The sequence below is a fragment of the Neptunicoccus sediminis genome, assembly GCF_001719615.1.
In the GTDB taxonomy this organism is placed as follows: Bacteria; Pseudomonadota; Alphaproteobacteria; order Rhodobacterales; family Rhodobacteraceae; genus Amylibacter; species Amylibacter sediminis.
Genome location: NZ_MDVX01000008.1, coordinates 1 through 57671, shown reverse-complemented (window position 1 = coordinate 57671; position 57671 = coordinate 1). Strand labels below are relative to the sequence as shown.

The 57671-nt window shown below is 58.9% G+C and carries 50 protein-coding genes (1 of these 50 running past the window's edge); 30 read left to right on the top strand and 20 right to left on the bottom strand.

What is annotated here, in order from left to right:
• On the top strand, positions 1–1241 hold the 3' portion of the coding sequence (locus BFV97_RS09165) for an amidase family protein (protein ID WP_069300062.1). 154 nt of this gene lie to the left of the window's left edge; only the last 1241 of its 1395 coding nucleotides appear in the window; the start codon falls outside the window, past its left edge; it ends in the stop codon at positions 1239–1241.
• A gap of 94 nt (positions 1242–1335) precedes the next feature.
• A complete protein-coding gene (locus BFV97_RS09160) occupies positions 1336–2373 on the top strand; it encodes an NADP-dependent oxidoreductase (RefSeq protein ID WP_069300061.1) in 1038 nt (345 codons plus the stop codon).
• A 78-nt stretch (positions 2374–2451) separates the two neighbouring features.
• Here BFV97_RS09160 and BFV97_RS09155 read toward each other — a convergent pair whose 3' ends face one another.
• Positions 2452–3453 carry an NADP-dependent oxidoreductase gene (locus BFV97_RS09155; protein WP_069300060.1) on the bottom strand — a complete coding sequence of 334 codons (1002 nt, stop codon included), beginning with the start codon at positions 3451–3453 and terminating at the stop codon, positions 2452–2454.
• 258 nt (positions 3454–3711) lie between these two features.
• On the opposite strand from BFV97_RS09155, the gene BFV97_RS09150 reads away from it, so the two are divergent.
• Positions 3712–4371 carry a histidine phosphatase family protein gene (locus BFV97_RS09150; RefSeq protein WP_069300059.1) on the top strand — a complete coding sequence of 220 codons (660 nt, stop codon included), beginning with the start codon at positions 3712–3714 and terminating at the stop codon, positions 4369–4371.
• A 232-nt stretch (positions 4372–4603) separates the two neighbouring features.
• Here BFV97_RS09150 and BFV97_RS09145 read toward each other — a convergent pair whose 3' ends face one another.
• Positions 4604–5599 carry an NADPH:quinone oxidoreductase family protein gene (locus BFV97_RS09145; RefSeq protein WP_069300058.1) on the bottom strand — a complete coding sequence of 332 codons (996 nt, stop codon included), beginning with the start codon at positions 5597–5599 and terminating at the stop codon, positions 4604–4606.
• A gap of 128 nt (positions 5600–5727) precedes the next feature.
• Between BFV97_RS09145 and BFV97_RS09140 the strand changes: the two genes are divergently transcribed.
• The 9 genes from BFV97_RS09140 to BFV97_RS09100 all read left to right on the top strand — a co-directional run bounded on the left by BFV97_RS09140 (position 5728) and on the right by BFV97_RS09100 (position 14162).
• Positions 5728–6900 carry an acyl-CoA dehydrogenase family protein gene (locus BFV97_RS09140; RefSeq protein ID WP_069300279.1) on the top strand — a complete coding sequence of 391 codons (1173 nt, stop codon included), beginning with the start codon at positions 5728–5730 and terminating at the stop codon, positions 6898–6900.
• A 6-nt stretch (positions 6901–6906) separates the two neighbouring features.
• The gene (locus tag BFV97_RS09135) at positions 6907–8034 is read left to right on the top strand and encodes an acyl-CoA dehydrogenase family protein (protein ID WP_245667675.1); all 1128 of its coding nucleotides are present in this window, start codon (positions 6907–6909) and stop codon (positions 8032–8034) included.
• A 2-nt stretch (positions 8035–8036) separates the two neighbouring features.
• Positions 8037–8960, top strand: a complete 924-nt coding sequence (locus BFV97_RS09130; protein ID WP_069300057.1) for an SDR family NAD(P)-dependent oxidoreductase — start codon at positions 8037–8039, stop codon at positions 8958–8960.
• Between the two features lie 12 nt (positions 8961–8972).
• Complete coding sequence (locus tag BFV97_RS09125) at positions 8973–10169, top strand: acetyl-CoA C-acyltransferase (RefSeq protein ID WP_069300056.1); 1197 nt, start codon at positions 8973–8975, stop codon at positions 10167–10169.
• Between the two features lie 88 nt (positions 10170–10257).
• Positions 10258–11268, top strand: a complete 1011-nt coding sequence (locus tag BFV97_RS09120) for an NAD(P)H-dependent flavin oxidoreductase (protein WP_069300055.1) — start codon at positions 10258–10260, stop codon at positions 11266–11268.
• A gap of 5 nt (positions 11269–11273) precedes the next feature.
• Positions 11274–11921: a histidine phosphatase family protein gene (locus tag BFV97_RS09115; protein ID WP_069300054.1), complete on the top strand. Its 648-nt coding sequence runs from the start codon at positions 11274–11276 to the stop codon at positions 11919–11921.
• An 8-nt stretch (positions 11922–11929) separates the two neighbouring features.
• Complete coding sequence (locus tag BFV97_RS09110; protein ID WP_069300053.1) at positions 11930–12958, top strand: phosphotransferase family protein; 1029 nt, start codon at positions 11930–11932, stop codon at positions 12956–12958.
• Positions 12959–12963: 5 nt separating this feature from the next.
• A complete protein-coding gene (locus tag BFV97_RS09105) occupies positions 12964–13761 on the top strand; it encodes an IclR family transcriptional regulator (protein ID WP_069300052.1) in 798 nt (265 codons plus the stop codon).
• Complete coding sequence (locus tag BFV97_RS09100) at positions 13758–14162, top strand: PaaI family thioesterase (RefSeq protein ID WP_069300051.1); 405 nt, start codon at positions 13758–13760, stop codon at positions 14160–14162. Before BFV97_RS09105 ends, BFV97_RS09100 begins: the two co-directional genes overlap by 4 nt.
• On the opposite strand, the gene BFV97_RS09095 is transcribed toward BFV97_RS09100, so the two are convergent.
• On the bottom strand, positions 14159–15664 hold the full coding sequence (locus BFV97_RS09095; RefSeq protein ID WP_069300050.1) for a class I adenylate-forming enzyme family protein: 1506 nt from the start codon (positions 15662–15664) through the stop codon (positions 14159–14161). The genes BFV97_RS09100 and BFV97_RS09095 overlap by 4 nt on opposite strands.
• 232 nt (positions 15665–15896) lie before the next feature.
• Between BFV97_RS09095 and BFV97_RS09090 the strand changes: the two genes are divergently transcribed.
• The 5 genes from BFV97_RS09090 (at position 15897) to BFV97_RS09070 (ending at position 20940) form a co-directional block, all read left to right on the top strand.
• Positions 15897–17141, top strand: coding sequence for a branched-chain amino acid ABC transporter substrate-binding protein (locus BFV97_RS09090; protein ID WP_069300049.1), 1245 nt, complete (start codon positions 15897–15899; stop codon positions 17139–17141).
• A gap of 83 nt (positions 17142–17224) precedes the next feature.
• Complete coding sequence (locus BFV97_RS09085) at positions 17225–18181, top strand: branched-chain amino acid ABC transporter permease (protein ID WP_069300048.1); 957 nt, start codon at positions 17225–17227, stop codon at positions 18179–18181.
• Positions 18178–19482: a branched-chain amino acid ABC transporter permease gene (locus tag BFV97_RS09080; protein ID WP_069300047.1), complete on the top strand. Its 1305-nt coding sequence runs from the start codon at positions 18178–18180 to the stop codon at positions 19480–19482. Before BFV97_RS09085 ends, BFV97_RS09080 begins: the two co-directional genes overlap by 4 nt.
• A complete protein-coding gene (locus BFV97_RS09075; RefSeq protein WP_069300046.1) occupies positions 19479–20237 on the top strand; it encodes an ABC transporter ATP-binding protein in 759 nt (252 codons plus the stop codon). The genes BFV97_RS09080 and BFV97_RS09075 overlap by 4 nt, the downstream gene beginning before the upstream one ends.
• Before the next feature lies 1 nt (position 20238).
• Positions 20239–20940, top strand: a complete 702-nt coding sequence (locus BFV97_RS09070; protein WP_069300045.1) for an ABC transporter ATP-binding protein — start codon at positions 20239–20241, stop codon at positions 20938–20940.
• Between the two features lie 76 nt (positions 20941–21016).
• Here the strand turns inward: BFV97_RS09070 and BFV97_RS09065 are convergent, their stop codons facing one another.
• Positions 21017–21619 (bottom strand): 2-hydroxychromene-2-carboxylate isomerase, encoded by a 603-nt coding sequence (locus tag BFV97_RS09065; protein ID WP_069300044.1) that lies wholly within the window; start codon positions 21617–21619, stop codon positions 21017–21019.
• A 201-nt stretch (positions 21620–21820) separates the two neighbouring features.
• Here BFV97_RS09065 and BFV97_RS09060 point away from each other — a divergent pair, with 201 nt between their 5' ends.
• The 4 genes from BFV97_RS09060 (at position 21821) to BFV97_RS09040 (ending at position 27719) form a co-directional block, all read left to right on the top strand.
• Positions 21821–23449, top strand: coding sequence for a long-chain fatty acid--CoA ligase (locus tag BFV97_RS09060; RefSeq protein WP_069300043.1), 1629 nt, complete (start codon positions 21821–21823; stop codon positions 23447–23449).
• A gap of 192 nt (positions 23450–23641) precedes the next feature.
• Entirely contained in the window at positions 23642–24883 is a 1242-nt protein-coding gene (locus BFV97_RS09050; protein ID WP_245667674.1) for a serine hydrolase domain-containing protein, read from the top strand.
• Positions 24880–26850: an acetoacetate--CoA ligase gene (locus BFV97_RS09045; protein WP_069300041.1), complete on the top strand. Its 1971-nt coding sequence runs from the start codon at positions 24880–24882 to the stop codon at positions 26848–26850. The genes BFV97_RS09050 and BFV97_RS09045 overlap by 4 nt, the downstream gene beginning before the upstream one ends.
• The gene (locus tag BFV97_RS09040; protein ID WP_069300040.1) at positions 26847–27719 is read left to right on the top strand and encodes an acyl-CoA thioesterase; all 873 of its coding nucleotides are present in this window, start codon (positions 26847–26849) and stop codon (positions 27717–27719) included. Before BFV97_RS09045 ends, BFV97_RS09040 begins: the two co-directional genes overlap by 4 nt.
• 83 nt (positions 27720–27802) lie before the next feature.
• On the opposite strand, the gene BFV97_RS09035 is transcribed toward BFV97_RS09040, so the two are convergent.
• From BFV97_RS09035 to BFV97_RS09010, 6 genes are read right to left on the bottom strand one after another with little or no spacing between them, the layout of a single operon-like run.
• Positions 27803–28573, bottom strand: a complete 771-nt coding sequence (locus BFV97_RS09035) for an SDR family oxidoreductase (protein WP_069300039.1) — start codon at positions 28571–28573, stop codon at positions 27803–27805.
• 9 nt (positions 28574–28582) lie between these two features.
• Positions 28583–29356: an SDR family NAD(P)-dependent oxidoreductase gene (locus BFV97_RS09030; RefSeq protein ID WP_069300038.1), complete on the bottom strand. Its 774-nt coding sequence runs from the start codon at positions 29354–29356 to the stop codon at positions 28583–28585.
• Between the two features lie 2 nt (positions 29357–29358).
• Entirely contained in the window at positions 29359–30660 is a 1302-nt protein-coding gene (locus BFV97_RS09025) for an acyl-CoA dehydrogenase family protein (protein ID WP_245667672.1), read from the bottom strand.
• A 20-nt stretch (positions 30661–30680) separates the two neighbouring features.
• Positions 30681–31457, bottom strand: coding sequence for an enoyl-CoA hydratase-related protein (locus BFV97_RS09020; RefSeq protein ID WP_069300037.1), 777 nt, complete (start codon positions 31455–31457; stop codon positions 30681–30683).
• Position 31458: 1 nt separating this feature from the next.
• The gene (locus BFV97_RS09015; RefSeq protein WP_108721666.1) at positions 31459–32757 is read right to left on the bottom strand and encodes a 3-hydroxyacyl-CoA dehydrogenase; all 1299 of its coding nucleotides are present in this window, start codon (positions 32755–32757) and stop codon (positions 31459–31461) included.
• Between the two features lie 6 nt (positions 32758–32763).
• Positions 32764–34455, bottom strand: coding sequence for a class I adenylate-forming enzyme family protein (locus BFV97_RS09010; protein ID WP_069300035.1), 1692 nt, complete (start codon positions 34453–34455; stop codon positions 32764–32766).
• A 455-nt stretch (positions 34456–34910) separates the two neighbouring features.
• On the opposite strand from BFV97_RS09010, the gene BFV97_RS09005 reads away from it, so the two are divergent.
• The 4 genes from BFV97_RS09005 to BFV97_RS08990 are packed head-to-tail and all read left to right on the top strand — an operon-like array spanning position 34911 to position 38733.
• Positions 34911–35771 carry an FAD binding domain-containing protein gene (locus BFV97_RS09005; RefSeq protein ID WP_069300034.1) on the top strand — a complete coding sequence of 287 codons (861 nt, stop codon included), beginning with the start codon at positions 34911–34913 and terminating at the stop codon, positions 35769–35771.
• Complete coding sequence (locus BFV97_RS09000; protein WP_069300033.1) at positions 35768–36241, top strand: (2Fe-2S)-binding protein; 474 nt, start codon at positions 35768–35770, stop codon at positions 36239–36241. Before BFV97_RS09005 ends, BFV97_RS09000 begins: the two co-directional genes overlap by 4 nt.
• 1 nt (position 36242) lies before the next feature.
• On the top strand, positions 36243–38495 hold the full coding sequence (locus tag BFV97_RS08995) for a xanthine dehydrogenase family protein molybdopterin-binding subunit (RefSeq protein ID WP_069300032.1): 2253 nt from the start codon (positions 36243–36245) through the stop codon (positions 38493–38495).
• Positions 38488–38733: a MoaD/ThiS family protein gene (locus BFV97_RS08990; protein ID WP_069300031.1), complete on the top strand. Its 246-nt coding sequence runs from the start codon at positions 38488–38490 to the stop codon at positions 38731–38733. Before BFV97_RS08995 ends, BFV97_RS08990 begins: the two co-directional genes overlap by 8 nt.
• Before the next feature lie 101 nt (positions 38734–38834).
• Here the strand turns inward: BFV97_RS08990 and BFV97_RS08985 are convergent, their stop codons facing one another.
• The 5 genes from BFV97_RS08985 to xylF form a co-directional block, all read right to left on the bottom strand.
• Positions 38835–39743 carry an alpha/beta fold hydrolase gene (locus tag BFV97_RS08985; RefSeq protein WP_245667671.1) on the bottom strand — a complete coding sequence of 303 codons (909 nt, stop codon included), beginning with the start codon at positions 39741–39743 and terminating at the stop codon, positions 38835–38837.
• A 33-nt stretch (positions 39744–39776) separates the two neighbouring features.
• Positions 39777–40721, bottom strand: a complete 945-nt coding sequence (locus BFV97_RS08980) for a glucokinase (protein ID WP_069300030.1) — start codon at positions 40719–40721, stop codon at positions 39777–39779.
• Positions 40722–41483, bottom strand: coding sequence for an ATP-binding cassette domain-containing protein (locus BFV97_RS08975; protein WP_069300029.1), 762 nt, complete (start codon positions 41481–41483; stop codon positions 40722–40724).
• A 12-nt stretch (positions 41484–41495) separates the two neighbouring features.
• The gene (locus BFV97_RS08970) at positions 41496–42824 is read right to left on the bottom strand and encodes a sugar ABC transporter permease (RefSeq protein ID WP_069300028.1); all 1329 of its coding nucleotides are present in this window, start codon (positions 42822–42824) and stop codon (positions 41496–41498) included.
• 177 nt (positions 42825–43001) lie between these two features.
• A complete protein-coding gene (gene xylF / locus BFV97_RS08965) occupies positions 43002–44027 on the bottom strand; it encodes a D-xylose ABC transporter substrate-binding protein (RefSeq protein ID WP_069300027.1) in 1026 nt (341 codons plus the stop codon).
• Between the two features lie 176 nt (positions 44028–44203).
• Here xylF and BFV97_RS08960 point away from each other — a divergent pair, with 176 nt between their 5' ends.
• Positions 44204–45412, top strand: coding sequence for an ROK family transcriptional regulator (locus BFV97_RS08960; RefSeq protein WP_069300026.1), 1209 nt, complete (start codon positions 44204–44206; stop codon positions 45410–45412).
• Positions 45354–46940, top strand: a complete 1587-nt coding sequence (locus tag BFV97_RS08955; protein ID WP_083225577.1) for a CRTAC1 family protein — start codon at positions 45354–45356, stop codon at positions 46938–46940. The genes BFV97_RS08960 and BFV97_RS08955 overlap by 59 nt, the downstream gene beginning before the upstream one ends.
• Positions 46941–46946: 6 nt before the next feature.
• Here BFV97_RS08955 and BFV97_RS08950 read toward each other — a convergent pair whose 3' ends face one another.
• Genes BFV97_RS08950 through xylB form a run of 4 tightly spaced genes read right to left on the bottom strand, consistent with a single transcriptional unit; the run spans position 46947 to position 51996 of the window.
• Positions 46947–48260: a cytochrome-c peroxidase gene (locus tag BFV97_RS08950; protein WP_069300025.1), complete on the bottom strand. Its 1314-nt coding sequence runs from the start codon at positions 48258–48260 to the stop codon at positions 46947–46949.
• Positions 48257–49228 carry an aldose epimerase family protein gene (locus tag BFV97_RS08945; protein WP_069300024.1) on the bottom strand — a complete coding sequence of 324 codons (972 nt, stop codon included), beginning with the start codon at positions 49226–49228 and terminating at the stop codon, positions 48257–48259. The genes BFV97_RS08950 and BFV97_RS08945 overlap by 4 nt, the downstream gene beginning before the upstream one ends.
• 7 nt (positions 49229–49235) lie before the next feature.
• Positions 49236–50543, bottom strand: coding sequence for a xylose isomerase (gene xylA / locus BFV97_RS08940; RefSeq protein ID WP_069300023.1), 1308 nt, complete (start codon positions 50541–50543; stop codon positions 49236–49238).
• A 1-nt stretch (position 50544) separates the two neighbouring features.
• Positions 50545–51996, bottom strand: a complete 1452-nt coding sequence (gene xylB / locus BFV97_RS08935) for a xylulokinase (RefSeq protein WP_069300273.1) — start codon at positions 51994–51996, stop codon at positions 50545–50547.
• A 134-nt stretch (positions 51997–52130) separates the two neighbouring features.
• On the opposite strand from xylB, the gene BFV97_RS08930 reads away from it, so the two are divergent.
• Positions 52131–52880 (top strand): sulfite exporter TauE/SafE family protein, encoded by a 750-nt coding sequence (locus BFV97_RS08930; RefSeq protein ID WP_069300022.1) that lies wholly within the window; start codon positions 52131–52133, stop codon positions 52878–52880.
• A 51-nt stretch (positions 52881–52931) separates the two neighbouring features.
• Here BFV97_RS08930 and BFV97_RS08925 read toward each other — a convergent pair whose 3' ends face one another.
• Positions 52932–54569 carry a sulfatase-like hydrolase/transferase gene (locus tag BFV97_RS08925; protein WP_069300021.1) on the bottom strand — a complete coding sequence of 546 codons (1638 nt, stop codon included), beginning with the start codon at positions 54567–54569 and terminating at the stop codon, positions 52932–52934.
• Positions 54570–54764: 195 nt separating this feature from the next.
• Between BFV97_RS08925 and BFV97_RS08920 the strand changes: the two genes are divergently transcribed.
• Positions 54765–55946, top strand: coding sequence for an FAD-dependent monooxygenase (locus BFV97_RS08920; RefSeq protein WP_069300020.1), 1182 nt, complete (start codon positions 54765–54767; stop codon positions 55944–55946).
• A 256-nt stretch (positions 55947–56202) separates the two neighbouring features.
• Positions 56203–57671: Ig-like domain-containing protein (locus BFV97_RS08915; RefSeq protein ID WP_069300019.1), on the top strand; the 1469-nt coding region annotated here is incomplete at its 3' end.

The window sequence follows — 57671 nt, the reverse complement described above, 5'->3', positions numbered from 1 at the left end:
CGCTGTCCGCAGCCGCTGCGATTGACGCGGACATTGCCGCCGGACGAAAGGTCGGGTCGATGGCCGGTGTGCCGGTGACGATCAAAGTGAATGTAGATCAAACCGGCCATGCGACCACCAACGGTCTGAAACTGCTGGAAAACCTTGTAGCGGAAGAAGACAGCCCCGTTGTGGCAAATATGCGCAAGGCAGGCGCGGTGATCGTCGGACGCACCAATACGCCGGCGTTTTCCCTGCGCTGGTTTACCAAGAATGACCTGCACGGCCAAACCCTGAACCCCCACGGAAAGCACATCACGCCCGGTGGCTCTTCTGGTGGGGCGGGGTCTTCGGTGGCCAGCGGCATGGCAGCGGTCGGGCATGGTACGGATATTGGCGGGTCGATCCGCTATCCTGCCTATGCCTGTGGCATCCACGGGCTGCGCCCCACGCTGGGGCGGTTGCCGGCCTATAATCCTTCGGGGCCAGACCGGCATATCGGCGGGCAATTAATGGCCGTCGGCGGTCCGCTGGCACGCAGTATGGATGACATCGACCTTAGCCTGCGGGCTATGGCGGCAGAAGACCTGCGCGATCCGTGGTATGTGCCAGCCCCCATAGATCAGGGGGATTTCCCGCGCCGTGCGGCCCTGTGCCTGCGGCCAGATGGAATGGAGATAACGCCGGAAATCGAAGCGGCCCTGCTCGGGGCGGCCAAGGATTTGGCAGATGCAGGCTGGGAGGTAGAGGAAGTCAACTGCCCGCCGATGCAACCCGCCGCTGATATTAACGCCAAGCTCTGGCTGGCAGAGATGCGGCAGGGCGTGGACCGGATGGTAGAACAGGAGAATGAACCGGACAGCCGCCATGTGTTTTCCGTGATGCAGTCCTTGTCCGCCCCCGTGGATGCAGCGGGACTGCTCGACGCGCTGCGGGATCGTGTCACCCATCTGCGGGACTGGCAGTTATTTCTGGCGCAGCATTCCGTTTTGATCTGTCCGGTGTCCGGTATGTTGCCCTTCGACCAGCAGGCGGATGTTCAATCGGCAGAAGGCTTTGCGGCGATTATGAAAGCGCAGTTGACACAGGTTGCGGTGCCAGCGCTCGGCCTGCCGGGGCTGGCGGTGGCAACAGGTTCGGCGGCAGGCAAACCGATGGGCGTGCAACTGCTGGCGCGGCGCTACCGCGAGGATATTCTGATCGCGGCCGGACGGGATATAGAGGCGGCCCGTCCCGCCATCCTGCCGGTTGATCCCCAATAAAGCGTGATCGGACGTAACGGCATTGTTTCACCCCATTGGCGCAACTTGGGCTGCGGGGGTAGGCTGCTGCCAAATCAGATATTTGGAGTACACTATGACAACCTATCAACATGTGGCCCTTGCGTCCCGTCCTACAGGCTGGCCGACGCTTGACAACTTTCGGTTTGAGGACAAGGAACTGCCCGAAATGGGTGCGGGAGAGGTCACTCTGCGCACCATCTGGCTGTCCCTTGATCCCTATATGCGGGGCCGGATGAATGACGCGAAATCCTATGCGGACCCGGTGCCAATCGGCGGCACAATGGAAGGCGGCGCGATTTGTGAAGTGATCGCCTCCAACAACGACAAATTCGCGGTTGGCGACATTGTTGTCGGGCGCACCGGCTGGGCCACGCACGGGATTTCCGACGGCAGCGACATTCGCAAAATCGACCCTGACCTTGCACCGCTGTCTACCTATCTCGGCGTGCTTGGGATGCCCGGCATGACAGCCTGGATCGGGCTGAATGAAATCGGCAAGATGAAAGCGGGCGAAACCGTCCTGATTTCTGCGGCAACAGGGGCCGTGGGCGGTCTCGCCGGACAGTTGGCCAAAGCCAAGGGCTGCACCGTGATCGGCGTGGCCGGCGGTGCAGAAAAATGCGCTTTTGCGCAGGACGAGCTGGGCTTTGATGCCTGTCTCGATCACAAGGCCGCCAAAGACGGCCGCGAACTGGCGGCCCAAATCAGGGAGGCCGCACCGCAAGGGGTGGATGTCTATTTTGAAAACGTTGGCGGCAAGACGCTCGAGGCGGTTCTGCCAAATATGAACATGTTCGGCCGCATCGCGATTTGTGGCATGATCGCATGGTACAACGGCGATAACGTGGCTGACGCGCAGCCTCTGCCAGCAGTCTGGTCCACCATCCTGACCAAGCGGCTGAACGTGCAGGGCTTTCTTTTTCCCGACCATCAGGACAGCGCAGGTGCCTTCTTCAAAGAAGTCGCGCCAATGGTTGCAGCAGGGAAAATTAGCTTCCGCGAAACCGTGGCTGAGGGACTGGAAAATGCGCCCGAAGCCTTTCTGGAACTGCTCAAAGGCAACAATTTCGGCAAGCAGCTTGTGCGGGTCGGAGAAGATCCAAAGGGCTGAACCGGCGGGATAATCGTTTAGGAGAAGGGGGCTGGTTGGCCCCCTTTTTTAATGAGTATTTCTGGAACATTGAAGCAGTTAACGGTCAGGGCCGACGCGGACCATGCGTTTGCCGCGGTTTTCACCAGCCAGCAGGCCGATCAGCGCTGCGGGGGCGTTTTCGAGGCCGTCTACAATGTCCTCAGGGACTTTGATGGCGCCGGATTTGACCCAGTTTTGCAAGGCACGCAGGGCCGTTGCGTCTTCATGGGCGTAATCCATCACGATAAACCCTTCCATGCGCAGCCGTTTGACCACCACCATGCCCGGCAGGTTGCGAGGACCGCTCGGCGCGGCGGCGTCATACTGGCTGACCGCGCCGCAACAGACCACGCGGCCGCGCTCGTTCATGCGGAACAGGACAGTTTCAAGGGTGGCGCCGCCCACATTGTCAAAATAGATGTCGATCCCATCGGGGCAGGCAGCTTTTAACGCTTTGGGCCAAGCCGGATCGCGGTAGTCAACGCAGGCGTCAAAGCCGAGTTCGTCTACAACCCAATTGCCTTTCTCCGCACCCCCTGCAATGCCAACCACGCGACAGCCGATGGCTTTGGCGATTTGTCCCACATAAACACCGACCGAACCGGCGGCGGCAGAGACGACGACTGTTTCACCAGGCAGCGGGCGACCGACGGACATCAGCCCGTGAAAGGCGGTTTTCCCTGCGATGCCAAAAACCGACATCAAATGGGAGAGCGTTTCGACCTTTGGCAATTTTTGCGCACTGCGGGCCGGCACCACGGCGTGATCTGCCCAGACGGTTTCAACCGCGACGATGTCTCCGGCCGCGAACCTGTCCGAGCGGCTCTCGGTGACTTCGCCCAAGGCGTATGTGTGCATTGCGTCTCCGGCGAGGATCGGCTCTCGGTAGGTGGCGCCCTGCATCCATGCGCGGTTGGCGGCGTCGATAGACATCAGGATCGTGCGCACCTGTAGTTCGCCGTCCTTCAGGGCGGGAAGCTCGGTCTCTTGGAGTTCGAAATGGTCTTGTGTCAGAGCGCCTTTGGGCAGTTCCTTGACGATGACCTGACGGGTTTTCATAGGATGTTCCTTAAGTTTTGAGTGAAGGGTCGCTCAGGACCTGCCAGCGGCTTTTCCGCTGAGGCAAAGTGGTTTCGGGCAGGACGGCGCGATCAGCGAAGCAGGTGTCCGGTCTGCACGGGCTGTCCAAGGCTAGCTCCTGTTTGACGGGGGATGCGGTTTGTGAAAAGCCTAAGGCCAAGTTTGAAAACCTGTCAATCAATGGGCGCTGCGACGTGGCGGCATTGCTGGAAGACCCTGAACGAAAGAAAGACGCCGATGACAAAAGAATATCCCCAACACCGCTTTGTCGTGCCAAAAGATGGGGTGGATGTGCTGTTCATCCGCCACGGCGAGACCATTCCGGCCCGCCCCGGTGTGTCTTTTCCAATGAAAGACGGTCACGGCAATCCGCCGCTGCATCCCCGTGGGGAAGCCCAAGCCGAAGCCGTGGGCGAGCGTCTGCGGCACACGCATTTTGATGCGCTGTATGTGACCTCTCTCCAGCGGACCCATCAAACTATGGCACCACTTGCAAAGCATCTGGGGATGACGCCGATTGAAGAACCGGACCTGCGGGAAATCCGGCTCGGGGACTGGGACGGCGGGTTGTATCGCATCAAATCGGCCGAGGGTGCTCCGGAGTTTTTACGCGCCAAGGCCGAGCATGAGTGGGGTCACATACCGGGCGCGGAAACCACCGCAGAGCTGCACGAACGGGTAGAGCGGGGCCTGAGGCGGCTGCTTGACAATCACGCCGGAGAGCGGATTGCCTTTTGTGTGCATGGCGGGGTTGTGGGGGCGATCATGTCGATTGCTACGGGCTGTAAGCCCTTCGCGATGATCGGCGCGTCCAACGGGTCAATCAGCCGTGTGGTCCTGACGAAAGAGCGGTTTTTCGTGCGCAGTTTTAATGACTGCAACCATCTCGGGGAATGAAGGAACTTTGTAAGGCATTGTGAGGCAAGAGGAAAAGTGATGACCCTGCAATTATGAAGCGTCATATAAGAAGCTTCATATATGACGCGTCGAAATCGCAGGGTCATCGGTGCGGAGTGGGGGCGGTGCGGGGGTCACGGCGTTTTTTTATAGGGTTATGCCACCTTTAAAGCGCCGCCAACAGGAAAGGGCAAAGCCGCGGCCTTGCCCTTTCTTCACCAGTTCAGCGGGTTTAGTCCACGTTTAGGACGACTTTGCCCAGCACTTTGCGTTGCTCCAGCAGGTTCAGCGCATCAGCGGCTTTCTCCAGCGGGAAAGACGCCGAAATCTGCGGCTTGATTTGTCCTTTGGACCACATGCCGAACAGCTCTTTCAGGTTGGCCTGATGCACGTCCGGTTCCATCTGGGTGAAAGCCCCCCAAAAGACGCCGACCACCTGACAGTTCTTCAACAGTGTCAGGTTCAGGGGCAGTTTCGGGATGCCCGCCGGAAAGCCCACCACCAGAAAGCGACCTTCCCAGCCAAGCGCACGCACCGCGGGTTCGGCGTAATTGCCGCCCACCGCATCGTACACCACCTGAACACCTTTGGGACCGGCCAGTTTCTTAATCGCGTTGGAAAATTCCTTTTGCGCATCGCGGTCCATTTCGCGCGGATAGATCAGCGTCTCATCCGCGCCGAGTTCCTTGCAGAAGGCTGCCTTCTCTTCGGAAGATACCGCCGCAATCACCCGTGCGCCCATCGCCTTGCCCAGCTCGATTGCAGCAGCCCCGACACCGCCAGCAGCGCCAAGGATCAGCAGGGTTTCCCCCTCCTTCAACGCCGCCCGCTGTTTGAGCGCATAATGGGAGGTGCCATAGGTCAGGATGAAACAGGCGGCCTGATCAAAGGGCATGTCATCAGGGATCGGAACCAGCGTCGATTTATGGGCGATCACATGGGTGGAAAATCCGTTATAACCGGGCACGGCCAGCACGCGGTCCCCGACAGAAACGTTGGTTACACCTTCGCCCAGGCTTTCGATCTCGCCGGAAACCTCACCGCCCGGCGCAAAAGGGCGCTGCGGTTTCAACTGGTATAAATCTTTGATAATCAGCGTGTCAGGAAAGTTCACACCGGCGGCACGGACGCGGATTACGACCTCTCCCTTGCCGGGTTTCGGGGTCTCGGTTTCGGTCAGTTCCAGCGTCTCCGGACCACCGGGTTCATTGCTCATCATCGCGCGCATTGCGTCTCTCCCAGATTAAAATGACGTTACATCACGCCCACGTTCAGGGGCTGGAACAATCTTGTCAACGAACAAGTGAAATGCAATTCTGCATAGCGGAACTTGACGCAGCGTTTGGGAGGAAAGCCGTGCCGTTTGACACCACTAATCCGGAGAAATTCCGCGCCGAAATACGCGCTTGGCTGGCAGAAAACTGCCCTGTCGAGATGCAGGACGGGGATACAACAGCAGATTCGATTTGCTGGGGGGGACGCAACTGGACCTTCCAGTCGGACGCGCAAAAACAGTGGCTGGAGGTCTGCGCCAAGAACGGTCTGACCTGTCCGACATGGCCACAGGAATTTGGCGGGGCAGGGTTTGACCGCGATCAGGAAAAAATCTGGCTGTCCGAACTGGACCGCATCGACGCCCGCCTGCCGCTGCAATCCTTCGGGATCTGGATGCTTGGACCTGCGTTGCTGCATTTTGGCAGCCACGAGCAAAAGCTGCACTACCTCCCGCCGATCACCCGAGGTGAAATCCGCTGGTGTCAGGGCTATTCCGAGCCGGGCGCCGGATCCGATCTGGCCAGCGTTCAATCTAAAGGTGAAGATCAGGGTGATCACTGGCTGGTAAATGGCCAGAAGGTCTGGACCTCTTATGCGGATAAGGCGGACTGGATTTTTGCTCTGATCCGTACCGATAAGGACGCGCCGAAACACAAGGGGATTTCCTTCCTGCTGTTTGACATGCAGTCCGAAGGTGTATCGACCCGCCCGATCAAACTGATCTCTGGCGCCTCCCCGTTTTGCGAAACATTCTTTGACGATGTGAAGGTTCCTAAAGACCAGATTGTTGGCACAGAGAACCGTGGCTGGGATGTGGCGAAATATCTGCTGACACACGAGCGGGAAATGATTTCCGGTGGTGGGTCTGGGCGCGGTGCGGGACGTTCACTGGCCAAGGTTCTTGCAGATGCGGGGCATGATTTGTCAGAGGCGTCCCTTCGTAGCGAAGCCATTGCCTGTGACATCGAAGAAATGGCCGTGGGTCTGACGATCGAGCGCTACAAGGATCAGGCAGCGGGTGGCAAAGGTGTGGGCGATGCCTCTGCCATGCTGAAATATGCCGGGACCGAGTTAAACAAACGCAAGCATGAATTGTTCATGTCGGCAGGCGGATCAGAGGCGCTGCAATGGGATGGTGCGACGGGCAGTCTGCCTGCGGACTGGCTGCGGACCAAGGCGAATTCCATTGAAGGGGGAACGTCAGAAGTGATGCTTTCCATCATTTCAAAGCGCGTTTTGGGACTTCCGGGGTAAATTACTATGACAAATCTGACATTGAACGAAGATGAAACAATGCTGGTAGACAGCGCCCGTGGCTTTCTGGACGAAGCCTCTCCGGTGGAGAAGTTCCGCGAATTGCGCGATGCTGGCAAAGCCTATAATCCCGAACTGTGGAAGCAGATGGCCGATCTTGGCTGGACCGGTGTTCTGGTCCCTGAAGATCAGGGCGGCATAGATATGGGCCACGCAGCGGCCAATCTGCTGGCGCAGGAGATGGGCAGAACGCTGGTGTCCTCGCCGTTTATTTCTACCGCTGTCATGGCGGCAACGGCGCTACGGCAGGTGGCCGATAATCCCCGCGCTGCCGAGGCGCTGGCCCAAATCGCAAGCGGTGATCTGACTTATGCGCTGGCGCTGGACGAGGGCGTGAAACACGCTCCGAGCAAGACACAGTTGCAGGCGGAACGGGTGGGGAACGGCTTTTCACTGAGCGGCGAAAAAACATTTGTGGTGGACGGCGGATCGGCCGACCGTCTATTGGTTCTGGCCCGCACAGGGGATGCAGAGGGCGCATTGACCCTGTTTGACATTCCGGCAGACCGCGACGGGATCACCCGTACAGCGCAAAACATGATTGATGCCCGTGACAGTGCGCAGATCAGCTTTGAAGGGGTGGAAGCCACTGGCGAGGACGTGGTCGGCACCGTGGATCAAGCGATGAGCGTTCTCAACCCTGCGTTGCGCGCGGGGCAGGCGGCGCTGGCTGCGGAAATGACCGGTCTCAGCTCCGGTGCTTTCGGGATGACCGTCAGCTATTTGCAGGAACGCAAGCAGTTCGGCGTGCTGATCGGCCAGTTTCAGGCACTGCAACACCGTGCGGCGCATCTGTGGTCCGATATTGAAGTCACCACATCCACAATTGCAAATGCGGGCCGGATGATGGACGAAGATCCCGAGAGCGCCGCGCTGGCCGTGTCGCTGGCCAAGGCCAGAGCCTGCCAGACAGCAAAGCTGGCGGTGATGGAAGGGGTGCAGATGCACGGCGGAATCGGCATGACCGATGCGTTTGACATGGGCTTCTTCATGAAACGCGCCCGCGTGGCGCAGGAATGGTTGGGCGATTACGGCTATCACGCCGAACAGATCGCAAAAATAAAAGGATATTAAGTATGACAATCCGTTTTGATGGAAAGGTTGCCATCGTCACAGGCGCAGGCATCGGACTGGGGCGCAGCCATGCGCTGGGTCTGGCCGCACGCGGCGCCAAGGTCGTTGTGAACGATCTCGGGGTTGCTGCAGACGGGCAGGGGCGGTCCTCGGCCGAGGCAGAAGCCGTTGTCGCGGAAATCATCGAAGCCGGTGGTGAGGCGATGGCCCACGGCGCTGATGTGTCCAACGAGGCAGAGGTCAAGGACATGGTGCAACAGGCCATGGACAAGTGGGGCCGTATCGACATCCTGATCAACAACGCCGGTATCCTGCGGGACAAGACTTTCGCCAAGATGACGCTGGACGACTTTAAAAAAGTTGTGGACGTGCATCTGATCGGCACAGCCACCGTCACCCACACCGTCTGGCCGATCATGCGCGAGCAGGGCTACGGGCGGATCGTTCTGACCGCGTCTTCTTCGGGGCTTTACGGCAACTTCGGACAGTCCAACTATGGCGCGGCCAAGGCAGCGATGATGGGTCTGATGAATGTGTTGCACATGGAAGGCGCGCGGGATGATATCCGCGTGAACACGCTGGCACCAACCGCGACAACCCGCATGACGGAAGAGCTCTTCACGCCGGAAGTCGGTGAGTTGCTGCGCCCCGAAACCATTACGCCGGGCGTGCTTTACCTTGTGTCCGAAGACGCACCTTCCCGCGTGATCATGGGCGCCGGTGGCGGCTCTTTTGCGCAAACCCGTGTCTATGAAACAAAGGGCATTACCCTTGGGGGGGATGACATCACGCCGGAAAACGTGGCCGCCCAATGGGATAAGGTCACAGACCCGACGGATCAGGAAATCCTGACCCAAGCTTTTGAACAAACCGGAAAATACGCCAAGAACGCCGCCGATCTGGCAGGCATCAAACTGGAAAAATAAGGAACTCTCATTATGCGTGACGCAGTTATTGTATCTACCGCCCGTACCCCGATCGGCAAAGCCTATCGCGGTGCCTTCAACGCAACACTTGGTCAGGAACTGGCCGGCCATGCGATCAAACACGCGGTGCAGCGTGCCGGTGTCGAAGGGGTGGACGTGGATGACGTTGTGATGGGCGCTGCCCTGCAACAAGGCTCCACCAGCACGAACATTGCCCGTCAGGCGGCCATTCGCGCAGGGCTTGGCATCACCGCGCCTGGCATGTCGCTGGACCGCCAGTGTGCCTCTGGCATGATGGCGATTGCGACAGCGGCAAAGCAGGTCATCACTGATGGTATGGACGTTGTTGTGGGGGGCGGGGTTGAATCTGTGTCCACCGTGCAAACCCCCAATATGTTCCTGACACCTGACCCGTGGTTCAAGGAACACCAGCCCGATATGTATATGTCCATGCTGGAAACCGCCGAGACCGTTGCAGCCCGCTACAATGTTTCGCGTGAGGCGCAGGATGCCTATGCCGCACAGTCCCAAGCCCGCACCCACGCAGCGCAGCAGGCTGGCAAGTTTGACGACGAAATCGTGCCCCTGACATCCACGATGAAGGTGATGAACAAGGAAACCAAGGAAGTCACCGAACACGAAGTGACACTGGACAAGGACGAAGGCAACCGCCCGAGCACGACGGAAGAGTCGCTCGCCGGTTTGCAGCCTGTGTTCAAGGACGGTCTGGTCATCAAGGAAGGCAAGTTCATCACGGCTGGGAATGCCTCGCAACTCTCTGACGGCGCGTCTGCGGCGGTTGTGATGGAAGCCAAACTTGCCGAGCAAAAGGGCCTGCAACCGCTGGGTCGTTATGTTGGTGTGATGGCGGCCGGTCTGGCACCTGACGAAATGGGCATCGGTCCGATCTACGCGGTTCCCAAACTGCTTAAGGCGCATGGTCTGAAGATGGACGACATCGGTCTGTGGGAACTGAACGAGGCTTTTGCCGTGCAGGTGATCCATTCCCGCGATGTTCTGGGTATTCCGGATGAGTTGCTGAACGTGAACGGCGGCGCGATTTCCATCGGCCATCCTTACGGTATGTCGGGCGCGCGGATGGTGGGCCACGCATTGATCGAGGGCAAGCGTCGCGGTGCGAAATACGTGGTTTGCACCATGTGCGTCGGCGGCGGCATGGGTGCCGCAGGTCTGTTCGAGGTCCTCTAAGCCTCCATATACTTATTAAAAAAAACGGAATGTGCCAATGCTTTGGCGCATTCCTGCCTAGCTCTCTAACCTGTTAAGGATCGCCTTTATGTCCCGTCCCTGGAACGCAACCCACGCCGAGTCCCACCTGCCCAAAGCCCTGCAGGGGCTGCGCATTCCCGCCGTTGCCTCCCCGATGTTTATCATTTCCGTGCCAGCCTTGGTCATTGCCCAGTGTAAGGCGGGGATCATCGGTTCCTTTCCGGCCCTGAACGCCCGTGAAGCAGACGGAGAGCATCCGCTGCTCGACACTTGGCTGACCCAGATCAAGGAAGAACTGGACCGCCACAATCAGGCCAATCCCGACACGCCTGCCGCGCCTTATGCAGTGAACCAGATCGTGCACCGCTCTAACGGGCGGCTGGAGCGGGACATCGAGATTTGCGTTCAGCATGAAGTTCCGGTCTGGATCACCTCGCTTGGCGCACGGGTCGAAGTGAACGAAGCCGCGCATTCCTGTGGCGGCATCACGCTGCATGACATCATCAACAACCGCTTTGCGAAAAAAGCGATTGAAAAAGGCGCTGACGGTCTGATCGCGGTTGCCGCCGGTGCCGGTGGCCATGCCGGTCCCCAATCGCCCTTTGCGCTTATTCAGGAAATCCGCGAATGGTTTGACGGCCCGCTGCTGCTGTCCGGTTCCATTGCCACAGGCAAAGCCATTGCCGCTGCGCGGGCGATGGGCGCCGATCTCGGTTATATCGGCTCGCCGTTTATCGCTACCGAAGAAGCCAACGCCGTGCAGGGCTACAAGGATGCTATCGTCAACGGCACTGCCGCGGATATTGTGACTTCCAGCCTGTTTACCGGCGTTTCCGGCAACTATCTGCGCCCCTCGATTGAGGCCGCAGGCATGGACCCTGACAACCTGCCTTCGGCGGACGCCTCTTCGATGAATTTCGCATCCGGTTCGTCCAAACCCAAAGCGTGGAAGGAAATCTGGGGTGCAGGGCAGGGGATCGGCGCAATCAATGCCGTGCAACCCGCTGCGGAACTGATCGACCGGATTGCCAGTGAATACCATGCAACAATGGCGCGTCTGTCCGGCGAGGCCGGTTAATCGCAATGGCGGAACTGATCGTAATCCGGCACGGGCAGGCGTCGTTCGGGGCAGACAATTACGACCGTTTGTCCCCCGCAGGCCACGAACAGTCCCGCCTTGCCGGCGCCCTGCTGCGTGCGCGCGGATGGGTGCCGGATCGCATTGTGGTCGGCTCTCTCGTGCGCCAGATGGAGACACTGCGCTCTATGGGGTATGACAATCCCGAGATCCACGCGGGCTTTAACGAGTATGATTTCCACAACCTCTTGCATACGCGGTATAACGGGGATGTGCCCGATCTCGTCATGGGGGAGCGCAAGACCCATTTCCGCACCCTGCGCGAAACCATATTTGAATGGCAGGACGGCGGATTGGCCGGTGCCTCTGAAAGCTGGGTCGATTTCACCACACGGGTCGAAGACGCGCTGTCAACGGCGACCCGTGACGGGGCAGAGCGGGTTCTGGTGGTCAGTTCCGGCGGGGTGATCGGGCAAACCGTTGCCTCGGTTGTGGGGGCTGCACCCAAGATGATGATGACCCTGAACCTGCAAGTGAAAAATACCTCGATGAGCAAGATTATCTTCTCTGGCAAGAAACGGTTCTTGCATGAATTCAACGCCACACCGCATCTGGATTCTCCGGAATTCGCAGAGATGCTGACCTACAGTTAGGGGACGCCATGAGCGATACACAAACTCTGGATACCGCCGTTGTTGCGGAATATCTGTCGGATAAGATCGACGGTTTTGAAGGCCCGCTGGAGGTTGAGAAATTTCAGGTCGGCCAGTCCAATCCGACGTTTCTGCTGAAAACGCCCGGCCGTAATTTCGTGCTGCGGCGCAAACCACCGGGGGTTCTGCTGAAATCGGCCCATGCGGTGGATCGTGAATTTCGCGTGCAATCGGCGCTGGCGAATACGGATGTGCCGGTGGCTAAGATGCACCATCTTTGTGAGGATGACAGCGTTATCGGGTCGATGTTCTACGTGATGGACCATGTGGACGGGCGCAATCATACGCTGCCCACCATGCCGGATCAGGACAATGCCATGCGCAGCGGCGTGATTGACGATATGAACCGCGTGCTGGCCGCTTTGCATGATGTGGATATTGATGCCGTGGGCCTGTCGGATTTCGGCCCGCCCGGCAATTACTACGAACGCCAGATCGGCCGCTGGTCCAAACAATACCGCGCCTCGGAAACTGAAACGGTCGCAGATATGGACCGGCTGATGGAACTGCTGGTGGAACAGTCCCCCGCGGATGATGGCCAGCGCACATTGGTCCACGGGGATTACCGGATCGACAATATGATGTTCCAGAAAGACGGGCCATTATGTCTGGCAGTGCTGGACTGGGAGTTGTCCACGATCGGGCATCCGTACGCGGATCTGGCGGCGGTGATCATGCAATGGCAGATGCCCGCGACTGCCGAAGGCCGCGGCCTTGCCGGCGTGGATCGCGCTGCCCTTGGCCTGCCGACTGACGCGGAATTTATCGCCCGCTATTGCGAACGGCGCGGTATTGGTCCGATTGACAATTTCGGCTTTTATCTGGCATTCAATTTCTTCCGTATGGCGGCGATTATTCAGGGTGTTCTGAAACGGGCGCTGGACGGGAATGCGTCCAATCCGGAACGGGGCAAGCAGATGGGGCAATATGTGCCGGTCTTTGCCAATGCCGGTTTGAAGGCGCTAGAGCAGGGATAAAGCAAATGGCCGAGATTCATGTCATTCCGGACCTCGATGAGGATAAAGACCGCAACTTCATCACCGCGCTGGCCCGCGGGCTGGATGTGTTGCGCTGTTTCCGGCCAAATGAATCGGTCCTGACCAATACAGACATCGCCAAACGCACGGGCCTGCCCAAACCTACGGTCTCCCGCCTGATCTATACGCTGTGTCGCCTCGATTACCTGTCTCTGGACGAGAAATCGGGCGGCTACCGGCTGGGGGCGGGGGTGCTGTCGCTTGGCTTTGGCGTTTTGTCGGGGATGGAAATTGCCGAGCGTGCGAAGGAAGAGATGCTGCGCCTGCGGGACGGGCCGAACAGCTATATTACCTGTGCGTTGGCGGAACGCCATCTGACCGATGCGATCTATATCGCGGTGGAACGCTCTTGCGAGGATGTGTCCCTGCGGCTTTCCATCGGCTCGCGCCTGCCGCTGTTCTTTTCGGCCATCGGTCGGGCGATCCTGGTCGGGCTGGACGAAGCCGGACTGGAAGCGGCCTTTGCCTGCGGTGCCGAATTCCTGCCCGATCTGGTGGCGGAGCAAAAAGCAAGCTATGCCGAGGCGAAACAGCAATATGAAAAAGTCGGTTTCTGTTCCGGTTTTGGCGACTGGCGCCCTGACGTGAACGGCGTGGCTGTTCCGGTGCGCGGGCTGGACGGTCGCGTGTTCGGGTTGAACGTGGGCGGCCCGTCCTTCCATGTCAAACCGGAGGAACTGGAGACGGTCTACGGGCCGTTACTGGTTAAATCGGCAGAACTATTAGGGATGAATCCGCGATGAGTGACGGATCTGGTTTGTTTGAAGAACCTTATGAATACCAAAGACTTCTCGGGTATAGTGTAACCTCGTGGAGTGAGGGCGAAGCGGTGGTCGAGATGCCGCTAGAGGCCAAACACGGCAATCGCTACGGGCTGCCCCACGGCGGGGTGCATGCCAGTCTGCTCGACACGGCGATGGGGTTCGCCGGAAGCTACACCGGCGACCCCGAAGCGCCGCAACTGGTGATGACCCTGACGATGACGGTGCAATATCTGTCCCGACCCAAAGGCAAGCGGTTGATCGCCAGAGCCTGGCGCACAGGGGGCGGGCGCAAAACCTATTTCGCGGATGCCGAGCTTTGCGATGAAACCGGCGAAGTGATCGCCAAAGCCACCGGCACCTTCCGTTATCGCAACCGCTAGCACTGCGCGGTTTCAGCGTCTTTCTCTGCAATCCTGTCTGCGAAATGTTGTAGCAGTTTATGTTTGAAAATCTTGCCGCTGGCGGCGGCTGGATAGTCTTCGACAATGAAAATATGGCTCGGGACTTTATAGGCCACCAGCCGTTCCCGCAACCAGCGTTTCAGCTTGTCCTCGTCCAGCGCATCGGTACCCTTCACAAAGGCAAGGATTTCCTCGTCGCCCGGCACCATGCGGCCCACAACCGCCGCCTGAAATACGTCTGGATGCCTTGACAGCATCGCCTCGATTTCCGGCGGATGAACGTTAAAGCCGGAGCGGATGATCAGTTCTTTCAGCCGACCCACAATATGCAGCCCGCCGCCTTCGTCAAACCGGCCTAGATCGCCGGTGCGGAAGAACCCGTCGTCGGTCATCGCTTCGGCCGTGCGCTCGGGATCGCGATAGTAGCCTTTCATCACATTCTCGCCGCGCACCTGAATTTCCCCGACCCCATCATCGTTTTTGTCCCAAAGCCGCACTTCGATCCATTTGTAGGGCGTGCCGACGCCCACGTCCTCACGCGGGGCGTCGTTGTGGGTGGCAGCGATAGACGGAGAGGTTTCGGTCATGCCGTATCCGTTGTTCAGGGGCAGGCCAAAGACCTTTTCGGCCCGCGCCTTCAACCCCGGATCAAGGGGGGCACCGCCGGTCATCATACTGATAAGGGCAGGGGCGTTCAGGTCTTCCTTTGCTTCGTGCAGATGCTGCATGATGGCGGCCATCATCTGGGGCACTGCGGGAAAGCGTGTCGCCCCGTCCCGCAACAGCGAAAGGACCGCAAGCGTGTCAAATCGCGCGAACAGATGCAGCGTGGCCCCTGCGATCATGGCGGGCAGAAATACCGAGGCCAGCGCGTAAATATGGGTGCCGGGCAGAACGCCAACCACGCGGTCGTCCGGCGTCAGCCCGTGAAACCGGGCAGAGTTCTGCGCACTGAACAGCAGGTTGTTATGGGTCAACATCACGCCCTTGGGCGCACTGGTGGTGCCGGTGGTATACAGCAGCACCGCCACCTGATCGCTGCTCGCGCTGACAGGCTCTGTTTCAGTTTCTTTAACCTTTGTCGCATAGACCGGACCACAGGCCAGCGCACCGATCTTATCCGCCTCCATCCGCTTTGCATGGGCGCGGGCCGGTTCAGAGGCGCTGTGGGTGAACACCACACAGCGCGGCGTGGCGTGGGACTGGATCGCGGCGATTTCATCGGCGGATTGTCTGGCATTGACCAGAACCAGCCATGCGTCCAGACGGCTGGTGGCAAAAACCATTGCAGCATAGAACACAGAGTTCTCTGCGACCAGCACCACACGGTCGCCACCGCGTACCCCGTGATCCTGCAAAATCCGCGTCATGGCGGCGACTTCCATCTGCAAATCGCCATAGCTGAAGCTGCTTCCGTCGAAATCCACCAGCGCCGTCGCGCCGCTGTCTTTTCCCTCCAATACCTGATGCAAACGATCCATCTTAACCCTCCCCGATACCGTCCTGTTGGACGCCCGGCTGAGAGAAACAGAAATCTGCCCGTCAAAAAAGCACTAATTCAAATGACGTTCCGGTTAAGGCGCTCAGGAAATGTGACCCAACGTTACGAGCAGGTGAAATGCTTGACTTATCACCTGAGTGTGTAACTCTTTCCGCTATATCAACCGCGCGTTTTACGCGCAGGGTGATAGTCATTCTGGGAGGAATATAATAATGATCAAAAAAACAAGATTAGGCGTAGCCACGGCACTGGCCGTCAGCTTGGGTGCTTCGGTTGCTTTTGCGGATACCGTGAAAATCGCCTTCGTTGACCCGCTGTCCGGACCATTCTCGCCTACAGGGACCAACGGCTTTGCCGAATTCCAGTACGCGGCTGAAAAGCTGGTTAACGATCAGGGCGGTGTTCTGGACGGGGACATGTTTGAAATTGTCGGTTTCGACAACAAGATGAGCCCCAAGGAATCTCTTATTCAGGTTCAGGTCGCGATTGATCAGGGCATCCGCTACATCGCGCAGGGGAACTCTTCGGGGATTGCCCATGCAATCACCGATGCGATCAACAAACACAACCGCCGCAACCCTGATGATCGGGTGCTGTTTTTGAACTATGCAGCGGTTGATCCGGCGCTGACCAATGATGCCTGTAACTTCTGGCACTTCCGCTTTGATGCCAACGCAGACATCAAGATGGATGCGCTGACAGATGTTATGGCCGAGGACGAGAACCTCAAGAAGGTCTATGTGATCGGTCAGGACTATTCCTTCGGGAAATCCGTGGCTGCAGCTGCTGTTCGCAATCTCAGTGAAAAGCGTGCAGACGTAGAGATCGTCGGCAACGAATTGCACCCGATTGGTAAGGTAAAGGACTTCACGCCTTATGCGCGCAAGATCGTCTCTTCCGGTGCGGATGCGGTGATCACAGGCAACTGGGGCGCGGACATGGTTGGTCTGGGTAAGGCGATCATCGACGCCGGATTTGAAGGACCGATCTACACCTATTACGCGGCCTCTAATGGCATCACCCGCACCTTTGGCGAACAGGGTACAGGCCACATCTATCTGGTGAGCGAAGGCGCTGTGAACCCGCCTGCATCCGACCGGACTGCGGCTTATGTGGAGGGGTTTGAAGCCAAATACCCTGACCACGACATCACCCAGCCCCGTATCGCCAACACCATTGAAATGCTGGCAAAAGCGATCAATGAAGCTGGCACTGCGACTGATGTTGTAAAAGTGGCCCAAGCCCTTGAAGGCATGGAGCATGACAGCATCTGGGGTGGTAAACTGTTCATGCGTCCCGACGATCACCAGATCATCCAGAACGTTGATATTCAGGAACACACCAGCGAAGGTCTGCAGTTCTACATGGATGCCTCTGAATGGGGTATGAAACTGGTAAGCGAAGTCGAGATGGCTGGCATGGACAGCCCGACGACCTGCAAAATGAAGCGCCCGTAACGGCTGTGCTTCGCGGCCCGCTTCGGTTTCTCGAAGCGGGCCTTTTTTGTCTAAAATTCAAAAATCGTTAGGGTTGGGACACGATGGAACTTGTTCTCGTTATCCTGATTGACGGTCTCGTGTATGGATTGCTGCTGTTTATGCTGTCCAGCGGGTTGACGTTGATCTTTTCTATGATGGGCGTGCTGAACTTCGCCCATGCCAGCTTCTACATGCTGGGGGCTTACTTTGCGTATCAAATCAGCCGGTATATGGGCTTTTGGCCGGGGCTAATCCTTGCGCCGATTATCGTCGGATTGGCAGGGGCCGCGATCGAAAGGTTTGGCCTGCGCAAAGTGCATCAGTACGGCCATGTGCCCGAGCTGATCTTTACCTTCGGTCTTGCGCTGCTGATTGAGGAAATCGTCCAGTTTTTCTGGGGCAAGAACCAGGTTCCCTATGACGCACCGGACGTGTTGCAATTCGCGCTGTTCTCCATCGGGACAAACGAGATTCAGGCCTATAAGGTCTTTATGATTGCCATTTCTGTGCTGATCTTCCTGTGTCTGCTTTACGTGCTGACAAAAACACGGGTTGGTATGATTATTCAGGCTGCCCTGAGTTATCCGCGCACGGTTGAGGCGCTTGGCCATAACGTGCCTTTCATCTTCATGGGTGTGTTTGGCGTTGGCACCGCACTGGCCGGACTGGCTGGCGTGATTGCCGGACCGCAGCTTGGCACATTTCCGGGCATGGCGTTCCTGCTTGGCTCTATCGTGTTTGTGACCATCGTGATCGGGGGGCTTGGCTCTCTCTGGGGGGCGCTGGTGGCGTCCTTGCTGATCGGCTGGATGACCACATTTGCAGCCTCTTACAACGTTGCGATGGCGGACATCCTGATGGCCTTCGGCTTTGAGATGCCCGAGGATATGTCCGAACACGCCCTGCGTGATCTCTGGACACTGACCCTGCCGCAAATCGGGCCGATCCTGCCTTATCTGCTGATGGTGGTGATCCTTGTCTTCCGCCCCTATGGCCTGTTTGGAAAGCGTGACGCATGACAGATACAAGTTCCATTATGATCAAGAAACGGTCCTACGGCGGGCTGACCACGGGGACGGTTGCGCCTTGGGTGATCTGTACGGCGATCCTGTTGGTGTTGCCCTATGTGTTCCAGTCGAACTCTGCGCTGACCATCATGAACCAGATGGCAATCACCATCGTCTTTGCGCTGGCCTATAACATGTTGCTCGGGCAGGGGGGCATGCTGTCCTTTGGTCATGCGGTCTATATGGGTATGGGCGGGTTCATGTGTATGCATGTGATGAACTGGGTGGAGTATCAGAATATTCCGCTGCCCTTGCCGCTGCTGCCGGTTGTCGGTGGATTGTTCGGCATGGGGATGGCAACGATCATCGGTTCGTTTTCAACCCGAACCGCCGGTACGGTCTTTGCCATGATCTCTTTGGGGATTGGCGAACTGATCGCGGCAAGTTCCGTGATCGTCGTTGCCTTTTTTGGTGGCGAGGAAGGGGTGAGCGGCGACCGCACCTATGGTCTGCCGGTCTTCGGCTACGAATTTCTGACCAAGATCGAGGTATATTACCTGACCGCAGGTTGGCTCGTCCTGTCGGCACTGCTGATGTACCTGTTTTCCAGAACCCCTGTGGGGCGGATGGCGAATGCGGTGCGCGACAACCCCGAACGGGCGCAGTTCCTTGGCTATTCAGCCCGTTGGGTGCGGTTCTATTCCTTCTGTGCATCCGGTTTCTTTGCCGGTGTTGCAGGCGGTCTGTTCGCCATCAACTTTGAGATCCTGACAGAGGAAAACCTTAACCTTGTGACCTCCGGTTCGATCCTGCTGATCACCTTTCTGGGGGGCGTCGGGTTTTTCTTTGGTCCGATCATCGGTGCCATCGTGTTCACCCTGTTGCAATCGGTGTTGTCGCTGCAAACCGAGCTTTGGCAACTTTATGTCGGCGCATTGTTCGTTCTGACGGTGATGTATTTCCCGGGCGGTCTGGCGGGTGTCATCATGATGCATGTCGCCCCCTACAAGCTCGGCAAGCTCAACACTTTGGTGATGCCCTATGTCAAAACGCTGATCCCTGCGGCAATTGGTATTCTGGGGCTGGCCAGCTTTTGCGAGATCATGTTCCACTTCAAACATGCCGCAGTGGGTGAGCATGACATGAGCCTGTTCGGGATCGAATTTTCAACCCACAGTCCGATCCCTTGGGTGGTGATTATCGGGGTGACGGTTCTTGGCTTCTGGCTCGCGAAACGCAACTCTGCGGAACTGCGCGAGACTTGGGCCAATGCGAATGTAATGACCGTACCCAAAGAAGGAGGCGCACAATGACGGCTGCTCTTGAACTTGAAGGCTTGCGCAAGTCCTTTGGCAAGACCGAGATCATACGCGGGGTGGATCTGTCCATCGGCAAGGGCGAACGCCATGCCATCATCGGGCCGAACGGGGCGGGGAAGTCCACCCTGTTCAACCTGATCACCGGACGGTTTCCCCAGACCTCGGGTCATGTGCGGCTGCACGGGCATGATCTGGCGGGAAAGGCCCCGTTTGAAATCAACCGGATGGGACTGTCCCGCAGTTTCCAGATCACCAACATTTTTCCGCGCATGACAGTGTTTGAAAACGTGCGCTGTTCGCTGTTGTGGTCGATGGGCTATAAATACAGCTTCTGGAACATGGTCAGCAAATCCCGTGCCTTGAACGAGGGCGCAGAGGAAATCCTTGAACAGATCAACCTCACCAGCCGCCGCGACCTGCCTGCGGGGGTTCTCAGCTATGCTGAACAACGCGCGCTGGAGATCGGTATCACTATTGCGGGCGGGGCGGATGTGATCATGCTGGACGAACCCACAGCGGGGATGTCCAACACGGAAACCGATTATATTGTCGGGCTGATCGAGAAAGTCACCGAAGGCAAAACCCTGATCATGGTGGAACATGACATGGGCGTTGTCTTTGGTCTGTGTGACCGGATCAGCGTGCTGGTTTACGGTGAAATCGTGGCAACCGGCGAACCCGAAGCGGTGCGGGCGGATCAGGCCGTGCAGGAAGCCTATCTTGGCGCAGCACTGGAGGCAGAGCACTGATATGTTGGACGTAAGAGACCTACACGCCTATTACGGCAAATCCCACATCCTGCAAGGGGTGAACCTGAACGTTCAGGAAGGCGAGATCGTCGCCCTTCTGGGGCGCAACGGGGTCGGGCGCTCTACCACTTGCAAGGCCATCATGGGAGAGGTGGAACCCCACGGGTCCGTGACCTTCAAAGGTCAGGAAATCGCAGGGAAGAAAGCCTTTGAAATCGCCAACCTCGGGATCGGTTACGTGCCCGAAAACCGTGATATTTTTCCGGGGCTGACCACCCGCCAGAACCTGATCCTTGGCCTGAAGCCGGGGCAAAAGGACGAAGACGGGCGCTGGTCGATGGAAAACATGTTCGAGATGTTTTCCAACCTGCGGGAACGGGCCGACGTTGAGGCGTCGGTGATGTCGGGCGGGGAACAGCAGATGTTAACCATGTGTCGCACGTTGATGGGGGATCCCGATTTTGTCATGATCGACGAACCAACCGAAGGCCTCTCCCCCCAGATGACCCAGCGGGTGGCCGAACTGCTGAACCAGATCGCGGCGCGCGGTGTGGCAACGCTGTTGGTGGAACAAAAGCTGTCTATCGCGATGGATATTGCCCATCGGGTTTATGTGATGGGCCACGGGCAGGTGGTGTTTGAAGGCACACCGGCAGAGCTGAAATCCCGCGAGGATGTGCGCAAGGAGTGGCTGGAGGTTTAGACCCGCGTCACCGGCACAATTGCAAAATTCAAGAAACCGGCAGGGGACTATCCTGCCGGTTTTTTGGTAAACTCTGTCAGTCCTGTTTGGTCAGCCAGTATTCCAGATCGGGCAGGCTGTCCTTGCCAAAGAAGGGTTCCTCCCCGACGAACATCATCGGCGCCCCGAAGGCTCCGCGCTCCACCGCTTCAGAGGTCAGCGCGAACAGACGGTCTTTCACGTTCTGGCTTTGGGCACCTTCCATGATCTGCGCGGCGGGCAGTCCGGCGGCCTCCAGCGTGCTGGCGATCACGTCGGGATCGTCCATTTTCAAACCGTCCTTCCAGACCGCATCAAACACCACGTCGATATAGCGGGGGCCGAAATCCTGTGACTGGGCATAGATCGCGCCGCGCATCACAGCAGTGGTCATTACGGGGAAATGCGGATTGAACTGAAAGGGAATATCATACCGCTCGATAAAGCGGTGCATCTCGCGGCGTTCATATTCCAGTTTGTTGGTGACGCCGCCGAACGCCTGTATCGGAGGCGTGTTGTGGGTCAGTTTGAACACCCCGCCAAGCAGGATCGGACAGTAATTCGCCCGTGCGCCGGTGCGGGCTTCGATCTTGTCCATGATCTTATGAACGAGATAAACATTAGGGCTGCCAAAATCATACAGAAAGTCGAAAGTTTTCATCGGGTTCCTCCACGGTTCGTTGCAAGGATACTGACAGAGACCCGTTTCGCGAACAAGCGCTTCGCCCCCTGCGGGCCATCGGGTTTTTGTCAGGTGGAAACGGTCGCAACGTCATCTGTTTGTAACGGGGATCAGACCAAAAAAAATCGGACAGACGCGCGAGTTTTTGCAAGAGTGGCCCAAACTGAGGAGAGGACTGCCATGCAAGGCTTGATGATGAACCGCCCCATGCGGGTAAACGATATTCTGACATTCGCGGCAGAGGTCCACGGCGACAGCGAGATTGTCTCTGTCACCGTTGAGGGAGGCATCCACCGCACTAACTACCGTGCGATTGACGGGCGCACGCGCCAGTTGGCCAAGGCGCTGCTGAAACTGGGCGTCACCGAGGGCGACCGCGTGGCGACTTTGGCGTGGAACGGGTATCGCCACTTTGAACTTTACTACGGGATCGCAGGGATCGGTGCGGTCTGTCACACCATCAACCCGCGCCTGTCAGCGGAGCAGATGATCTACATCGTCAATCACGCCGGAGACAAGGTGATCTTTGTCGATCTGACCTTCATTCCGATCCTGAATGCGTTGCAAGAACATCTGCCTAAAGACCTGATCTATGTGGCCATGACCGACCGCGCCCATATGCCGGAAACCGACCTGCCAAACCTTTTGTGCTACGAAGAACTGGTTGAGGCTGAAGACGCGGATTACGACTGGCCGGACTTCCCCGAAGATACCGCCTGTGCGCTGTGTTACACCTCGGGAACCACGGGCAATCCCAAGGGCGCGCTCTACACCCATCGCTCTACCGTGATGCACGCACTGATGGCGGGCGTTTCGCTGCAAACCAGCCTCAGCCCCGGCCAGCGCATCCTTCCGGTTGTGCCCCTGTTCCATGTCAACGCATGGGGTCTGCCCTATGCCGCACCGCTGACCGGGGCCTCGCTGGTCTTCCCGGGCGCTGCACTGGACGGACCAAGTGTTTACAAGTTGATGCAGGACGAAGAGGTCTTCTCCGCATGGGGTGTTCCCACTGTTTGGCTGGGTCTTCTGGCCGAGATCAAGGCGCAGGGCGGCAAGCCTTCGGCCTTTGGTGAAGTGATCATCGGCGGCTCTGCCGCACCCCGTTCCATGATCGAAGCCTTTGAAGGCATGGATGTTTCGGTCTGCCACGCTTGGGGTATGACAGAGATGAGCCCGATCGGTACCGTTGGTCTGCTCAACAAAACCCAAGACAAACTGCCCCAAAAAGAGCGTCTGGACCTGAAGGCCAAACAAGGCCGCCGTGTCTTTGGCGTGGACTTGAAAATCGTGGATGAGGACGGCAACCGTCTGCCCCATGACGGCGAAGCGCAGGGTGAACTTTATGTGCGCGGCAACGCTATTGTCTCGGGGTATTTTAACAACGAAGAAGCCAGCAAAACCGCACTAGATGCAGACGGTTGGTTTGGTACGGGTGATGTGGCCAAGATCACCAATGACGGTATGCTGACCATCACCGACCGTGCCAAAGACCTGATCAAATCGGGCGGCGAATGGATCAGCTCTATCGACGTTGAAAACATGGCGATGTCCCATCCCGAAGTGGCCAATTGCGCCGTGATTGCGGTGCCCCATCCAAAATGGGACGAACGCCCGCTGCTGGTGGTTGTGCCAACGCCGGATTCCTCCAGGGACGTGGCCAGCATCCAGACCCATCTGTCCGAAAACCTCGCCAAATGGCAGGTGCCGGACGAGGTGATTTTCGTCGAAGACCTGCCCATGACGGCCACAGGCAAAGTGTCCAAACTGACCCTGCGCCAGCGCTATGCGGATGGCACGCTGGCAGGATAATCTGCGGTTTCTGAACACCAATGAACCGGGGCGGGCCTGTGCTGCGCCCCGGTTTCATGTCGTAGCGTATTGGCGCAAAATCTGCCGTCACGTCACGTCTTTGCGAACCTCCCATTATATAGCCATTGAACTGCATCTGCACCCGTTGCAAGCTTTGCGCAATTGAATGCAAAGCAGTTGGAAGGAATGCCCATGCACACCGCGTCACCTCAGTCCGCTGGATTTGATCCCGACCGGATGGGCCGGATCGGCACATGGATGGAGCGCTACGTTGCCGAGCGCAAATATGCCGGTTCATCCCTGCTGATCGCGCGGGGGGGCAAAGAGGTCTATTTCAACGCTGCCGGAGCGCGGGATGTTGAGGCAGATTTGCCGTTTGAACGGGACACGCTGGCGCGGATTTATTCCATGACCAAACCGGTCACATCCGTGGCGATCATGATGCTGGCCGAACAGGGGCTGTTCCATCTGGACGCGCCCCTGTCCGATTTCATTCCGGCATTTGCGGATTGTACCGCGCTGGTGGAAGGGGCGACCAGTCTGGATCAGGTGACGCCCTGCCAGACGCCTACGTTGCACCAGCTACTGACCCATACCAGCGGCTTTAGCTATCCGTTTAATCCCGGCGTCCTGCCTTCTGCGATGGAAGAGAAGGGGCTGATTTTCCGCGCCGACCAAGGCCCGCTTGAGGGGGTTGTGGACAAGCTTGCCGAACTGCCGCTGGCCTTCCAGCCGGGCAGCCGTTGGGAATATTCCGTGTCCATTGATGTGCTTGGCCGTGTTGTTGAGGTGGTTTCAGGACAGAGCCTGAGCGCGTTTTTTGCCGAACAGATCTTTGCGCCCCTTGGTATGACGGAAACTGCATTTAGTGTTCCGGAAGGTGCGCAATCCCGCTTTGCGTCGCTTTACACTCCGCTTGCAGGGGATGCGATGGCGCTCAACGCGGCAAAGGAGGGTGGCAATCCGCTGCGCCTGATTGATCACGCCGCCACCAGCGCCTATCGCAGCGCCGAGACCTTTTCGGGTGGCGGCGGTCTGGTGGGGACGATCGACGATTACATGAAATTCTGCGAGATGATCCGCTGCAAGGGATCGGGCAACGGAAACCGCCTGCTGTCCCCGAAAACCGTAGATTTCATGACCCGAAACCACCTGCCGGGCGACATCGCCTCGATGGGGCCGCGCAGTTTTGCCGAACAACCGATGGAGGGCATGGGCTTTGGTCTGGGCGGTGCGGTTGTGCTTGATCCGGCCCGCGCCCGCGCACAGGGCAGCGTCGGGGATTTCAGTTGGGGCGGCATGGCCTCGACCTTTTTCTGGGTCGATCCGGTGCTGGACCTGTCAGTGGTGTTTTTTACCCAGCTTTCCCCCAGCAGTTCCTATCCGGCACGCCCGCAACTCAAATCTTTGGTGCATGGAGCCTTAATGCAATGAATACCCCCGTGAAAGAACGCCCGATCCTGTGGACCCCGTCAAAAGAGCGGGCGGAAAGCTCCCGTCTGGCGGAATATATCCGCTGGCTGGAGCAGAACCGCGGCCTGACCTTTGCGGATTACCCCGCCCTGTGGAACTGGAGCGTGACAGAGCTGGAGGATTTCTGGGAAACCATCTGGCAGTTTTTCGATCTGGAATCCTCCGCCCCTTATACCAGCGTTCTGGACAAACGGGTGATGCCGGGGGCGAAATGGTTTGAAGGCGCACGGCTGAACTTTGTAGAGCAGGTCCTGCGCCACGTGCCTCAGCGCGGCGATGCGCTGGCGATTTCCGCCCGATCCGAAACCTTTGGAACAGAGCAGTTGACCTGGGCAGAATTGCACAGGCAGGTGTCCAGTCTGGCGGCGCACCTGCGGGATATGGGCGTTGAAAAAGGCGACCGTGTCGTGGCGATCCTGCCCAATGGTCCGGCCTCTATCGTGGCGTTTCTGGCGACGGCCAGTCTCGGGGCAATCTGGTCTTTGTGCTCACCTGATATGGGGGATGTGGCCATTGTGGACCGCTTCGCCCAGATCAAACCCAAGGTGCTGATCGCGCAGGACGGATACGTTCATGCAGGCAAGACCGTGGACCGCCGTGGCATCCTTGCGACCGTAACTGACAGCCTGCCAACGCTGGAACATCGCATCGTTCTGCCCTTCGCGGGAGAGCTGCCGGATGGCGCCCGCAACTGGACCGATCTGCTGGACCGCAAGGCCGATCTGACGCCCGAGCAGGTGCCCTTCGATCACCCTGTCTGGGTGGTGTATTCTTCGGGCACCACGGGCAATCCGAAACCGATTGTGCACGGTCACGGCGGGGCGCTGATCGAAGGGGCAAAGCAGTCGCTGCACCAAGACCTGAAAGCGGGCGGGCGGTTCTGCTGGCTGACCTCCTCGGGCTGGATCATGTGGAATTCACAACTGCTGGCGCTGGGGCAGGGGATGACACTGTCCATCTTTGACGGGGCAGTGAACTATCCCGATCTCAACGTGTTGTGGCAGTTCGTAGCCGAAGAAAAGTTGACCTATTTCGGTGCGGGCGCGGCCTATTTCGGCACTTGTGCCAAGGCGGGTGTGACCCCTGCAAAGGATTTTGATCTGTCGAACCTGCAGGCGCTCGGCTCTACCGGATCGCCCTTGTCCGAAGATGCCTATGCGTGGATTTACAAGGACGTGAAAGAGGACATCTGGCTGGCACCGATCTCTGGCGGCACCGATCTGATGGGCGCTTTTGTCTGTGGCAATCCGATGGATGTGGTGCGCGCCGGTGAAATGCAGGCCCGCGCCCTTGGCAATGCGGTGCGTGCCTTTGACAGTGCCGGAACCGAAGTGATCGGAGAGGTAGGAGAGCTGGTCTGCACCGAACCACTGCCTTCTATGCCGCTGTATTTCTGGGGGGATGAGGACGGATCGCGCCTGCACGAAAGCTATTTTGACACCTATCCCGGTGTCTGGCGTCACGGCGACTGGATCGAGATCACCCCGCAAGGCGGATCGGTGATCTTTGGGCGCTCTGATGCCACCATCAACCGCAAGGGCCTGCGCATGGGATCGTCCGAGATCTATCAGGCGGTGGAAGGACTGGACGAGGTGATGGACAGTCTGGTGGTCGATCTGGAGTTTCTGGGCCGCGAAAGCTTTATGCCGCTGTTTGTGGTGCTGCGGAACGGTCTGACGCTGGATGACAGCATCAAGGCAAAGATCAACACAGCGATTAAAAACGGGGTGTCGGCACGGTTCCAACCCAATGACATCATCCAGATCGCAGAGGTTCCGCGCACAATTTCGGGGAAAAAGCTGGAAGTTCCTGTCAAAAAGCTGCTTTTAGGTGGAAATCCGGAAACCGTGGTGAATCGCGACAGCATGGCCAATCCGGAGAGCTTTGACCGATTTATCGCCTATGCGGCAGAAAGAGAGACCGGATGACCGACATTGTGGCGGAATTGCTGAACCTGCTGGAAATCGAGCAGTTGGAAGTGGACCTGTTCCGCGGCATCGGTTCGGGCGGCGAGACCACGATGCGGATTTTTGGCGGGCAGGTGATCGCACAAGCGCTGGCGGCGGCTTATAAAACCGTGGACGGGCGATTGTGCCACTCGCTTCATGCCTATTTCATCCGTCCGGGCGATCCGTCAATTCCGGTGATCTACTCTGTGGATCGTGCGCGGGACGGGGGCAGTTTCACCACACGGCGAGTCATTGCGATCCAGCACGGCAAGCAGATTCTGAACATGTCCGCCTCGTTCCACGTGGAAGAGGAAGGTCTGCACCACCAGCACGAGATGCCAAAAGTGCCAGAGCCGGAAACGCTGGAATCCCGTGCAAAATGGCGCGAGGACAACATCGACCGCGTGCCCGAGAAACACCGGCATGAATTCCTGCGCAAACGTCCCATCGAAATCCGCGAAGTGGCGCCGCTGGACTGGTTTGACCCCAAAGTGGTGGACGACCGGAACCACCTGTGGTTCCGCATGCCCGGTGCGCGGGATGCCAACCCGCAGATGCAGCACTGCCTGATGGCCTATGCCTCGGATATGAACCTGCTCGGGTCGGGTTTACGCCCCCACGGTCAGACGTGGTTCACCGGACAGGTGATGACCGCAAGCCTTGATCACGCCATGTGGTTTCACGCGCCGGTGAACTTTGCGGACTGGCATCTTTACACGATGGACAGCCCGTTCACAGGCGGGGCGCGGGGCTTTAACCGTGGCACGATTTACACCCACGACGGCGAACTGGTTGCCAGTGTTGCACAGGAAGGGCTGATCCGGCCAATCAAGAAAAAGCCGAAGTGAGCTTGCAATAAAAAAAGCGGGACAGTTGCCTGTCCCGCATGGCCTCCGGCGGGGATATTGTCCCCAAAAAGAGCCGGTGTCGTTTAGATTGCACCACCGTAGATGCGGTTCAATTTGCGCATGCCGCCGATCCATTTGTCGTAATTGTCGGTCTTGTTGCGCATATAGTCGAGCACTTCGGGGTGGGGCAGCACAAGGAAGGTTTCATCGTTGATGGTCTTCACACAGGCCTCTGCCACCGCTTCGGGTTCGAGCATCCCGTTGAGCGAGGCAACGCCGTCTTCATGCCCCGCCGTCATGGCAGAGCGCACCGCCTGCGGACAGAGCACCGAGACTTTGATACCCTGATCATTGTAGGTCAGCGCCAGCCATTCCGCGAGCCCGACTGCGGCGTGTTTGGTCACACCATAAGGGGCCGCACCCACCTGATTGAGAAGTCCGGCGGCTGAGGCGGTGTTCAGCAGATAGCCGCCGCCCCGTTTGCTCATCAACGGGACAAGGTGGCGGGCGGCCCAGACGTGGGACATTACATTGATGTCCCAGATCTTTTGCCAGTCGTCATTGGGCACTTCGACACCGCCAGCCACAAGGATACCGGCGTTGGAACAGAACAGGTCAATCGGGCCTTGTTCGGCTTCGGTGGTGTCGATGAGGGCTTTGATTTCGTCTTCATTGCCCACGTTCACCTGAAACGACACACCGCCGATTTCTTTGGCGGTGGCCTCGGCGCCGGCCCCGTCCAGATCGGCACAGACCACGCATTTTGCGCCTTCTGCGGCGAAGCGCACGGCCAGCGCCTTGCCGATGCCGCCGGCGGCGCCGGTGACAACGATGATTTTATCTCTGAGTTCCATAGGCTTCCCTTATGTCCACATGACCGAACCGCCATCGACGGTAAAGGCCTGTCCGGTGATATACTGGCTGGCTTTCGAGCCGAGGAAGACTGCAATGCCTGCGAAATCTTCCGGTTCACCAAAACGCCCGAGCGGAATTTCCTTGGTGGCGCGTTCTGCGGCCTTGGGGTTGTCCCACAGTTCGCGGGCGAATTCCGTGCGCACCACACCGGGACACAGCGCATTGACGCGGATGCCCTTGGAGCCGAATTCAGCGGCAAGGTTCCGGACAAGGCCGATTACCGCCAGTTTTGACATCGCATAGGTGCCCAGCATTACCGAAGGCTTGAACGCGCCGATGGAAGAGGTGAAGACCATCGATCCGCCGCCGTTCTTTTCCATATCCGGTGCCACCAGTTGCGCCAGCCACAGGTTGGACTGGACGTTGACCTGCATGGTCTTTTCATAGGCTTTGTCGGAAATCCCCGAGGTCGGACCATAGTAGGGGTTTACCCCTGCGTTGCCGAACAGGATATCGATGGTGCCGGCCAGCTCATGGGTTTTCTCCACCAGCGCCTGAAGCTGGTCCTTGTGGCCCGCATTACAGGCCACGCCAAAGGCACGGGTTTCGCCGCATTCCTTGTTGATTTCGGCAGCGGCCTTGTCCAGATCCTCCTGTGTGCGGGCGGAAATGACCACCTTGGCGCCGTGCAGCGCCATGGCTTTGGCCATCTCGAACCCCATACCTTTGGACGCGCCCGTGAGCAGCGCGACCTTTCCTGTCATATCAAACAGTTGTGTCATGTTTATGGTCCTTCAAACTTGCGACCAGCCGCAATGATCGGGGCGCGGTCGTTGGAGTTCTTGAAGGTCTGCACTTCGGCGCGGGCCACAACGTGGTGGTGTACCTCGTCCGGACCATCGGCAAAGCGCAAGGTGCGCTGACCGGCGTACATGTCAGACAGCGGGAACCACTGGGACAGACCGGCGGCACCGTGGACCTGCATGGATTGGTCAATGATGTCACAGACTTTTTCCGGCACCATCGCCTTGACTGCAGACACCCAGATGCGGGCTTCCTTATTGCCGAGTACGTCCATCGCGCGGGCCGCTTTCAGCACCATCAGGCGCATGGCTTCCAGTTCGATCCGTGCGCGGGAAATGGTTTCCATATTCTTGCCAAGATCAATTATCTTCTTGCCAAAAGCCTCACGGCCGAGCGCCCGTTCCAGCATCATTTCCAGCGCCCGTTCGCCCTGACCGATAGAGCGCATGCAGTGGTGGATACGTCCTGGCCCAAGACGGAGTTGGCTGATCTCAAAGCCGCGGCCTTCGCCCAGCAGCATGTTTTCTTCCGGCACGCGCACATCGGTAAAGCGAATGTGCATATGGCCGTGGGGCGCATCGTCATGGCCAAATACGTGCATCGGGCCGAGGATCTCTACGCCCGGTGTGTCGATCGGCACAAGGATCTGGCTTTGTTGTTTGAACGGTTCCGCATCGGGAGATGTTTTCACCATTGTAATCATGATCTTACAGCGTGGATCGCCTGCGCCGGAGATATAGAACTTCTCGCCGTTGATCACCCATTCACCGTTTTCCAGAACCGCAGAGGTGGAGATGTTCTTGGCATCCGAAGAAGCCACATCCGGTTCAGTCATGGCAAAGGCGGAACGGATTTCACCGGCCAGCAGGGGCTTGAGCCATTTTTCCTTTTGCGCCGGCGTACCGATCCGTTCCAGCACTTCCATGTTGCCAGTGTCGGGCGCAGAACAGTTCAGCGTTTCAGAGGCCAGAGGGTTCTTGCCCAGTTCCGCTGCGATATAGGCGTAGTCGAGATTGGACAGGCCCTCGCCGGTTTCCGCATTGGGCAGGAAAAAGTTCCACAGCCCGCTTTCCCGTGCCTTTACCTTGGCAGTTTCCAGCAGTTCCAACTGGCCCGGTGCATAGGACCAGCGGTCGGCGCGGCCTTCGCCCAGTTTGTAAAACTCCTCGGTGATCGGATCAACGTTATCGCGAATATGCGCGATCACAGCATCTAGCAGCGGTTGTGCCTTTTCAGACATGGCAAGCTGGTTCAGCTTTGCATTGTGTGTTCCCAGTGACATCGTATTTTAGTCCTTTCCGCTTAGCGGTTTACCCAATTCGGTTTTCGTTTTTCGACGAAGGCATTGACGCCTTCCTTGAAGTCTTCGGTTTTCATGAGGTCCTGAATGACCTCGCGGCTGTACTCGTTGCTTTCAGGCAGTCCTTCGGCAACATTCATGGAGTTCAGCACACGTTTCGTAGCCTTGACGGAGGAGGGGGAGACAGAGGCAATTTCCTGTGCCTTCTCCATCGCAGCATCCAGCAGTTCGCCGTGGGGCACGACAGCATTGACACAACCGAGTGCGAGGGCTTCGGCGGCGTCGATCTTGCGGCCTGTGAACATCAGTTCCTGCGCGGCCAGCCGTCCGATGTAGCGGGACAGGCGTTGCACACCGGAGGCGGCGGCAAAAAAGCCGACCTTCACTTCGGGCAGGGCGAATGTGGCCTGATCGGAGGCGATGATGATGTCGCAGGACAGGGCGGTTTCAAAACCGCCGCCCATTGCAAAGCCGTTGACCGCAGCGATAATCGGTTTTTCCAGATCATAGCGCGAGGTCAGGCCGGCAAAGCCGTTGGTGCTGACTGGTCCCTTGCCACCCTGCGCTGTGTGCTTAAGGTCATTGCCAGCGGTAAAAGCCTTGTCGCCAGCCCCTGTCAGAACCGCCACCCAGAGATCGGGATCAGCGGCGAAATCGTCCCAGCATTTGGACATTTCATCGTGCATCGGGCCGTGAATGGCGTTGTAGACCTCGGGCCGGTTCATTGTGACCAGCAGCACATTGCCGCGTTTTTCGGTGGTTATAAACTCGTAAGCCATATCAGGCGCCTCCCTTTGTTTTCAGACCGCCGGTGTTGATCTCGGTGAATTTGCCATCTTCGGCGGCCAGTTCACGCAGCAGGGCGGCCGGTTCGCAGGATGGATCTTCTTTGGCGAGCTCTTCCATTTTGGCCAGAACCGCCTTTGCACCGACCATATCGCCATAGAACATCGGGCCGCCTTTATCGGCGGGCCAGCCGTAGCCGTTGATCCAGACCACATCAATATCCGAGGGCCGTTGTGCCTTGTTTTCTTCAAGGATTTTAACGGCTTCATTGATCATCGGGTAAATGCAGGTCTCGATGATCTCGCTTTCGGACATGGTGATCGGTTCGGCCTTGGTGATGTCCTTGATGACCTTAGCAGTCACATCAGAGGGCGTGGGGTTGCGGTTCTCGTCGTAGTCATAAAAGCCCGCTTGGGTTTTCTGGCCGCGACGGTCCATTTCACACAAGGCATCGCGGATCGGATTGGCGGTTTTGGCGCCTTTGGACCAGCCAATGTCCAGTCCGGCCAGGTCAGACATCTGGAACGGTCCCATGCGGAAGCCAAAGGCGTTGAGGGCTGCGTCCACGTCCCAGGGCAGTACCCCTTTGGCCACAAGTCGGTTGGCCTGATCCTGACGGGCAAACAGGATGCGGTTGCCGACAAAGCCGGGGCAAACCCCAACCAGCGTTGCCACTTTGCCGATCTTTTTGGCCAGATCCATACAGGTGGCCACCACATCATTTGCAGTATGATCCGCCCGCACGATTTCCAGCAGCTTCATCACATTGGCAGGAGAGAAGAAATGCAGTCCGATGACATCCTCGGGCCGTTTGGTCACGGCAGCAATTTCGTCAATATCCAGCGCCGAGGTATTGGTGGCAAGGATCGCGCCCTGTTTCATCACAGCGTCAAGCTTGGTGAAAATCTCGCGCTTGAGGTCCATATCCTCAAACACCGCTTCGATCACCAGATCGCAATCGGCCAGATCGTCAATGGACAGGCAGCCCTCAAAGCGGGCCATGCGTTCTTCCACTTCTTCCATCGGAAAACGCCCCCGTTTGGCAGAGCGTTCATAATTGGCACGCACCACGCCAAGGCCGCGGTCCAGTGCCTCTTGCTTGGTTTCGACAATTTTAACGTTCAGTCCGGCGTTGACGAAATTCATCGAAATGCCGCCACCCATCGTGCCTGCGCCGATAACGCCAACCGTCTTGATCGGGCGCAGCGGGGTCAGGTCCGGAAGGTTTGGCACTTCCCATGCCAGCGTTCCGGCAGTTTCGAGGTAGTCGGCAACGTCCATTTGCGTGTCCATAGAGATCTACTCCTTTGATAAACAGGCGCTGCGCAGCGCACGACGGTCAAGCTTGTCGGTCGCACCACGGGGCAGCGGGGTGGTTTGGAACCAGTATCGGTCCGGTATCTTAAAATGGGCGATATGTTCGGAAAGGAAACTGCTAAGTTCTTCGGGCGTGACGGTTTGCCCCGCGTGAAGCGCAATTCCCGCTCCGACGATTTCTCCCAGACGCGCGTCCGGTACGGAAAAAGCACAGGCTTCGTGGATGGCGGGGTGTTTGTGCAACGCGCCCTCAACATCCAGACAGGCGATGTTTTCACCGCCGCGAATGATGATGTCCTTCTTGCGGTCCACGATGGTGACATAGCCCTCGGCGTCCAGTGTGGCCATATCCCCCGTGCGCAGCCACCCGTCCTGAAAGACTTCGGCGGTTGCGTCGGGTTTGTTCAGATAGCAGCGCATGTTTGCAGGGCTTTTCACCGTCAGTTCGCCCACTTCGCCAAGCGGTACCGGCTGGCCGTCATCGCCAAGGATCACAAGATCCTGAACAGGGGGCAGCAGACGCCCTGCAGATCCGGGCTTCTCGGCGTAATCCGGTCCGGTAATCCCAAGCCCGACCGCGTTGGTTTCCGTCATCCCCCAACCCGACGCGACATTGGCCTGGGGAAAGGTCTCGCCCAGTTGTGCAACCTGTGCAGCAGGGCGTTTGGCGCCCCCTGCGCCCACATATTGCAGGCTGGGCAGGCTGGTGCCCATGCGTTTGGCGGCGGCCATCAGATCGGCGGATTGGGTCGGCACGCCAAGGAAGCGGGTAATCTTTTCCGCCTCGATCACGCGCACGGCTTCTTCCGCGTCCCATTTGTGCAGCAGCACCAGTTTCGCGCCCATCGGCAGGGACAAAAGGAACATCGGATGGGTGGCAGTGACGTGGAACAGGGGCGTTACGATCAGGATCGCTTGCGGTCCGGGGGCGGGCGCAGGGGGGGCATCGACAGGGGCCATCAGCGGCGGCAGTACCAGCGACATCAGCCACGTAAAGATCGCAGACATGGCCCCGCGATGGGTTTGCACCACGCCTTTAGGGTGTCCGGTTGTGCCCGAAGAATACATCACCGCCATATCGTCGTCGGTCTGTATCTCTACATCCGGCCAGTCCGCCGGACCTGCGCCTGCCAGCAGGTCTTCGTAGCGACGTGCCTTGCCGGGGGCGTCCCGCAGGGCGACCATTTCCGGCGCGCTATCCCCAAGCGCGGTGATCCGTTCAAATCGCGGTCCATCGGCAAAGACCAGAATGGCACCACTGTCCTTTAATGCGTAGTCGAGTTCATCCGTGGTCCACCACGCGTTCATAAAGACCACCACCGCACCAATGCTGGTAATCGCCATCATCAGGATCGGCAGTTCTGGATAGTTGCGCATCGCCAGCGCAACACGGTCGCCCTGTTTGATGCCCAGTTCGTCCTGTAGCACACGCGCCATCTTGCACACATCGGTGCAAAACCCGTCATAGCTCCAGCGTTCGTCGCGGTAGACGAGATATTCATCCGCGCCGTTGCCGTGGGCCGAACGACAACCCTGTAACAACGCCCGCAAATGGGGAGGGGCGTTTTTGAACACCCGGTATTCGACACCGCGAATGGTCGCAGGTTCAATCGCAAAACGCGGATCGTTCGCAGTAATATGGTCGGCTGCCTGTTGCAGTGTCATTCCGGCCATCATGCTGGCCTTTGTGCAGGCGCGTCGCGGCCCAGGGCCAGTCTCGCGGGTAATTTCATGATCTTCCGTCCTCCCAAACGGGTGGCTGGCCTTTCGGGGGCCGCACACCAACACAGCCACAGGTCATAACATCGGCCCTGACTTGGCAAGTGGCTTGCCAGAATTCCCTAGCGTAACGGAATTTTGACCCTAGGTCGTTTGCTTCGGACCCCGTTTGATTTTCAATGACCTAAGCGGACGATTAGCTTTTTCCTACTTGCGCCTGTGGCGTGGCACAGGCACGGTCTGCCCATAGGTCGATTCTGGGTGTGCCGCCGCTCCAAAGGCGCTATCCTGACGGCAAATCGCAGTGCGGGCTCTGTCAGATCCGCGCTGACACCGGAAAGAACCGATAATTGGGTGGCCTCCACCCGTACGAATAATTGGGTGGCCTCCACCCGTACACAGGAGAGAAAATGCAGTATCATACGCCAAGCAGTTTTGATGATGCAGTGGCCCTTGCCAAAGACGCACAGGGTGTCACCCGCTTCCTTGCGGGGGGGACCGATGTGCTGGTGCAATTGCGCGCAGACATTGTTACGCCAGATGTATTGATCGACATCAAGAAGATCGCAGGGGTTTCGGATATTACCCGCGAAGGGGAGGGCTGGCGCATCGGCGTCGCTGTCACCGGTGCGGAGATGAGCGAACACGACACCTTGGGCAAGGAATGGCCCGGTCTGGTCGAAGCGATGGATTTGATCGGATCGACACAGGTGCAAGGCCGCGCCACGCTGACCGGCAACCTGTGCAACGGCTCTCCGGCAGCGGATAGCGTTCCGGCTATGGTTGCAGCCGGTGTGACCGTATCCGTCACCGGCCCGAACGGCGAGCGCAAGGTCGCGGTTGAGGATATTCCGACCGCGCCGGGCAAAACCAGTCTGGAAGCAGGGGAACTGGTTACAGCCGTTCACGTTCCGGCACGGGGCAAATCCGGTGGGGATGCCTACCTGCGCTTTATTCCGCGCACTGAAATGGACATCGCTGTTGTGGGCTGTGGGGTTAACCTGCGGCTGGACGGCAAAAAAATCGTCGAAGCACGTGTTTCCCTTGGCGCGGTGGCGCCTACGGTTCTTTTGGTGGAAGAGGCCGCAAATGCCATTATCGGCACCGAACTCGACGATGCGGCACTCGATGCGCTGGCAGAGGCGGCAAGCGCTGCCTGTAATCCAATCGACGACAAACGCGGAACCATCAAGTTCCGCACCCATGTGGCTGGCGTGTTGGCAAAACGCGCCGCAAAAATTGCATACCAACGGGCGGAGGCCGCATCATGATCCACGTAAACACGAAAATTAACGGCGACGATGTTGAATTTCTCTGCGACCCGCGGGAAACCCTGCTGGATGCGCTGCGGGACAAGCTGGGTCTGACCGGATCGAAAGAGGGCTGTGGCACCGGCGATTGCGGTGCGTGTTCCGTCACGATGGACGGACGGCTGGTCTGTTCCTGTCTCGTGCTCGGCGCTGAAGCGGACGGCAAGGAGATCGGCACGGTCGAGGGCATGGCTGAAGGGGAAAACCTGCATATCCTGCAAGAAAAGTTCATCGAACATGCAGCGCTGCAATGCGGCATCTGTACGCCGGGCATTCTGGTGGCAACCAAATCGCTGCTGGAAAAACACCCCGAGCCGACAGAAACCCAAGTGCGTTACTGGCTTGCAGGCAATCTGTGCCGCTGCACAGGTTATGACAAAATCATCCGCGCGGTTATGGAAACCGCTGCTGATCTGAGAAAGGCTTCCTGATATGGCATTCGATGATACAAAAACAGAAGACTTCAAGGTTGTCGGCCAACGGGTGAAACGCCCTGACGGTGTGGACAAAGTGACCGGTAAAGCCAAATTCGGCGCCGATGCCGTGGCGCCGGGCATGTTGTTTGCAGCGATTGTCCGCTCTCCCCACGCCCATGCGCGGATCGTAAAGATCGACACCTCCAAAGCCGAAGCTCTGAGCGGCGTTAAAGGCATCGTCACCCGCGCGGATTTTGCGACCGGCCTGACCGGCGGCGATCTTGACGTGCTGGAAAACGTTATGGCGGGTGAAAAGGCGCTCTATGACGGTCACGCGGTTGCAGCCGTTGCGGCAACTTCGCAGTTGATCGCACGGGATGCGGCCAAGCTGGTTGAAGTCGAATACGAAGTCCTGCCCCATGTCACCGATGTAGACAAGGCGATGGCCGCGGATGCGCCGGTCATTCGCGAAGGGGCAGCAGACCAGTCCGTTCCCGAAGGCATGCACGCCAATGTTGTGCGCTATCACGAAAGCGGCCACGGCGACATCGAAGCCGGTTTCGCAGAGGCCGATCTGGTGGTGGAAGACAGCTTCAAAACCGAAGCGACCCATCAGGGCTATATCGAACCGCACGCCTGTCTCGCCCAGCTTGGCGGCGACAATAAGGGCGAACTCTGGTGTTGTACGCAGGGGCACTGGAACGTACAGAAGCTCTGTGCCGCGATGCTGGGTCTGGAAACCTCGCAACTGCGGGTGACAGCCTCTGAAATCGGGGGCGGTTTTGGCGGAAAAACGGCTGTTTTCATCGAACCTGTCGCACTGGCGCTGTCGCGCAAGACCAGCCGTCCGGTAAAGCTGGTGATGAGCCGCTCTGAAGTGTTTCGCGCCACAGGTCCGACAGCCTCTACGTCGATGGACATCAAAATCGGCATGAAAAAGGACGGCACCATCACCGCCGGACAGGGCACCTTCCGTTTGCAGGGCGGGGCTTTCCCCGGTGCGCCGATGGAATTTACCGCCATGTGTGCCTTCGCGCCCTATAATCTGCAAAACGTCAAGCAGGTCGGCTATGACGTCATGGCCAACCGCCCGAAACAGGCGGCCTACCGTGCGCCCGGTTCGCCTATGGCGGCTTTTGCGGTGGAAAGCGTGATTGACGAGCTGTGCAAGAAACTTGGCCTCGACCCGATCGAAGTGCGCCTGAAAAACGCCTCCAAACAAGGCACCAAGGCCAGCTTCGGCCCCACATGGGATCGCATCGGTCTGGTGGAAACACTGGAAGCCGCGCAATCCCATCCGCATTATTCGGCACCGCTGAAAGAGGGGCAGGGCCGTGGCATTTCCTGCGGTTTCTGGTTTAACCACGGTGGCGAAACCTCTGTCACGCTGGCCCTGTCCGAAGACGGCACGGCGCAGCTTTCGGTGGGCACACCGGACATCGGCGGTTCCCGCGCGTCCATGGCGCAAATGGCCGCCGAGGAGCTAGGCATTCCTTATGAAAACATCCGCACCACAATCGCAGATACGGCAACGCTCGGCTATAACGAGGTGTCCCATGGCTCTCGTGTGACCTATGCCTCCGGTCTTGCCACCATCAAGGCAGCCCGTGCAGCGGTGAAAATCCTTTGCGCTCGTGCGGCTGCGAAATGGGGCATCGACGAGGATGCAGTGGTCTGGGAAAACGGCTGCGCCAAACCTTCCGGTCCGAATGCGGGCGAGTTTGATCCGCTGCCCATCGACAAGCTGACCCGCAGCATGGGGCGCACAGGCGGTCCGATTGTGGGCCATTTTGAGGCCACCCCCGAAGGCGCTGGCGTGTCCTTTGCCACCCATATCGTCGATGCGGAAGTGGACAAGGAAACCGGCCAGACCAAAGTCGTGCGCTACACTGTGGTGCAGGATGCGGGCAAGGCGATCAATCCGGCCTATGTGGAAGGCCAGTTCCAGGGCGGTGCAGCCCAAGGCATCGGTTGGGCGCTGAACGAGGAATACATCTACGGTGAAGACGGGCGTTTGCAGAACTCCGTTTTCCTTGACTACCGTATTCCTGTGGCCTCTGACCTGCCGATGATTGACACGGTGATTGTCGAAGTCCCGAACCCCGGCCACCCCTACGGTGTGCGTGGTGTAGGCGAGACATCCATCTGTCCGCCACTGGCTGCCATTGCCAACGCTGTGTCCAATGCGGCGGGCGTGCGTCTGAAGGAACTGCCCATGTCGCCACCGCGCATTCTGGCGGCGCTGGAAGATCAGGCGAACAATGGTTGAGGTGAACCTCTGGTCCGGCCTGCGTGCCTTTGCCGATGGCAAGGATTGCGTAGAGGTGGATGCAAAAAACGTCGGCGAGGTCCTTTCGGCCCTCGTCGAGCAATACCCCGGACTTGAGCATGTCATCGAAGCGGGCGTTTCGGTTGCTGTGGACGGCAAAGTCATCGCCAGCGGTCTGACCGAACCCGTCAAACCCGATAGCGAGGTCTACCTGATGCAGCAGCTCAAGGGCGGTTGACAGACGCGCGGCCAACAGCTCTTTTTGGGTCAAATATCCAAATCCCGCCGCTGCAAAATAAGGCGGGATTTGCCGTTAGATCAATACCTTACAGCCAAAACCTATTGTGTCCGGTGCAAAAAGATGTTGATCTGATCGGCCACCCAATCCGGTTGCTGGTGCAATATCCAGTGATCCGCCGTGTCGTGCTCCTTCACAGTCAGATCATCGCAATATTGTGCCAGACCGTCCCGTGTTTCAGGCCGCAGGGCTGTGTCCTTCATCCCCCAAAGCAGCAGATGGGGCATGGTGATGCGCAAATCAGCAGGGTTCCACGCGGGCAGTTTTTCAGGGGCGACCGGCTTGCCCGGCTCGGCCACCAGCAACGGTGTGGCGCGATACCAGTTAATCATCGCCCGCACGCCGTCTTCATCCCGCCACGCGCGGTGATATTCGGCGCGCAGATCATCGGTCAGCCAGCTCATGTCCATCTTGTCAGAGAACAGCGCAAACATCCGCTCGAAGTTGTTTTCCGCCAGTTTCTTTTCCGACCCCGGTGCGCGAAGCCATTCGATATACTGGCTTGCCGCGCTTTGATCGCCCCCTGCGGCCAGTTCTTTCTGGAACGGGGCAGGGTGGACGCCGTTTGCGATGATCAGCCGTTCGATCATACCATCGGGGGCCCGCATGGCACAGGCATAGGCGACGGAGGCGCCCCAGTCGTGGCCGATCAATGCGGCGCAGCGGCCCTTGCCAAAGCGCTCGATCATGGCCAGCACATCAGCGGCCAGATGTTTCGCGGCATAATCGGACACATCGCCTTCGCGCCATGACCCGCCATAGCCCCGCTGGTCCGGCGCGACACAGTAATAGCCTTCGGCAAATTCCGGCATGACCTTTGCCCATGCCCCGCAGTATTCGGGGAAACCATGCAGGAACAACAGCAAAGGGTTGCCGGGCGTGCCCGCTGTCAGGGCATGGAATTTCTTGCCGTTCAGATCAAATTCGATGTCTTGCACGATCTCTTGCACGATGGCCTCCGCTGTACCGCTTCACAGCAGAGCTTAGGCAGGGTCCTTCGCCGTTTCCAGACATCCCGACAGTGCCGCAGCGTCATCGCAGATAAGACCCAGCGGAATGTCCCGCAACACCCGATCCATCGGGCTGCTGCGGTCCAGCGGCGCGGTCAGTTGTGTGACACTGACGCCGCTTAACAGGCTTCGCGCCACACTGCCCGCCAGATAAATCCCGTCTTTCGGCATAAAATGCAGCGCAAGCGTCGGCAGGTAGAGCGCGACCAGTTCACGGTAGAGCGCGCGGGCCTCTGACGCTTGGAGATCATCGCCCGCTTCAGCCCGCTGTGCAATCTCTACCCCGGCGCGGCTCTTCCCCGAAATCTGTCGGTACAGCGCCTCAAACCCGCGTCCCGACAGAATGTCTTCCACCGTGGTGTCGGCGGCGGGCGGGGTGGGCAGCCTGCGGTACAGCGCATCGGCCATATCGCGGGGCAGGGGGCTGTGGCCGATCTCGGCCGCAACCACGCCGGCCCGCCCCGCCATCGCGATACGGGTTGCGCAATTCACACCGGTCCCAAGGCCAAGCACGACAGTCTGCCCGTTCCCCGCTTTGGTATTGCCATGCCGGATTTGTGTGACCTGATCCGCGCGCAGACAGATGGTAGCCCGTGCCAGCGCGGACAGATCATTGATCAGGCGCAGTGCGGGCGCGCCCGCAGCGCGGGCCGCAGTTGCCACGTCAATGACCCAGTTGCGATTTGTCAGTTCTGCCACGGTTCCGGCCACCGGACCGGCCACCGCGATACAGCCCCCCGCCAGCGTCTGTGGCGGCGGGCAATCGTGCAGGAACCTTGCCAGCACATCGTCAAACAGGGCGAAGCCTTTGTTGGGATAGCTATGCTGCGTGCCAGCAACCAGCCCCGCGTCACTGCCATAGGCAAAGCGGGAATTGGTGCCGCCGATGTCGGCCAGAAGATAGCAGTTGTCGCGCATTCAGGCCGCCGCCGTGCCGGGTTTCTTGCCCATGATGATCATCGACAGGATGTCATCCTCGGTCACGTCTTCTACCCGCTCTGTCCCGACAAGCTGGCCGTTTTTCATCACGGAAACACGGTCGCAGAGTTCCATCATCTCGCGGGTGTCGTGGCTGATTAGAAAGATGCCAAGCCCCTGTTTTTTCAACTCTTGGATCAGGTCCGCCACCATCTGGGTTTCATGCACGCCAAGCGCGGCTGTCGGTTCGTCCATGATCAGGATACGGGCGTTGAAATAGACCGCGCGGGCGATGGCGACAGACTGGCGCTGACCGCCCGACAGGGCCGAAACCGGCTCCTTCAGTTTTTTGAAGTTGGGATTCAGCCGCGCCATGATCTTTCGGGTTTCGGATTCCATCCGCGCATCATCGACAAAACCGATGCTGTTGGTCAGCTCGCGCCCCAGAAACAGGTTTGACGGCGCATCCAGATTATCCGCCAGCGCCAGCGTCTGGTAGATGGTTTCGATGTTATATTCCCGCGCATCACGGGGGCTTGCGATCTCGGCTTTTTTTCCGTCGATCCATATCTCGCCGCTATCCCGTTGATAAGCACCGGAGAGGATCTTGATCAGGGTGGATTTCCCCGCCCCGTTATGGCCGAGCAGCCCGACCACCTCGCCCGGATAAAGGTCAAGGCTGACGTGATCCACGGCGCGGATGCCGCCAAAGGAGATCGAGATGTCGCGCAGCTCGACAAGGGGGGTGTGTGTCTGTGTCATGATCCGGTGCCCTTATTTGGAGTTGCGACGGTAAAGAATGTCGAGGAAGACGGCAAAGACCAGAACAGAGCCGACGACGACTTGCTGGATGGCAGCGTCAAAGCCGATGAGAACCATGCCGGTTTGCAGCGATTGCATTACAAATGCGCCCAGCACCGCGCCGTATATGGTGCCCACGCCCCCCGCCAGTGACGTCCCACCGATAACCGCCGCGGCGATGACGTAAAGCTCGTCCAGAGTCCCAAGCGAATTGGTGGCAGAGCCGAGCCGTGCCGATGCCACAACCGCAGAAAGTCCGGTTAGAAACCCCATCAGGGCAAAGATTTTCACCGTCATCCAGCGGGTGTTGATGCCTGCCAGTTCTGCCGCTTCGGGGTTGCCGCCGATGGCATAGACATAACGCCCGAAACGGGTGCGCGACATCAGGATGGTCATCAGGATGGCCACGGCCACAAGGATCAGCACCGGAATGGCAAAGCCGTGAGAGATGAACAATCCGCCCTCTGGCACGGGGATGCCTGTTTCCGCTACATGGCGTTTCACGATGCCTTTGGGCCAGTAATAGGCGTTGACCAGCAACACCGCGCCGATCACCGCACCGCAGCCCGCGATTGCAAGGAAGCTCTCCGCCCAGACAGGGCGCATGGCAAAACCGAACCCCCGCCGCCGTTTCCGTCCAAGCCACATCATCCCAAGCACCGCCGCGCAGCCGATGACGCCGATGATCCAGCTTCCGGTTGCGCCGATCGCACCATAAGGGCCGCCGCCCAACAGGGCGAAGGTGGGATCAACCGGAGAGATCGTCTCGCCCCGTGCCACCAGAAACGCCGCCCCGCGCCAGACCAGCAGGCCGCCGAGTGTGACGATGAAGGCGGGAATTTTGCCATAAGCGATCAGAAATCCGTGGAACGCCCCGACCAATGTGCCCACCAAAAGGCCCGAACAAATCGCCAGTATCCACAACAGCGGATGACCGAGCCCGATAAGCTGGGGCAGGATATAAACCTGTGTCACCCCCATAATCATGGCGCAGAACCCCAGAACCGACCCGACCGACAGGTCGATATGACGGGTCACAATCACCAGCACCATGCCAGTCGCCATAATCCCGATAGAGGCGGTCTGCACCGACAGGTTCCACAGGTTGCGCGGAGTCAGAAAGGCGCCATAACCATTTACAAGCTGGCCATAGAGGTGAAATCCGACCCAGATCAGCGCCAGCGCACCGATCATACCCAGCAGTCGGGTGTCCAGTTCGGTTGCACGTATAAAGCGTGCAAAAAGGCCGTTTGGTCTGTGTGGCGCGGCAGGCGCCGGAATGTTGGCGGTGTTATCGGTCATAAGCGGTGGTCCCGAACCAGTGTCTGTCAGAGTCAGCTAAAGCCTACCGTATCCCGTGATTTCGCGCATCCATCGCAATATCTGTCGGGCGGCCCGTGTGACTGTGTTGAAATTGGGGTGTGTGTAAGTGGGGAACGGCACTGCCGGAGGGCTCCGGCAATGCCTGTGTCGCGTGCCTTAACAGCCGGTTACGCCGTCCATTGCGCCTTCGCAGACTTTGTCTTTGCCGATATGGCCGGCGTCGATCACAACATTGATGTTGTCTTTGGTGATGGGGGTCGGCTCCAGAAAGATGGCGTTCATTTCAACGCCTTTGGAACCACCGGACCATTTGACCGCACCTTCAACCGCGTCAAGCGCGGTACCACCGGCCAGTGCAACTGCGATTTCAGCCGCTGCCGTGCCAAGCTGGCGGGAGTCCTTCCAGACAGAAACCGTCTGCGTGCCGCGGGCCACACGGTTCAGGGCTGCGTGATCGCCGTCCTGTCCGCCTACAGGAACCTCCATGCCCTGCGCTGCCAGCGCCGCAATTACGCCACCGGCCATACCATCGTTTTCGGCCAGAACCGCGTCAACGTTATTGTCGTTGGCGGTCAGGATCTGCTCCATGTTCTTTTGCGCGTTATCCGGTTTCCAGCCGTCCGAGAAAGCCTCTCCGACGATCTTGATCTTACCGGCATCCACCGCGTTCCCGATGACTTCCATCATGCCGTCCAGCAGGAAAGCCGCGTTCGGATCGCCCTTGTCGCCCTTGATGATGGCAAAGTTGCCTTCGGGTTGTACGGCGGTCACAGTTTCCGCGATGATCCGGCCAACGCCCTTGTTGTCAAAGGTCAGATAAAACGTGCGGTTGTCTTCGATCAAACGGTCATAACCGACAACCGGAATGCCTTCATCATCCGCCTTGTCAACGGCTGGACCGATGGCGTCCTTGTCCATCGCCAGAATGATCAGCGCATCAGCACCCTGTGCGATCAGGGCTTCCACATCGGTCAGTTGTTTCGCAGCCGAAGCCTGTGCATCCGCGGAAATATACTTGGCACCGGCCGCTTCGAGCGCCTGTTTGATGGCCGCTTCGTCGGTTTTCCAGCGTTCCTCCTGAAAATTCGACCAGCTTACGCCCACGGTCAGATCGGCGGCCAGTGACATGGTCGTCATGGCAGCGGTGGCCACAGCCGCAAGCGCGACAGTAAATTTTTTCATGGTTCCCTCCCAAGGATAATGCGACCCGCAAGTGCCCAAACCTTGAACCGCGGGTGTAGAAAAGTGATAGCAGTTTTAATTTGAAAATCAAATTAAATCAGGGCAAACTGGTTTCAGTGGGATTTTCCGTAATAATCCCCTAGATTTAGACCCGCAGCATTTTAGGAGCGGCAGCAATGATCGGACAGCAACGCAGTTATGGCAGGCGGGTTCTTCTGGCAGCGATTCGCCAGAACAGCCCGATTGCGCGGATTGATCTGTCCGAACAAACAGGTATCAGCCGCGCCACTGTGACCACTGTGACGGCAGAACTGATCCGTGCCGGACTGGTGGAAGAAGTCGCGGCGCAAGGGACTGAAATGGCCCGTGGCCGCCCCCGTGTGGACCTGAAAATTCGCGGGGCGGCCCATCTGGTTGCCGGCATAAAGATCGCCAACAGTTCGCTGTCGCTGGTGCTGATGGATTTTGAGGGCAACCAACTGGCAGAGCACAGCCATCTCCTCTCGCGCACCACACTTGGCACCGATGCGCTGGTCGCAGAGCTGGCAACGGCCCTTGGCGATATGCTTGCGCCACTTGGAAAGGCAATTTCCGACCTGTCAGGTGCCGGGATCGGGATTGCGGGGATTGTCGATGTGCAGCAGGGGCTCGTCCATTGGTCGCCCTCGCTTTCGGATCGCAACATCAACCTGCGCAGCGCCATAGAGGCCGCGCTTGGGGTGCCTGCCTTTGTGGACAATGATGCCAACCTTGTGGCGATGGCGGAGAAACGCTTTGGTCTGGGACGCGAGGCGACGGACTTCATCGTTGTCACCATCGAAAGCGGTGTTGGCATGGGGATTGTAATCAACAATGAAATCTACCGTGGCACGCGGGGCTGCGGTGCGGAATTCGGCCATACCAAGGTGCATCTGGACGGGGCGCTGTGCCGCTGTGGTCAACGGGGGTGTCTTGAAGCTTATGTCGCTGATTACGCCCTCCTGCGCGAGGCCAGCGTGACCCACTCCACCGATGCGCTGGCAGAGGGGGCTTCGGACGAGCAAAGGATAGAGGCGCTGTTGCAACGCGCCCATGACGGGGATCCGGTGGCTGGCAATATCGTGCTGCGGGCGGGGCGGATGTTTGCGATGGGTCTGGCCAATATCGTCAATATTTTTGACCCCCAGTTGATCGTTCTGGCGGGGGAGCGGATGCAATCGAACCATCTTTATGCCGAAGAGGTAATCGCTGGGATCAAGAACTCTATCGTGCAGGTGGACCAGCCCCCCCCCGAAGTGGTGATCCACCGCTGGGGCGATCTGATGTGGGCCAAAGGGGCGGCGGCCTATGCGCTGGAAGGTGTTGAGGAGATGGCTGTTGAGGCTTTGCGTGCCGGTGAAGGTTAAGGCGCTGGTCCTGCTGGCGCTGGTGGCCGCGCCGGTGGGTGCAGAGCCCGTGTTTCGCCCCGTTGAGGTGCCCCGCCACATCTACGCCGGAGGCTGGGAGCATTTTGTCGGTGGCGGCGTTGCGGTGCTGGATTGCGATCAGGACGGTTATCCCGATCTTTATGTGGCAGGCGGCGAAAATCCGGCAAAACTGCTGCGCAATACCACCGGACAGGGGCAGCTCGGCTTTGTAGACTACCCGTCTGTCGCTTTGGGGCTGACAGGGGTTACGGGGGCCTATCCGGTTGACATCGACAGCGACGGTTGGGGCGATCTGGTGGTGCTTCGGGTTGGTGAAAACCATCTGCTGCGCGGCGGACCGGATTGTGCTTTCACGCTGTTTGACAGGCTGTCCTTTCAGGATCAACCTGCATGGACCACCGCGTTTTCTGCCACATGGGAGCATGGCGCAAGCCTGCCAACACTCGCCTTTGGCAACTACGTGGACCGCCAGAACCCCGATGGCCCGTTTGAGGCATGCGACACCAATTATCTCTACCGCCCCGAAGGGGGCAGCTACGGTGCGCCGGTCCCGATGAAACCGGGGCTGTGTCCTTTGTCGATGCTGTTCAGCGACTGGTCCCGCAGCGGGCAGGCGGACCTGCGGATCAGCAACGACCGGCATTACTACGTGACCGGCGGGCAGGAGCAGCTTTTGAAGATGACAGAGAACCCGCGTTTTTACACCGCGGACGAAGGCTGGCGGGAATACAATCTCTGGGGGATGGGAATCGCCAGCCGTGATGTGACCGGGGACGGGCTGCCCGATGTGATGATGACCTCTATGGGCGACCAGCGTTTGCAGATTCAGGACGGCGGCGGCAAGCCCGCATTCTCGGATGCGCCGTACGATCTTGGCACCACGGCGCAGCGGCCCTTTACAGGGGGCGACGGGCGGCCCTCTACCGGCTGGCACGTGCAATTCGGGGATGTGCAGAACGACGGGCTGGACGATATTTTTATCGCCAAAGGCAATGTTGAACAGATGCCGGGGCTGGCGATGAAAGACCCGAACAATCTGCTGGTACAGGGCGCGGACGGGAGTTTCACTGAAACGGCAGAGGTGGCGGGCGTGGCCAGCCTGCACCGCGGGCGCGGCGGGGCTTTGGTGGATCTGGACCGCGACGGACTGCTGGATCTGGTGGTGGTGAACCGCCGCGCACCACTAGAGGTTTACCGGAACGTAACACAAGGGGCGGGGCGCTGGGCCAGCTTGCGGCTTGCGCAAACAGGTGTGAACAAAAACGCAGTGGGTGCCTGGCTAGAGGTAGCGGCGGATGACCGGCGCTACAGCCGCGAGATTACGGTGGGCGGCGGGCATGCCGGCGGGCAGCTTGGTCCGGAACATTTCGGGCTGGGGGCGGCATCGGCGTTTTCGCTGCGGGTGATCTGGCCGGACGGCGTCACAAGCGACTGGATCACGCTGGCCAGCGATGCGGCGTATGTGATCCGCGCGGATGGCACCCGACTGGCGGTCGCGCCGGATTAAAGCGGGTTATTCGACGGGCAAACCGCTTGGCACTGTTTCTGGCAGGCCCAGCCGCCCCTCCAGGCTGGCCGGATCGCTCAGGCTGTCCAGAAAGGCAAGGATCGCGTCGATTTCAGGGTCGCTCAGCCTAACCGGAGCCAGTTCGATCGCCGCTGCGATCCTGTCGGTTTCGCCCCTGTCTGTGAGGTTGGTAAAATCCTCGGCCCCCGCCAGTTCGGGGAGCAGCGATTGCGCCTTGGTATAGCGTCGCAAAGACGCCTCGGGCGTGAGGTGATGCAACACCATCGCCCGCAGATCGGCAAATGCTCCGTTGTGCCCGTAGGGCGCGGTCTGCACCACGTTGCGCAGGGACGGGGTGCGAAAACGATAGGCGTCCTCTGGCGCACCTGTAACGCGCATCCGGCCTTCGTCCTTTTTATGGCGCTCGAACCGCGCCGCCTTGCCCGGTCCGATCTGGGGCAGGCCGATGGCGTGAAACCTGTGGTCGGTCTGGAATTGTCCCGCGTGGCACACATCACACTCTGCCTTGCCGTAAAACAGCTCCATTCCCAGCGCCGCTTCGGGGGCAAGCGGCGTGCCGTTTCGCAGGAATTGGTCAAACGGGCTGTCGTCCGCGCGCCATTCAAATGCCATGAAAGCGGCGATTGCATTGGAGATGTCAGAGAAATGCAGCGGCGATTTGGTGTCGTCCAGCGCTGCAAACCTGCGCTGGTACTCCGGTATGGCCGCAACCCGCGCAGACAGGATCGCCCAAGCGCCGTTTGGTCCGGTGAAAAACCCCTGCCGCACCGCTTGGGCCACATCGTTTTCGGAATAATGCCCCGCCATTTCATCAGGCGAGAGCACCGGAAACATGGTCTGGGCAGAAAGAACCCCGTCAAACCCCTGTTCCATATCCCCACCAAGCGGGGTGCGGAACCCCATCGGGTCGGTATCGTCCGCTTCCAACCGTCCGTCGTGGAACAGGGTCCGGAACTGCTCCGCCCCCAGATTGAACAGCGCAGGTGCATTGCGCGGGATGCGCTGTTCGGGCAGGTTGTCCGGATCGCTGCGCCGCGCGGGTCCAAGCCCGATGCCCCCATCCCCGAGCCCAAGCGATACCCCGTCGGATGTGGCAAATCGCGGGTGGTGGCAGGTGGCGCAGGACACGGTTTTATTGCCGCTCAGGATCGGGTCATAGAACAGCAGTTGCCCCAGACGCACCTGCGCCATATCGGGTTGGGAGAACTGCGCATTAGCTTGCGGCAGCGGGCCGGAGGCGGCCTGAAAAGCCAAGGCAAACAGGGCGCTGGCCAGCAGGATCGGGCGGGGCAGGTTCATGGTGTCTCCGGCATCAGGGATACGGTCACAGTCGCAGCGTAGGGTCGATCCGGCGTGACCACAATACTCGGGTAGTCCGGCCTGTTGATCGCATCAGGATAGCCTTGGGGTTCCAGACAGATCGCACCAAAAGCGCGGTGTGTTTGCCCCGCCAGCGGTGCGGCACGTTCCGACAGATGCTGCGCGGTATAGACCTGAAGCCCGGGCTGATCGGTAGCCAGCGTCAGCGCAAGGCCGCCGCGGGACAGGTGCACCTGCGGGGACTGCGGGTTCAGGCAGTAGTTCAGATCAATGCCTACCCTTTGCGGGTCGGCGGCACGGATGGATTTCCCGCCGCGAAAATCAAGCCGTTGCCCCGCAAGCGACAGGGCAGGGCCAAGGGGGATACCACTTCCATCTGTGGGCAACAGCGCATCGGCGTCGATCCGCAGCCGGTGATCTCTGATCGTGCCGGTTCCGGCCAGATTGTAATAGGAATGCTGCGCCAGATTGATCGGGGTCGGGCGGTCTGCCGTCGCGCGCATCCGGTAGGTCAGTCTGTTGCCGTTCAGTGTGACAAGAATCTCAAAATCCACCGCAGCCGGAAACCCCTGATCGCCGTGGGGCGAATGCAGCGTCAGCCGCAAGGCGCGGGTGCCATCCGCTTCCGCCTGCCACAGACGTTGGTGGAAACCATCCGCCCCGCTGTGCAGAACGTGGGGGCCTTCGTTCGGGGGCAGGTGGTAAACCTGCCCACCCAGTTCAAACCGCCCGTGGGCGATCCGGTTTGCCACCCGCCCGACGATGCCGCCCAGAAACTGCGGATTGTCCAGATAGGCCGCCGGATCGCGATAGCCAAGTACGATGCTGCGACACGGCCCGCCAAGATCGGTGCGCCAGCTTTGCGTGACCGCACCAAGGTTCAGCAGCGTCACCGCAGAATCGGTACCTGTCAGGGTAAAGGCACGAATATCTGCGGCGGCGGGCATCGCGGGATCAGACGAAACGGTTGACGATGTTTTCCAGCCGCTCCTGTTTGCCACTGCGGGGCTCTGGTGCGATGTCGCCTGAAACTACCTTTTCAAAGATGCTGTCAAAATCGCTGTCGAGCATCGCCTTGGCCGCAGGATCATCCCAACCGCTGTAACGCTCTTGCAGGGCGTCTTCCAATTCGCCGTCCTCTATCATCGCGGCGGCGGCTTTCAACCCGCGGGCGCAGATGTCCATTGCCCCTGTGTGCGCGGCGATCAGATCCGCTGCATCCAGCGACTGGCGGCGCAATTTGGCATCAAAGTTGGTGCCCCCCGTGGTAAACCCGCCCGCTTTGAGGATGTGATAATAGGCCAGCGCCACTTCGGGCACATTGTTGGGGAACTGGTCCGTATCCCAGCCCGACTGGTAATCGTTCCGGTTCATATCAATAGAGCCAAACACCCCAAGCGCCGCAGCCGTTGCGATTTCATGCTCAAAGCCGTGACCTGCAAGGATCGCGTGGCCCTGTTCAAGGTTCAGCTTCACCTCGTTCTCCAAGCCGTATTTTTGCAGGAAGCCATAGCAGGTGGCCGCGTCATAATCGTATTGGTGTTTGGAAGGTTCCTGTGGTTTCGGTTCCACAAGGATCGTCCCCTTGAAACCGATCTTGTGCTTGTACTCCACCACCATATTCAGGAAGCGGCCCATGTGATCCAGCTCTCGCCCCATATCGGTGTTGAGCAAGGTCTCATAGCCTTCACGACCGCCCCAGAGCACGTAATTCTCGCCGCCCAGTTTCTGCGTCGCGTCCATACAGGTTTTCACTGTCGCGGCGGAATAGGCGAACACATCGGGATCGGGGTTGGTCGATGCGCCGGACATCCAGCGACGGTGGCTGAACATATTGGCCGTGCCCCACAACAGCTTGATGTTGCGGGATGACATTTTTTCACCGAAATAATCGATGATTTCCTCAAAATTCCGCAAGCTTTGTGCAAATGTATCGCCTTCGAGCCGGATGTCTGCATCGTGCCAACAGTAATAAGGCTGGCCGATGATGTCGAACATTTCAAAGGCGACGTCGGCTTTCAGTTTGGCACGGGACTGGTTGTCTTGCGGGTGCCACGGACGTTCAAACGTGGCGCCGCCAAAAGGGTCGCCACCTTCCCAAGCAAAAGAATGCCAGTAGGCTATGGCGAAACGCAAGTGGTCTTCCATCCGCTTGCCCATCACCATTTCGTCGGGGTTGTAATGGCGGTAGTCGAATTCCGTGCCTTCACCGTCACCGACAAATTTTGCGGGGGAAATACCGTCAAAGAAACCTGTTGTCATATCATAATGCCTTTATAGCTGGGTAAACGGCGCGGTAGGCTTGGTAAGCCTCTGCATACGCCTTTGTTAAATCGGAGTTCGGGTTGATCCGACGGGAAATCGCGGGTTGTGTCATCACCTCTTCCGGTGCTGCACCGCTCGCCCCGCAAATGGCGAGACGGGCCGCGCCCATTGCTGCACCGTTTTCGCCGTCTTCGGGCAGGTCAAGGGGCAGGTCCAGAACGGTAGCAATCAGTTCAAGCCAGTAGTGTGAGCGTGACCCCCCGCCTATCGCCATTAGCGAGGTCAGTTCGGTGCCGGTCGAGCGCAAGGCATCGAGGTTCTCGCGCAGGGCAAAAGCAACACCTTCAAACACCGCCTGCACCAACTCGCGATCGCCGGTGGCGTGATGCAGCCCGAGAAGTGCGCCGCGAATGGTGCTGTCGTTGTGGGGGGTACGCTCCCCCGACAGGTAAGGCAGGAAGTTGACAGTTCCCGGCGCGGCCAGAGGCCCGTCCAACAGTCCCGCAAGTTCACCCGCAGGGGTTTTGAGCGTGCGCGCCAACCAGTTGAGACTATCGGTGGCGGACAGGATTACCCCCATCTGATACCAACGGTCCGGTACAGCGTGACAAAACGTATGCACAGCCGAGGCGGGCAGGGGCGCATAGCCGGATTTCCCCGCCAGCAGCACGCCCGAGGTGCCAAGGGACACAAATCCCTGTCCTTCCTCCAGCGCACCGATGCCACAAGCGGCAGCCGCATTGTCGCCGGCGCCACCTACCACAACGACACCTTCGGGCAGGCCAAGTTCGGCGCATCGTTTAGCGCAGACAGGCGCGGCCACCTCAGATCCTTCTACAAGGCGGGGCATCTGGGCACGGGTCATGCCGGATTGCTCCAGCAGACTGTCGGACCAGTTCCGCGCACCCACATCCAGCCAGCTTGTGCCTGCGCTGTCCGACATATCGGAAACGCGTTCTCCGGTCAGCCAGAAGGATAGGTAATCCTTGGGCAGCAATACAGTGGCAACGCGCTCGAAAATGTCCGGTTCGTTGGCCTTCACCCAAGCCAGCTTGGGTGCGGTGAAGCCCGGAAAAACGATATTACCGGAGAGCGTGTGAAAGTCGGGCTTTGCGTCCAGTGCGGCGGCTTCCTTGCTGGAACGGGTATCATTCCAGAGGATGCAGGGGCGCAGCACTGCGCCGTGTTCGTCCAGCAGGGTTGCGCCGTGCATCTGTCCCGCCGTGCCAATGGCCGCCAGTTGTGCCATTGCCTCAGGGTAGGTTTGTTGCAACTCGCCAATTGCCACTTTACAGGCGGCAACCCAATCGGCGGGGTCTTGTTCGGACCATCCCGAATGGGGGTTGGCCACCGGATAAGCGGATTGCGCTGCGCCGATAACAGTTCCGTTTTCCGCTACAAGCAAGGCCCGCAGCCCCGATGTCCCGAGGTCGATTCCCAGATAGGTCATCATGTTCTCTCCCTTTGGGGTAGTTATTCACATATTTAATTTTTCTGTCAAATTAAAAAATCCACTGCAGATCGTAAGGCACCATCGGGCCGTTTCCGCCTCGCCTTCGGGGGCCACCGCCGCTAAGAGGGATCATGGAATTTTCAAGTCTCACCCTTGTTGCCTCTCTCGCCTTTCTGTTTGCAGGCTGCGTTAAGGGCATTGCCGGTATCGGTCTGCCCACGGCTGCAATTGCGGCGATGACCCTTGTGATAGAACCCCGTGTGGCGATTTCGCTGATCCTGTTTCCCATGCTCGGGATCAACGGCTGGCAGTGGTTGCGCGGTGGTCACGTGTTGCGCACGATCTTACGCTACAAACTGTTTGCCAGCGTGCTGTGTATCGGAGTCGTGGTCACAAGCTTTCTGGCCCGTGGCGTGGACGACCGCTGGCTTGCCGGAGCGCTGGGCGTGGCGGTGCTGATCTTTGTCGCGGTGAGCTGGCGCGGCTGGTTGCCTGCCATCGGAGAGGAGCACGACCGGACCGCGCAGCTTGGCTTCGCCACATTGGCAGGGGGAATCGGCGGGCTGACAGCGGCATGGGCGGCGCCGCTTGGCATGTATCTGACCATGCGGCGGGTCGAAAAGGACGAATTCATCCGCGCCACCGGATTTCTGGTGGCGGTGGGCAGTGTCCCGCTGGCCGTGTCCTATGCACAACTGGGGTTTCTGGGCGGACCGCTTGCGCTGACCTCTGGGTTGATGCTGGTGCCCGCGCTGGCGGGATATGCCATCGGAGAGAAAGTGCGCAACCGCCTCTCGCCTATATATTTCCGCAACACGATTCTACTGGTGTTTCTGATCCTCGGACTGAACCTGATCCGGCGCGCGTGGTTTGGCGCCTAGGCGGATTGCGCCCGTGACAGGTGCAGTTAACATGTTAATATTTATCCGTTTCTAGTCGGTGTATTTGGCCGTGGCCGGGCCGCGATAGAACTGGATCAGTTCTTCGGGAACTTCGGTGCCATCGTAAAGGAACGGCAGGATGCCCCTGCGCCCCGATCTGCCACGGCTGTTGCGAATATCCTCTTCGGAACGCGTGACCCGCTGGCTCATCCGCAGGCCCCATTCGTGCAAATGCGCATAAAGCTTGTCGCGGACCTCGGCATGATCCGCACTGTCGCCCAGATCGTAAAACTCTTCGGGGTCGGTTTTCAGATCGAACAGCATGGGGCGGTAGCCCGCCGCTGCATGGATCAGTTTGTAGCGCCCGTCAAACACCATGAAAAGCCGCGCATCGCGCGGCTCCAACCCCAGTGCAACCGCTTGTGGTGTAACCGAAAAATCATATTCCGAAATCGCATAGTCGCGCCACTCCGGTGTGTCTCCGTGTAGCCACGGCATCAGGGAGCGGCCTTCGATGATGTGATCCGGAACCTGCCCGCCCGCAGCCTCGACAAAAGTGGCAGCGAGATCAATGCTCTCAACCAGCGCGTCACAAACGGTGCCCCGTGTGCTGTCCGCTTCGGGGCGGGGATCAAAGACGATCATCGGAACCTTGACGGATTGTTCGTGGAACATGTCTTTTTCACCCAGCCAGTGATCCCCGAGGTAATCCCCGTGATCCGAGGTCAGCACGATCATCGTGTCGTCCATCTTGCCTGTGGCTTCCAAATGGTCGAGCAGCCGCCCCAACTGGTCATCGCATTGTTTGATCAGCCCCATATAGGCGGGGATGACTTTCTCGCGCACTTCGTCGCGCTGAAAGGCGCTGGCGATCTTGTTTTCCATGTAAGCGCCATAAACCGGATGCGGATCTTCCCGTTCCACATCATGGCGCAGCGGGGCAGGCACATGGTTAGGCCCATACATATCGTGATAGGGAGCGGGCACGATATAGGGCCAGTGGGGTTTGATAAAGGACACATGGGCGAGCCACGGGCTGTCCGTCTGATCCACAAAGCGGATGGTTTCAGAGGTCAGCCACGGGGTTTCGGAATCTTCCTCGCGGATGTTGGCGGGTTTGTCCGCATTGCGGAACATCCAGCCGCTGGCGATCTGATCGTCTGTGATGCCGGCATTGGCGAAATCCGCCCAAGGGTTCTCGCTCGGGTAGCCTTTTGACTTTAAGTATTCGTTGTAAGGTGATCTTTTCTCGTCATAAAACCCGTCCGGTCCATGACCCCACAGCCCATCATCGCGGCACCAGTTGTCAAAGCCGCATTCCGCCTGACGTGCACCGATTTCGCTGTCGGCGGCCAGCCCCAAACGCGCCATACCTTCGGCGTCGGCCTTCATATGGGTCTTGCCGATAATCCAGCTGTTCATCCCGAGTTTGCGTAAATGATCGCCAAGGGTTACTTCCCCCACGCGCAGTGGAAAGCCGTTCCATTGCGCCCCGTGAGAGGACGGATACCGCCCCGTGTAATAGGACATCCGCGACGAGCCGCAGACAGGCGACTGGACATAAGCGTTGCTGAAGCGGACCCCTTGCGCAGCAACGCGGTCGAAATTGGGGGTGTGCAGGTGGGGATGTCCGGCGCAGCTCAGGTAATCAAAGCGCAACTGGTCATACATGATAAACAGAATATTCATGGGGCCTCCTTGGTGTTGGCTGTGTTTACTGAAGCTGTGAACGGCTCGCAACCCGTGAATATGTTAACGACCACGGAAGCGACGGTCCTTACGCTAAAACCATGTTGGATTGCGCGGTCGATCTTGCTAGTCAGGCGCCATGACACACTCCTTCACAGCGCAAACGACCCTTGCCTTCAAATCAGAGCACCGCTGGTGATCCGCAGCGCAAATATTGCTGGGGCGGGGATTGGCGGGCTGACCGCGGCGCTGGCGCTGGCGCAACAGGGCGTTGAGGTCTGCGTATTCGAACAGGCCGCCGCATTGGGAGAGGTGGGTGCCGGATTGCAGCTAAGCCCGAATGCGATGAAGGTGCTTGGCCAGCTTGGACTGAACGCACAAATCGACGCGGTGGCCTATGCACCGGAACTGGCCCGCATCAAACACGGGGTCACGGGGCGCGATCTGGTCCGTGTGCCGCTGCGCGCCCAATGTGACCGCGTTTATGGTGCGCCCTATCTGCACGTACACCGCGCCGACCTTCACAGGATTCTGGAAGAGGCCGCGCGGCGGCAGGGCGTCCGGATTGAAACCGGAGCCACAGTCACGGGGTATCGCGCTGGCGCGCTTCTGGTGGACGGCAGCGAAAGACATGCGGATCTGCGCATCGGTGCGGATGGTATCCGCTCTGCCATCACAGCACAGATGCACCCGCACCACGGTCCCCGCTTCACCGGACAGCTTGCATGGCGGGGCACTGTGCCGACCGCCAATTTGCCCAAGGGGTTGATCCCTCCGGATGCAACGGTCTGGGTCGGGCAGGGCGGCCATATCGTGACCTACTACGTGCGCGGGGGCCAATTGGTCAATTTCGTCGCGGTAGAGGAACGGGACGACTGGCAAAATCCTGACTGGCGGCAACAGGGCGCGCCCGCTGATCTGCTAACGCGTTTCGCGGGCTGGCATCCCGATCTGAAAACCCTGTTCGGCGCAGTGCAGAGCACCTATCTCTGGGCGCTGTTCGATCGCCCCGAATTGCCGTGCTGGTCGGATGGCTCCACCGTTTTGCTCGGGGATGCCTGCCACCCCACGCTGCCGTTCATGGCGCAAGGGGCTGCGATGGCGATAGAGGACGCGAGCGTTCTGGTGCGCTGCCTGAAGCACCGGGCGCAGGATGTCCCCGCCGCACTTGGTCACTATACCCGCCTGCGAAAACCCCGCACCACACACCTGCAGGCCCGCGCCCGGAAAAATGCAGCATTATTCCATCTCAGCGGGCCTTTCGGCGGGGCGGTGCCGAAACTGAAACTTTTCATTGCCGGACATTTTCCGGATCGGCTGGGCCTGCGCCCGTTTGACGAAGTTTACGGCTATGATGCAACCACTGCGCCACTGTAATCTGTATACCACGGGTAGAGCGGCAAGCCGTTGGCGTGCAGCTGCGGGTCCGGCATTTTCGCACTAACCCTCGTACACAGACTGAAAAATCCCCCAACAATTTTAGGTTTAAGTTGAATTTCTTATCAAGTTAACGCAATTTGAAATCGCGACCGCTGGGCGGAGGGTATTTTGAGCCCGCCGGGAAATCCGCTTATGCGCCATTTTAGATGAATCGAACAATCCCAAGGCCGAGTGGACCGTAAGGAAAAGTAATATGACTGCAACCGATAATGACGATCTGATTGATGAACGCACCGCCCTCGGCTCTGTTCTGGTAGACGGGCTTGGCGGGGATGACACCATTCTCGGAAGCGACTTTGACGACAGCCTGTCCGGTTCGGGCGGCTATGACACCATCTTTGGTGGCGACGGGAAAGACGAAATCAGCGGCGGCGACTTGCGGGACAATCTCTACGGGGGGGCCGGTAAAGATCTTCTGTCAGGGGATGACGGAAACGACCGTGTGTACGGGCGCCGTGGGGATGACACGATTTTTGGCGGCGAAGGCAAAGACATCCTGCGCGGTCACGCAGGGGACGATGTAATTCACGGCGGGCAAGGGGCGGACACGCTCAAGGGGCACGGTGGCGACGATATTCTTGAGGGCGATGACGGGGAGGACTATCTCCTCGGCGGGGACGGCGATGATGTCCTGCGGGGTGGTCTTGGTGACGACGATTTGCACGGGGGTCATGGCGATGACAAGTTAAGCGGCGGCGACGGCAACGATGTAATCCACGGCGGCACCGGCATGGACCGCATTTACGGCGGCACCGGCGATGACGACATCTACGGGGGGTTCGGCAAGGACCGGATTCAAGGCGGTGATGGTGATGACACAATCGCCGGTGGCGCTGGCGGGGATGAGATCCTCGGCGGCGCGGGCGCGGATTCCATTCGCGGCGGACGCGGGCACGACACGATTAAAGGCGGTGCCAATGATGACATCATCGCAGGCGGCAGCGGCGATGACACGCTGTTCGGCGGTTCTGGCGATGATGTCGCAGTCTATGGCGGCTCTCTTTACGATTACTCCTGGTCCACCTCCGGCAAAACCGTCACCGTTGTCGATAACAGCACACGCAACGGGGATTCCGGTACAGATGTGTTGCAGAAGTTTGAGGTACTGCGTTTCAATGACGGGGACATCCACCTTGGAAAGACAAATAACGCTCCGTTCGTAACTGGAAACAACGCTATCGTCCGCGCAAGCGATACGGTCGATTTCACCGTAACCGGAATTGATTTCGACATGGACGCAGTGGCTTTGTTTGATGTCTCTTACTCAGGCCCGGGGGATTATTCGGTCACTGGCTCCACCTTCGCGACCAATAGCAATCACACCGAATTCACCGCAAATGTAACCTTCCTCACGAACGGCGCTTTCGAGGGCTTGGCCTTCGGGGAGGCCGCGATCCAGCAGATCGTCTTTACCTTCTTTGACAGCAATGGTGGTTATACCAGCCACACCGTCAACGTGACCGTCTATGGTGAGCATAACGCGCCGGTCGCACAGGCGGGCACGGCCTCCGGTGATGAAGATACGGTGATTTCCGGCAGCGTCGCCGCGTCTGATGTGGACGGAGATACGCTGACTTTCGCGCTGGCCACGGATGGAACCAACGGCGCGGTGACAATGGCGGCGGATGGCAGTTACAGCTACACGCCGGATGGGGACTTCAG

Bases quoted from the DNA above. Each gene is read 5' to 3' on its own strand.
- BFV97_RS09040 (WP_069300040.1), top strand. From the start codon at position 26,847: ATGACCGACATTGTGGCGGAATTGCTGAACCTGCTGGAAATCGAGCAG.
- xylA (WP_069300023.1), bottom strand. From the start codon at position 50,543: ATGACAACAGGTTTCTTTGACGGTATTTCCCCCGCAAAATTTGTCGGT.
- BFV97_RS09050 (WP_245667674.1), top strand. From the start codon at position 23,642: ATGCACACCGCGTCACCTCAGTCCGCTGGATTTGATCCCGACCGGATG.
- BFV97_RS09010 (WP_069300035.1), bottom strand. From the start codon at position 34,455: ATGGCCGGAATGACACTGCAACAGGCAGCCGACCATATTACTGCGAAC.
- BFV97_RS08930 (WP_069300022.1), top strand. From the start codon at position 52,131: ATGGAATTTTCAAGTCTCACCCTTGTTGCCTCTCTCGCCTTTCTGTTT.
- BFV97_RS09020 (WP_069300037.1), bottom strand. From the start codon at position 31,457: ATGGCTTACGAGTTTATAACCACCGAAAAACGCGGCAATGTGCTGCTG.
- BFV97_RS08980 (WP_069300030.1), bottom strand. From the start codon at position 40,721: ATGCGCGACAACTGCTATCTTCTGGCCGACATCGGCGGCACCAATTCC.
- BFV97_RS08925 (WP_069300021.1), bottom strand. From the start codon at position 54,569: ATGAATATTCTGTTTATCATGTATGACCAGTTGCGCTTTGATTACCTG.
- BFV97_RS09080 (WP_069300047.1), top strand. From the start codon at position 18,178: ATGACAGATACAAGTTCCATTATGATCAAGAAACGGTCCTACGGCGGG.
- BFV97_RS09125 (WP_069300056.1), top strand. From the start codon at position 8,973: ATGCGTGACGCAGTTATTGTATCTACCGCCCGTACCCCGATCGGCAAA.
- BFV97_RS08975 (WP_069300029.1), bottom strand. From the start codon at position 41,483: ATGACACAGACACACACCCCCCTTGTCGAGCTGCGCGACATCTCGATC.
- BFV97_RS09145 (WP_069300058.1), bottom strand. From the start codon at position 5,599: ATGCGCGCGATGATGAGCAATGAACCCGGTGGTCCGGAGACGCTGGAA.
- BFV97_RS08955 (WP_083225577.1), top strand. From the start codon at position 45,354: ATGCGCTGGAAGGTGTTGAGGAGATGGCTGTTGAGGCTTTGCGTGCCG.
- BFV97_RS09025 (WP_245667672.1), bottom strand. From the start codon at position 30,660: ATGTCACTGGGAACACACAATGCAAAGCTGAACCAGCTTGCCATGTCT.
- BFV97_RS09135 (WP_245667675.1), top strand. From the start codon at position 6,907: ATGACAAATCTGACATTGAACGAAGATGAAACAATGCTGGTAGACAGC.
- BFV97_RS09070 (WP_069300045.1), top strand. From the start codon at position 20,239: ATGTTGGACGTAAGAGACCTACACGCCTATTACGGCAAATCCCACATC.
- BFV97_RS09130 (WP_069300057.1), top strand. From the start codon at position 8,037: ATGACAATCCGTTTTGATGGAAAGGTTGCCATCGTCACAGGCGCAGGC.
- BFV97_RS09060 (WP_069300043.1), top strand. From the start codon at position 21,821: ATGCAAGGCTTGATGATGAACCGCCCCATGCGGGTAAACGATATTCTG.
- BFV97_RS08950 (WP_069300025.1), bottom strand. From the start codon at position 48,260: ATGAACCTGCCCCGCCCGATCCTGCTGGCCAGCGCCCTGTTTGCCTTG.
- BFV97_RS08995 (WP_069300032.1), top strand. From the start codon at position 36,243: ATGGCATTCGATGATACAAAAACAGAAGACTTCAAGGTTGTCGGCCAA.
- BFV97_RS09035 (WP_069300039.1), bottom strand. From the start codon at position 28,573: ATGGAACTCAGAGATAAAATCATCGTTGTCACCGGCGCCGCCGGCGGC.
- BFV97_RS08970 (WP_069300028.1), bottom strand. From the start codon at position 42,824: ATGACCGATAACACCGCCAACATTCCGGCGCCTGCCGCGCCACACAGA.
- BFV97_RS09095 (WP_069300050.1), bottom strand. From the start codon at position 15,664: ATGGATCGTTTGCATCAGGTATTGGAGGGAAAAGACAGCGGCGCGACG.
- BFV97_RS09065 (WP_069300044.1), bottom strand. From the start codon at position 21,619: ATGAAAACTTTCGACTTTCTGTATGATTTTGGCAGCCCTAATGTTTAT.
- BFV97_RS09110 (WP_069300053.1), top strand. From the start codon at position 11,930: ATGAGCGATACACAAACTCTGGATACCGCCGTTGTTGCGGAATATCTG.
- BFV97_RS09090 (WP_069300049.1), top strand. From the start codon at position 15,897: ATGATCAAAAAAACAAGATTAGGCGTAGCCACGGCACTGGCCGTCAGC.
- xylB (WP_069300273.1), bottom strand. From the start codon at position 51,996: ATGACCTATCTGGGAATCGACCTCGGGACATCGGGGCTGCGGGCCTTG.
- BFV97_RS09030 (WP_069300038.1), bottom strand. From the start codon at position 29,356: ATGACACAACTGTTTGATATGACAGGAAAGGTCGCGCTGCTCACGGGC.
- BFV97_RS09120 (WP_069300055.1), top strand. From the start codon at position 10,258: ATGTCCCGTCCCTGGAACGCAACCCACGCCGAGTCCCACCTGCCCAAA.
- BFV97_RS09105 (WP_069300052.1), top strand. From the start codon at position 12,964: ATGGCCGAGATTCATGTCATTCCGGACCTCGATGAGGATAAAGACCGC.
- xylF (WP_069300027.1), bottom strand. From the start codon at position 44,027: ATGAAAAAATTTACTGTCGCGCTTGCGGCTGTGGCCACCGCTGCCATG.
- BFV97_RS09100 (WP_069300051.1), top strand. From the start codon at position 13,758: ATGAGTGACGGATCTGGTTTGTTTGAAGAACCTTATGAATACCAAAGA.
- BFV97_RS09000 (WP_069300033.1), top strand. From the start codon at position 35,768: ATGATCCACGTAAACACGAAAATTAACGGCGACGATGTTGAATTTCTC.
- BFV97_RS08990 (WP_069300031.1), top strand. From the start codon at position 38,488: ATGGTTGAGGTGAACCTCTGGTCCGGCCTGCGTGCCTTTGCCGATGGC.
- BFV97_RS09075 (WP_069300046.1), top strand. From the start codon at position 19,479: ATGACGGCTGCTCTTGAACTTGAAGGCTTGCGCAAGTCCTTTGGCAAG.
- BFV97_RS09160 (WP_069300061.1), top strand. From the start codon at position 1,336: ATGACAACCTATCAACATGTGGCCCTTGCGTCCCGTCCTACAGGCTGG.
- BFV97_RS08945 (WP_069300024.1), bottom strand. From the start codon at position 49,228: ATGCCCGCCGCCGCAGATATTCGTGCCTTTACCCTGACAGGTACCGAT.
- BFV97_RS09115 (WP_069300054.1), top strand. From the start codon at position 11,274: ATGGCGGAACTGATCGTAATCCGGCACGGGCAGGCGTCGTTCGGGGCA.
- BFV97_RS09150 (WP_069300059.1), top strand. From the start codon at position 3,712: ATGACAAAAGAATATCCCCAACACCGCTTTGTCGTGCCAAAAGATGGG.
- BFV97_RS09045 (WP_069300041.1), top strand. From the start codon at position 24,880: ATGAATACCCCCGTGAAAGAACGCCCGATCCTGTGGACCCCGTCAAAA.
- BFV97_RS09085 (WP_069300048.1), top strand. From the start codon at position 17,225: ATGGAACTTGTTCTCGTTATCCTGATTGACGGTCTCGTGTATGGATTG.
- BFV97_RS09005 (WP_069300034.1), top strand. From the start codon at position 34,911: ATGCAGTATCATACGCCAAGCAGTTTTGATGATGCAGTGGCCCTTGCC.
- BFV97_RS08960 (WP_069300026.1), top strand. From the start codon at position 44,204: ATGATCGGACAGCAACGCAGTTATGGCAGGCGGGTTCTTCTGGCAGCG.
- BFV97_RS09015 (WP_108721666.1), bottom strand. From the start codon at position 32,757: ATGGACACGCAAATGGACGTTGCCGACTACCTCGAAACTGCCGGAACG.
- BFV97_RS09155 (WP_069300060.1), bottom strand. From the start codon at position 3,453: ATGAAAACCCGTCAGGTCATCGTCAAGGAACTGCCCAAAGGCGCTCTG.